The 57671-nt window shown below is 61.8% G+C and carries 50 protein-coding genes (2 of these 50 only partly in view); 27 read left to right on the top strand and 23 right to left on the bottom strand.

The features are described from left to right. On the top strand, window positions 1-279 hold the final stretch of the coding sequence (gene rnt / locus PSH87_RS05890) for a ribonuclease T (protein WP_017738287.1). The gene continues 393 nt to the left of window position 1, outside the view; 279 of the gene's 672 nt are visible here — the last part of the coding sequence; the start codon falls outside the window, past its left edge; it ends in the stop codon at window positions 277-279. Window positions 280-344: 65 nt separating this feature from the next. Here the strand turns inward: rnt and PSH87_RS05885 are convergent, their stop codons facing one another. Continuing rightward, window positions 345-947: a peroxiredoxin gene (locus PSH87_RS05885; RefSeq protein ID WP_003172097.1), complete on the bottom strand. Its 603-nt coding sequence runs from the start codon at window positions 945-947 to the stop codon at window positions 345-347. Between the two features lie 242 nt (window positions 948-1189). On the opposite strand from PSH87_RS05885, the gene PSH87_RS05880 reads away from it, so the two are divergent. After that, window positions 1190-1408 (top strand): bacterioferritin-associated ferredoxin, encoded by a 219-nt coding sequence (locus PSH87_RS05880; protein WP_003208706.1) that lies wholly within the window; start codon window positions 1190-1192, stop codon window positions 1406-1408. 201 nt (window positions 1409-1609) lie between these two features. Beyond that, a complete protein-coding gene (gene bfr / locus PSH87_RS05875) occupies window positions 1610-2080 on the top strand; it encodes a bacterioferritin (RefSeq protein ID WP_017738288.1) in 471 nt (156 codons plus the stop codon). Window positions 2081-2149: 69 nt separating this feature from the next. Here bfr and grxD read toward each other — a convergent pair whose 3' ends face one another. Together grxD and PSH87_RS05865 are read right to left on the bottom strand one after the other, a co-directional pair. Next, window positions 2150-2488: a Grx4 family monothiol glutaredoxin gene (gene grxD, locus PSH87_RS05870; RefSeq protein WP_017738289.1), complete on the bottom strand. Its 339-nt coding sequence runs from the start codon at window positions 2486-2488 to the stop codon at window positions 2150-2152. A gap of 77 nt (window positions 2489-2565) precedes the next feature. Beyond that, the gene (locus PSH87_RS05865) at window positions 2566-4674 is read right to left on the bottom strand and encodes a molybdopterin oxidoreductase family protein (protein WP_305432869.1); all 2109 of its coding nucleotides are present in this window, start codon (window positions 4672-4674) and stop codon (window positions 2566-2568) included. Between the two features lie 435 nt (window positions 4675-5109). Between PSH87_RS05865 and argF the strand changes: the two genes are divergently transcribed. Together argF and PSH87_RS05855 are read left to right on the top strand one after the other, a co-directional pair. Continuing rightward, the gene (gene argF, locus PSH87_RS05860; protein ID WP_026136991.1) at window positions 5110-6030 is read left to right on the top strand and encodes an ornithine carbamoyltransferase; all 921 of its coding nucleotides are present in this window, start codon (window positions 5110-5112) and stop codon (window positions 6028-6030) included. Further along, the gene (locus PSH87_RS05855; RefSeq protein ID WP_017738293.1) at window positions 6027-7136 is read left to right on the top strand and encodes an ABC transporter ATP-binding protein; all 1110 of its coding nucleotides are present in this window, start codon (window positions 6027-6029) and stop codon (window positions 7134-7136) included. Before argF ends, PSH87_RS05855 begins: the two co-directional genes overlap by 4 nt. 137 nt (window positions 7137-7273) lie before the next feature. On the opposite strand, the gene ybaK is transcribed toward PSH87_RS05855, so the two are convergent. Continuing rightward, window positions 7274-7744 carry a Cys-tRNA(Pro) deacylase gene (gene ybaK, locus PSH87_RS05850; protein WP_305432868.1) on the bottom strand — a complete coding sequence of 157 codons (471 nt, stop codon included), beginning with the start codon at window positions 7742-7744 and terminating at the stop codon, window positions 7274-7276. 326 nt (window positions 7745-8070) lie between these two features. Here ybaK and PSH87_RS05845 point away from each other — a divergent pair, with 326 nt between their 5' ends. From PSH87_RS05845 to PSH87_RS05795, 11 genes are all read left to right on the top strand, one after another. Further along, window positions 8071-8928, top strand: a complete 858-nt coding sequence (locus tag PSH87_RS05845) for an MIP/aquaporin family protein (RefSeq protein ID WP_305432867.1) — start codon at window positions 8071-8073, stop codon at window positions 8926-8928. A gap of 78 nt (window positions 8929-9006) precedes the next feature. After that, a complete protein-coding gene (gene glpK, locus PSH87_RS05840; RefSeq protein WP_305432866.1) occupies window positions 9007-10512 on the top strand; it encodes a glycerol kinase GlpK in 1506 nt (501 codons plus the stop codon). Between the two features lie 83 nt (window positions 10513-10595). After that, window positions 10596-11351, top strand: coding sequence for a DeoR/GlpR family transcriptional regulator (locus tag PSH87_RS05835; RefSeq protein WP_017738297.1), 756 nt, complete (start codon window positions 10596-10598; stop codon window positions 11349-11351). Between the two features lie 303 nt (window positions 11352-11654). Continuing rightward, window positions 11655-13193 (top strand): glycerol-3-phosphate dehydrogenase, encoded by a 1539-nt coding sequence (gene glpD, locus PSH87_RS05830; RefSeq protein ID WP_017738298.1) that lies wholly within the window; start codon window positions 11655-11657, stop codon window positions 13191-13193. Between the two features lie 311 nt (window positions 13194-13504). After that, window positions 13505-14431, top strand: coding sequence for a glutamate/aspartate ABC transporter substrate-binding protein (locus tag PSH87_RS05825; RefSeq protein WP_010212760.1), 927 nt, complete (start codon window positions 13505-13507; stop codon window positions 14429-14431). 193 nt (window positions 14432-14624) lie between these two features. Beyond that, complete coding sequence (locus PSH87_RS05820; RefSeq protein ID WP_017738299.1) at window positions 14625-15371, top strand: amino acid ABC transporter permease; 747 nt, start codon at window positions 14625-14627, stop codon at window positions 15369-15371. Next, window positions 15371-16042: an amino acid ABC transporter permease gene (locus PSH87_RS05815; protein ID WP_017738300.1), complete on the top strand. Its 672-nt coding sequence runs from the start codon at window positions 15371-15373 to the stop codon at window positions 16040-16042. Before PSH87_RS05820 ends, PSH87_RS05815 begins: the two co-directional genes overlap by 1 nt. Further along, complete coding sequence (locus PSH87_RS05810; RefSeq protein WP_017738301.1) at window positions 16039-16773, top strand: amino acid ABC transporter ATP-binding protein; 735 nt, start codon at window positions 16039-16041, stop codon at window positions 16771-16773. Before PSH87_RS05815 ends, PSH87_RS05810 begins: the two co-directional genes overlap by 4 nt. Window positions 16774-16990: 217 nt before the next feature. Then, window positions 16991-18892, top strand: coding sequence for a sensor histidine kinase (locus PSH87_RS05805; RefSeq protein WP_305432865.1), 1902 nt, complete (start codon window positions 16991-16993; stop codon window positions 18890-18892). 53 nt (window positions 18893-18945) lie between these two features. After that, window positions 18946-20226 (top strand): sigma-54 dependent transcriptional regulator, encoded by a 1281-nt coding sequence (locus tag PSH87_RS05800; protein ID WP_305434261.1) that lies wholly within the window; start codon window positions 18946-18948, stop codon window positions 20224-20226. Beyond that, window positions 20226-20564: a GlpM family protein gene (locus tag PSH87_RS05795; protein WP_124526125.1), complete on the top strand. Its 339-nt coding sequence runs from the start codon at window positions 20226-20228 to the stop codon at window positions 20562-20564. The genes PSH87_RS05800 and PSH87_RS05795 overlap by 1 nt, the downstream gene beginning before the upstream one ends. A gap of 123 nt (window positions 20565-20687) precedes the next feature. Here the strand turns inward: PSH87_RS05795 and PSH87_RS05790 are convergent, their stop codons facing one another. The 6 genes from PSH87_RS05790 to PSH87_RS05765 are packed head-to-tail and all read right to left on the bottom strand — an operon-like array spanning window position 20688 to window position 28026. Then, the gene (locus tag PSH87_RS05790; RefSeq protein WP_017736167.1) at window positions 20688-22085 is read right to left on the bottom strand and encodes a sigma-54 dependent transcriptional regulator; all 1398 of its coding nucleotides are present in this window, start codon (window positions 22083-22085) and stop codon (window positions 20688-20690) included. Further along, the gene (locus tag PSH87_RS05785) at window positions 22075-23844 is read right to left on the bottom strand and encodes a HAMP domain-containing sensor histidine kinase (protein ID WP_305432864.1); all 1770 of its coding nucleotides are present in this window, start codon (window positions 23842-23844) and stop codon (window positions 22075-22077) included. Before PSH87_RS05785 ends, PSH87_RS05790 begins: the two co-directional genes overlap by 11 nt. Then, window positions 23844-24968 carry a GNAT family N-acetyltransferase gene (locus tag PSH87_RS05780; RefSeq protein ID WP_305432863.1) on the bottom strand — a complete coding sequence of 375 codons (1125 nt, stop codon included), beginning with the start codon at window positions 24966-24968 and terminating at the stop codon, window positions 23844-23846. The genes PSH87_RS05785 and PSH87_RS05780 overlap by 1 nt, the downstream gene beginning before the upstream one ends. 31 nt (window positions 24969-24999) lie before the next feature. Then, complete coding sequence (locus PSH87_RS05775) at window positions 25000-25941, bottom strand: carboxylesterase (RefSeq protein WP_305432862.1); 942 nt, start codon at window positions 25939-25941, stop codon at window positions 25000-25002. Then, on the bottom strand, window positions 25938-27332 hold the full coding sequence (locus PSH87_RS05770; protein WP_305432861.1) for an aspartate aminotransferase family protein: 1395 nt from the start codon (window positions 27330-27332) through the stop codon (window positions 25938-25940). Before PSH87_RS05770 ends, PSH87_RS05775 begins: the two co-directional genes overlap by 4 nt. After that, window positions 27325-28026, bottom strand: a complete 702-nt coding sequence (locus tag PSH87_RS05765) for an HAD-IB family phosphatase (RefSeq protein WP_017736162.1) — start codon at window positions 28024-28026, stop codon at window positions 27325-27327. The genes PSH87_RS05770 and PSH87_RS05765 overlap by 8 nt, the downstream gene beginning before the upstream one ends. A 217-nt stretch (window positions 28027-28243) precedes the next feature. Between PSH87_RS05765 and PSH87_RS05760 the strand changes: the two genes are divergently transcribed. Then, complete coding sequence (locus tag PSH87_RS05760; RefSeq protein ID WP_017736161.1) at window positions 28244-29014, top strand: MipA/OmpV family protein; 771 nt, start codon at window positions 28244-28246, stop codon at window positions 29012-29014. Window positions 29015-29148: 134 nt separating this feature from the next. Here the strand turns inward: PSH87_RS05760 and PSH87_RS05755 are convergent, their stop codons facing one another. The 5 genes from PSH87_RS05755 to PSH87_RS05735 form a co-directional block, all read right to left on the bottom strand. Beyond that, window positions 29149-29541 (bottom strand): transporter, encoded by a 393-nt coding sequence (locus tag PSH87_RS05755; RefSeq protein ID WP_305432860.1) that lies wholly within the window; start codon window positions 29539-29541, stop codon window positions 29149-29151. Next, window positions 29538-29918 carry a transporter gene (locus PSH87_RS05750; protein WP_017736270.1) on the bottom strand — a complete coding sequence of 127 codons (381 nt, stop codon included), beginning with the start codon at window positions 29916-29918 and terminating at the stop codon, window positions 29538-29540. The genes PSH87_RS05755 and PSH87_RS05750 overlap by 4 nt, the downstream gene beginning before the upstream one ends. Next, the gene (locus PSH87_RS05745; protein WP_305432859.1) at window positions 29915-30835 is read right to left on the bottom strand and encodes an arginase; all 921 of its coding nucleotides are present in this window, start codon (window positions 30833-30835) and stop codon (window positions 29915-29917) included. Before PSH87_RS05745 ends, PSH87_RS05750 begins: the two co-directional genes overlap by 4 nt. Before the next feature lie 190 nt (window positions 30836-31025). Beyond that, window positions 31026-31679 (bottom strand): DsbA family oxidoreductase, encoded by a 654-nt coding sequence (locus PSH87_RS05740; RefSeq protein ID WP_305432858.1) that lies wholly within the window; start codon window positions 31677-31679, stop codon window positions 31026-31028. Window positions 31680-31734: 55 nt separating this feature from the next. Further along, window positions 31735-32754, bottom strand: a complete 1020-nt coding sequence (locus PSH87_RS05735) for an alpha/beta fold hydrolase (RefSeq protein ID WP_026136741.1) — start codon at window positions 32752-32754, stop codon at window positions 31735-31737. A gap of 182 nt (window positions 32755-32936) precedes the next feature. Between PSH87_RS05735 and metR the strand changes: the two genes are divergently transcribed. Continuing rightward, complete coding sequence (gene metR, locus PSH87_RS05730) at window positions 32937-33854, top strand: transcriptional regulator MetR (RefSeq protein WP_017736266.1); 918 nt, start codon at window positions 32937-32939, stop codon at window positions 33852-33854. A gap of 129 nt (window positions 33855-33983) precedes the next feature. Here metR and PSH87_RS05725 read toward each other — a convergent pair whose 3' ends face one another. The 7 genes from PSH87_RS05725 to PSH87_RS05695 form a co-directional block, all read right to left on the bottom strand. After that, entirely contained in the window at window positions 33984-34490 is a 507-nt protein-coding gene (locus tag PSH87_RS05725; protein WP_305432857.1) for a GNAT family N-acetyltransferase, read from the bottom strand. Then, window positions 34487-35125, bottom strand: a complete 639-nt coding sequence (locus tag PSH87_RS05720; protein WP_017738503.1) for a LysE family translocator — start codon at window positions 35123-35125, stop codon at window positions 34487-34489. Before PSH87_RS05720 ends, PSH87_RS05725 begins: the two co-directional genes overlap by 4 nt. A gap of 24 nt (window positions 35126-35149) precedes the next feature. Beyond that, window positions 35150-35563, bottom strand: a complete 414-nt coding sequence (locus PSH87_RS05715) for an NUDIX domain-containing protein (protein WP_305432856.1) — start codon at window positions 35561-35563, stop codon at window positions 35150-35152. A gap of 186 nt (window positions 35564-35749) precedes the next feature. Beyond that, entirely contained in the window at window positions 35750-37090 is a 1341-nt protein-coding gene (locus tag PSH87_RS05710; RefSeq protein WP_305432855.1) for an HD domain-containing phosphohydrolase, read from the bottom strand. A 172-nt stretch (window positions 37091-37262) separates the two neighbouring features. Next, a complete protein-coding gene (locus PSH87_RS05705; protein ID WP_017738500.1) occupies window positions 37263-37568 on the bottom strand; it encodes a HigA family addiction module antitoxin in 306 nt (101 codons plus the stop codon). Between the two features lie 8 nt (window positions 37569-37576). Then, on the bottom strand, window positions 37577-37855 hold the full coding sequence (locus tag PSH87_RS05700) for a type II toxin-antitoxin system RelE/ParE family toxin (protein WP_017738499.1): 279 nt from the start codon (window positions 37853-37855) through the stop codon (window positions 37577-37579). A 167-nt stretch (window positions 37856-38022) separates the two neighbouring features. Next, window positions 38023-38295, bottom strand: coding sequence for a type B 50S ribosomal protein L31 (locus PSH87_RS05695; protein WP_017135901.1), 273 nt, complete (start codon window positions 38293-38295; stop codon window positions 38023-38025). A 181-nt stretch (window positions 38296-38476) separates the two neighbouring features. Between PSH87_RS05695 and PSH87_RS05690 the strand changes: the two genes are divergently transcribed. From PSH87_RS05690 to PSH87_RS05660, 7 genes are all read left to right on the top strand, one after another. After that, entirely contained in the window at window positions 38477-40096 is a 1620-nt protein-coding gene (locus tag PSH87_RS05690; RefSeq protein ID WP_017738498.1) for an FMN-binding glutamate synthase family protein, read from the top strand. A gap of 11 nt (window positions 40097-40107) precedes the next feature. After that, entirely contained in the window at window positions 40108-40392 is a 285-nt protein-coding gene (locus tag PSH87_RS05685) for a putative quinol monooxygenase (RefSeq protein WP_305432854.1), read from the top strand. Between the two features lie 64 nt (window positions 40393-40456). Next, window positions 40457-40753: a cupin domain-containing protein gene (locus tag PSH87_RS05680; protein WP_017738496.1), complete on the top strand. Its 297-nt coding sequence runs from the start codon at window positions 40457-40459 to the stop codon at window positions 40751-40753. 124 nt (window positions 40754-40877) lie between these two features. After that, on the top strand, window positions 40878-41990 hold the full coding sequence (locus PSH87_RS05675; protein ID WP_305432853.1) for an OpgC family protein: 1113 nt from the start codon (window positions 40878-40880) through the stop codon (window positions 41988-41990). A 69-nt stretch (window positions 41991-42059) separates the two neighbouring features. After that, on the top strand, window positions 42060-43058 hold the full coding sequence (locus PSH87_RS05670; protein ID WP_305432852.1) for a dermonecrotic toxin domain-containing protein: 999 nt from the start codon (window positions 42060-42062) through the stop codon (window positions 43056-43058). Next, window positions 43012-43179, top strand: coding sequence for a hypothetical protein (locus tag PSH87_RS05665; protein ID WP_305432851.1), 168 nt, complete (start codon window positions 43012-43014; stop codon window positions 43177-43179). The genes PSH87_RS05670 and PSH87_RS05665 overlap by 47 nt, the downstream gene beginning before the upstream one ends. Window positions 43180-43264: 85 nt before the next feature. Further along, window positions 43265-48604 (top strand): NEL-type E3 ubiquitin ligase domain-containing protein, encoded by a 5340-nt coding sequence (locus PSH87_RS05660; RefSeq protein ID WP_305432850.1) that lies wholly within the window; start codon window positions 43265-43267, stop codon window positions 48602-48604. Here PSH87_RS05660 and PSH87_RS05655 read toward each other — a convergent pair. Further along, entirely contained in the window at window positions 48592-50010 is a 1419-nt protein-coding gene (locus PSH87_RS05655; protein ID WP_305432849.1) for an amino acid permease, read from the bottom strand. The two genes, PSH87_RS05660 and PSH87_RS05655, sit on opposite strands and share 13 nt — an antisense overlap. A 361-nt stretch (window positions 50011-50371) precedes the next feature. On the opposite strand from PSH87_RS05655, the gene PSH87_RS05650 reads away from it, so the two are divergent. Next, window positions 50372-55243, top strand: coding sequence for a hypothetical protein (locus PSH87_RS05650; RefSeq protein ID WP_305432848.1), 4872 nt, complete (start codon window positions 50372-50374; stop codon window positions 55241-55243). 73 nt (window positions 55244-55316) lie between these two features. Beyond that, window positions 55317-57671: the 5' portion of a transglycosylase domain-containing protein gene (locus tag PSH87_RS05645; protein ID WP_305432847.1), read on the top strand. It continues 729 nt past the right edge of the window; 2355 of the gene's 3084 nt are visible here — the first part of the coding sequence; the start codon lies at window positions 55317-55319; its stop codon lies beyond the right edge, outside the window.

Genomic DNA, 57671 nt, shown 5'->3' with positions numbered 1-57671 from the left:
AACAGCAGCTTCGACCTGGGCTTCCTGAACGCCGCCGTGGCGCGGCTGGACATGAAGCGCAACCCGTTCCACCCGTTCTCCAGCTTCGACACCGCCACCCTCGCGGGTCTGGCTTACGGCCAGACCGTACTGGCCAAGGCCTGTCAGGCAGCCGGTATCGACTTTGACGGTCGTGAAGCCCACTCGGCGCGCTACGACACCGAGAAGACGGCCGATCTGTTCTGCGGCATCGTCAATCGCTGGAAGCAGATGGGCGGTTGGGAAGATTTCGGCGACTGAAGCCATTTCCCGCGCACAAAAAAACCGGCCTTCTCAGGCCGGTTTTTTTGTACCTCGACTCTGGCTTACAGCTTGCCAGCGTTCTCGGTCAGGTAAGCCGCAACGCCTTCTGGCGAAGCGTTCATGCCTTTGTCGCCTTTTTTCCAGTTGGCCGGGCAGACTTCGCCGTGCTCTTCGTGGAATTGCAGGGCGTCGACCAGGCGGATCAGCTCTTCCATGTTACGGCCCAGTGGCAGGTCGTTGATGATCTGGGAGCGTACAACGCCCTTGTCATCGATCAGGAATGCGCCACGGAAAGCCACGCCGCCTTCGGACTCAACGTCGTAGGCCTTGGCAATGTCGTGCTTCATGTCGGCAGCCATGGTGTATTTGACTTTGCCGATGCCGCCATCATTGATGGCGGTGTTGCGCCAGGCGTTGTGGGTGAAATGGGAGTCGATGGAAACGGCTACCACTTCAACGTTGCGCGCCTTGAAATCGTCCATGCGGTGGTCCAGAGCGATCAGCTCCGAAGGGCAGACGAAGGTGAAGTCCAGCGGGTAGAAGAACACCAGGCCGTATTTGCCTTTGATGGCTTCAGACAGCTTGAAGCTGTCAACGATTTCGCCATTGCCGAGGACGGCGGGTACGTCGAAATCCGGGGCTTGTTTGCCGACGAGTACGCTCATTGGATATCTCCTGATGTAAGGGTGACGATTGAAGTAAAAGGACCGGCCCAGTCTGGCGCCCTTAAGCGACAGCCCTGTGACGCAGTCACGCTTCGTGAAGACCGACCATCATACACTGAAAAAACCGTTCGTCAGTGCGGGCACGCTGTCAGCGAATACCCTACGAATCTACTTTGACAATCATTCTCGTTAACATTAAGATCCACCGCACTTAAGCCTTAAACCCGCGACGGTTCTCCCTTATGTATGTCTGCCTCTGTACTGGCGTCACCGACGGACAAATCCGCGAAGCAATCTACGAAGGTTGCTGCAGCTACAAGGAAGTGCGTGAAACCACCGGCGTTGCCAGCCAGTGCGGGAAATGTGCCTGCCTCGCCAAGCAAGTGGTACGGGAAACCCTGACGCAGCTGCAAACAGCCCAGGCCGCAATCCCCTATTCAGCAGAATTTACACACGCCTAAATAGGCGTGTTTTAAAGAACCGGACTTAGTGTCCGGTTTTTTTATGCCCGCAATTCAATTAGTTAGCGCCAAGACGCGGAACACAAACATTCTTATTCCGATTAATTTTCATTTATTATTCAATAACTTAGGTTTGACACTAAGGTTTTCGCCGCTCAAACTCCGCCCTATACACAGCGATTACAGGGCAGGACCCCAGTCATGAAAGGCGACATCTCAGTCATCCAGCAACTCAACAAAATCCTTGCCAATGAACTGGTCGCGATCAATCAGTACTTCCTGCATGCACGCATGTATGACGATTGGGGCCTGGAAAAGCTCGGCAAGCGCGAATACAAAGAGTCCATCAAGGCCATGAAGGACGCCGACGCGCTGATCAAGCGCATCCTGTTCCTGGAAGGCCTGCCGAACGTGCAGGACCTGGGCAAGCTGAACATCGGCGAGCACACCCAGGAAATGATCAGCAGCGACCTCAAGTTCGAACAGAAGAGCCACAGCGACCTCAAGGCCGCCATCGCTCACTGCGAAACCAAAGGCGACTTCGGCAGCCGCGAACTGCTGGAAGATATCCTGGAAGACCAGGAAGAACACATCGACTGGCTGGAAACCCAACTGGGCCTGATCGACAAAGTCAGCCTGGAAAACTACCTGCAATCGCAGATGGGCGAATAAGCCCTCGGCAAGCAGGTATAAAAAAGCCCCGCTCTCTCACGAGAAGCGGGGCTTTTTATTGCAAACGAATCAAGCGTCGGTCTTGGCCGCCGCGTTCGCCGCCGCTTCCTTGATCAGGGCTTGCAGCGAACCATCAGCCGCCATCTCGACGATGATGTCGCTACCGCCGACCAGCTCACCGGCCACCCACAGTTGTGGGAACGTAGGCCAGTTGGCGTACTTCGGCAGGTTGGCGCGGATTTCAGGGTTTTGCAGGATATCCACGTAAGCGAATTTCTCGCCGCACGCCATGATGGCCTGGGACGCCTTCGCGGAGAAACCGCACTGAGGAGCGTTAGGTGCGCCCTTCATGTAAAGCAGAATGGTGTTGGCAGCAATCTGCTCTTTGATCGTTTCGATGATATCCATGGAACACCTCGGCTGGAACTTTGCGACTCACAGGTCGGCACGGTGGCGCATTGTAACGCAAAATTCCAGCCGGGTGCTCAGGCAGCTGCGACCTGCACCGGAACGCCATTGAGCGCGGCGTTGCCCGACAACTCGTCCAATTGCCGTTCGTCGGTCAAGTCGTTCGCACTCGCCCCCGGCTGCCCGCTGGCGATGCTCATCTGCACGCCCGGCCGGCCATGCCCCCAACCGTGGGGCAGGCTGACCACGCCGGGCATCATGTCCAGACTGGCCAGCACTTCCACCTCGATCATGCCGATGCGTGAACTCACGCGCACCCGCTGGCCATCACTCAACTGCCGGCTGGACAGGTCATCGGGATGCATCAGCAACTGATGACGCGGCTTGCCCTTCACCAAGCGGTGATAGTTATGCATCCAGGAATTATTGCTGCGCACATGCCGGCGTCCGATCAACAACAGTTCGTCAGCCACCGGCAGCGGCTGCGCGGCAAACCGCGCCAGGTCGGCAAGGATCACCGCAGGCGCCGCTTGCACCTTGCCATCCGCAGTTTTCAGACGCTGGGAGAGGTTGGCCCTGAGCGGCCCCAGATCCACGCCATGGGGGTGATCTGCCAGCATCGCGACGGACAGCTTATGCTCGGACCCATCACCATACGCTCCGGCCCGCAGCCCGAAGTCGATCATCTGCGCCGGCGCCATGGTCGGCTTGAGCGCAGCCCCCGTCTGCGCGGCGAACGCCTGGGCCAAACCGACAAAGATCTCCCAGTCATGCAACGCGCCTTCGGGCTTGGGCAAAATCGCGCGATTAAAGCGGGTGACATTACGCACGGCGAACATATTGAACGTGGTGTCGTAGTGATCGTTTTCCAGGGCCGAGGTGGACGGCAGGATCAAGTCCGCATAACGCGTGGTCTCGTTGATATAGAGGTCGATGCTGACCATGAACTCCAAGCCATCCAGGGCTTGTTCCAACTGACGACCGTTGGGCGTGGACAACACGGGGTTACCGGCGACGGTCACCAGCGCGCGGATTTGTCCTTCGCCTTCCGTCAGCATTTCTTCAGCCAAGGCCGACACCGGTAACTCGCTGCCATACTCGGGGCGCCCGGAAACCCGGCTCTGCCAGCGATTGAAATGCCCGCCGCCGGTGGACGCCACCAGGTCCACTGCTGGCGACGTGCATAACGCACCGCCGACCCGATCCAGGTTACCGGTGACCAGGTTGATCAACTGCACCAGCCAATGGCACAGCGTGCCGAAGGCCTGGGTCGAAACCCCCATGCGCCCGTAACACACGGCCTTGTCCGCCGCGGCAAAGTCCCGCGCCAACTGGCGAATCTGCCCGGCCGGCACCGCACACTGGCGGCTCATGGCCTCGGCGGTGAACGCGGCAATGGCGCGCTGCACATCCTCCAGGCCTTCGACGGGCAAATGGCTGGCACGGGTCAGGTTCTCGCTAAACAACGTGTTGAGCACCGCGAACAACAACGCCGCATCCCCACCGGGGCGCACAAATATATGCTGGTCGGCCATCGCCGCCGTCTCACTGCGCCGAGGATCAACCACCACCACCTTGCCTCCCCGGGCCTGGATGGCTTTCAGGCGTTTCTCCACATCGGGCACAGTCATGATGCTGCCGTTGGACGCCAGCGGATTGCCACCCAGGATCAGCATGAAGTCGGTGTGATCGATATCCGGGATAGGCAGCAACAGGCCATGACCGTACATCAGGTGGCTGGTAAGGTGATGGGGCAGTTGGTCCACCGAGGTCGCGGAAAAGCGGTTGCGCGTCTTGAGCTGGCCCAGGAAGTAGTTGCTGTGGGTCATCAGCCCGTAGTTGTGCACGCTGGGGTTGCCCTGGTACACCGCCACCGCATTCTGCCCATGCCGGGCCTGGATGCCTGCCAGCCGTTCGGCGACAAGCTTGAACGCATCGTCCCACGGGATCGGCTGCCATTCGCCTGCCACGCGCAACATCGGTTGGTGCAGGCGATCCGGGTCATTCTGGATATCCTGCAACGCCACGGCCTTGGGGCAGATATGGCCACGGCTGAAGGTGTCCAGCGCGTCGCCCTTGATCGAGGTGATCGCCAGGCTGCCGTCGTCGGCGCGCGTGGTTTCCAGGGTCAGGCCGCAGATGGCTTCACACAGATGGCAGGCACGGTGATGGAGAGTCTTGGTCATGGCCAGTCTCTTTATTAGGGCTTTGACTCAACTATGGGCCGCGACCGATGAGGACGCCACCAAGGTTCGCCCCGTGAATCGACGGACATCAGGCCAAGCCATGGGTAAGCATGAGTAAATATTTCAGAAACTTCGCACATCACCGCTGAAACCGACACAACCCGGCCCAGGCCCGCCCCGGCGGATTGCAAAAGGTTACGGGGCCAGTGTACAAATGGCTCGCTGCTGTCAGGAATTCGTCTTCAAAAGCGCTCAGGCGCCCTTCTTGAACACCCCTAAAAACGTAGCCCCTATTGGTAAGACGCGACATTTAATGTCAATATCGCGCCTTCCCCTATTTCGTCGCCCCGTGCGGCTTTCGCCGCAGGTCTCGCCCGTTGTCACAATAAACAAGGCTTTGAGTATCTGCGGTCTGTTGCAAAAAGGTAGTTAATGATGAGCGCAAGGCACTTTCTCTCCCTGATGGATTGCACGCCCGAAGAGCTGGTCAGCGTGATCCGTCGAGGCATTGAGCTTAAAGACCTGCGTAACCGCGGCGTACTGTTCGAGCCTTTGAAAAACCGCGTGCTCGGGATGATTTTCGAGAAATCCTCGACCCGCACCCGCGTGTCTTTTGAAGCCGGCATGATCCAGCTGGGCGGCCAAGCCATCTTCCTGTCATCGCGCGACACCCAGCTGGGCCGTGGCGAGACCGTCGCCGACAGCGCCATCGTGATGTCGAGCATGCTCGATGCGGTGATGATCCGCACCTTCGCCCACAGCACCGTCACTGAATTTGCCGCCCACTCCCGCGTACCAGTGATCAACGGCCTGTCCGATGACCTGCACCCGTGCCAGTTGCTGGCCGACATGCAAACCTTCCTTGAGCACCGTGGTTCGATCCAGGGCAAGACCGTGGCCTGGATCGGCGACGGCAACAACATGTGCAACAGCTATATAGAAGCGGCGATCCAGTTCGACTTCCAACTGCGCGTTGCCTGCCCGGAGGGCTACGAGCCTGACGCCCGTTTCCTCGCACAAGCCGGCGAGCGCGTCACCGTTGTGCGTGACCCACGCGAAGCAGTGATGGGCGCGCACCTCGTCAGCACCGACGTCTGGACCTCCATGGGCCAGGAAGAAGAAACCGCCAAGCGCCTCGCGCTCTTCGCGCCGTTCCAGGTAACCCGTGCCCTGCTCGATCTGGCTGCACCGGACGTGCTGTTCATGCACTGCCTGCCGGCCCACCGTGGTGAAGAAATCAGCCTCGACCTGCTGGATGACAGCCGTTCGGTCGCCTGGGACCAGGCCGAAAACCGCCTGCATGCACAAAAGGCCCTGCTCGAATTCCTCGTCCCGCCGTCGTACCACCACGCATGAGCCAGCCATTCCTGCTGAACCTGCGCAATCTGGCATGCGGCTATCAAGATCAACGGGTGGTGCAGAACCTCAATCTGCACCTCAACGCCGGCGACATCGGCTGCCTGCTGGGCTCCTCGGGTTGCGGCAAGACCACCACCCTGCGCGCGATCGCCGGGTTTGAGCCGGTCCACGAAGGGGAAATCAGCCTGGCGGGCGAAGTGATCTCCAGCGCCGGTTTCACCCTGGCACCGGAGAAACGTCGCATCGGCATGGTGTTCCAGGACTACGCCCTGTTTCCCCACCTCAGCGTGGCGGACAACATTGCGTTCGGCATTCGCAAGCACCCGCAAAAAGACCGCGTGGTCGCCGAGTTGCTGGAACTGGTCAACCTGAAGAACCTGGGCAAGCGCTTCCCCCACGAGCTTTCCGGCGGGCAGCAACAACGCGTCGCCCTCGCCCGCGCCCTGGCGCCGGAACCGCAACTGCTGCTACTGGATGAGCCGTTCTCCAACCTCGACGGCGAACTGCGGCGCAAGCTCAGCCACGAAGTGCGCGACATCCTCAAGGCGCGCGGCACCAGTGCGATCCTGGTGACCCATGACCAGGAAGAAGCGTTCGCCGTGAGCGATCAGGTCGGCGTCTTCAAGGAAGGCCGCCTGGAGCAATGGGACACGCCCTACAACCTCTATCACGAACCGCAGACAACCTATGTCGCGAGCTTTATCGGCCAGGGTTATTTCATCCGTGGCCAATTGAGCTCGCCGGACTCGGTCAGCACCGAACTGGGCGACCTGCGCGGGAACCGCGCCTACCCATGGCCAACCGGTGGCGCCGTGGATGTATTGCTGCGCCCCGACGACATCGTCTACGCGCCAGACAGCACGTTGAAAGCGCGGATCGTGGGCAAGACCTTCCTCGGCGCGTCGACCCTGTATCGCCTGCAACTGCCGACGGGTGCGCAGTTGGAGTCGATTTTTCCAAGCCACGCCGACCATCAGGTGGGCGCGGATGTAGGGATTCGGGTGGCGGCGGAGCACCTCGTACTGTTCCAGGCGTCAGGAAGTGTGGCGGCGCAGATTCCGCAATCCGATTCCGGCGTGCGCCGTTACAGCGCTGCCCACTGACAAAACCGGATCAAAAAATGTGGGAGCGGGCTTGCCCGCGATTGCGGTGGATCAGTCAAAAACATATCGACTGGCACACCGCTATCGCAGGCAAGCCAGCTCCCACATTCGTTTTGCATAGGTTCTAAGAAAGGTAATCAGGCCCGCCCAATCGGCGCAAATTTCGCCTGGGTATGCTCCGCCAACACCGCTGCCGGCAACTCAACCTCAAGCCCCCTTCTCCCCGCACTCACAAAAATCGTCGCAAACGGCTGCGCCGTCTCATCGATAAACGTACGCAAGCGCTTCTTCTGCCCCAACGGGCTGATCCCGCCCAGCAAGTAACCGGTAGAACGCTGCGCCGCTGCCGGATCGGCCATTTCGACTTTCTTGACACCTGCCGCGTGAGCTAGCGCCTTCAGGTCCAGACTTCCGACGACCGGCACCACCGCCACCAATAATTCGCCCTTTTCACTGCTGGCCAGCAAGGTCTTGAACACCTGCGCCGGATCCAGCGCCAACTTCTCCGCGGCCTCCAGGCCATACGAAGCCGCCTTGGGATCATGTTCATAACTGTGAATACGATGTTCGGCGCGAACTTTTTTCAACAGGTCCAATGCAGGGGTCATGCTGGCTCCAGGCGTGGCAAACAGATGGCCAATTCTAGGCCAAGCCCGCGTAAAACGCTCTACTGCGCACGCTTCGCCGTACACACACAATGTTACAAGCGTGGTCATTCACCCGATCAATAGTTTGAAAGTGACCAATGGTTCACTTTCGACCTTTGACAGCCGTCATTCTTGTCTATATTTTTTCGTTTCCGAATCCTGTAGGAATGCTCCTGCAGCACTCGAGCAGTAAGCCGTGTCCGGGATGGGGATCCTTGCCACGGTGAAAATCGCGCAACGCTCCGTTGAGAGCGTGCGCCAGACAAGAACAACAACTGAGGTTTTCCATGACAACTGCTCTTCAACAGCCTTCACTTTCGAGCCAATGCATGGCCGAATTCCTGGGGACTGCGCTGCTGATCTTCTTCGGTACAGGATGCGTCGCTGCGCTCAAGGTCGCGGGTGCCAGCTTTGGTTTGTGGGAAATCAGTATTATCTGGGGGGTTGGCGTCAGCATGGCGATCTACCTGAGCGCCGGTATTTCCGGGGCGCACCTCAACCCGGCGGTCAGTATCGCCCTGTGCATTTTCGCCGACTTCGAAAAGCGCAAACTGCCCTTCTACATTCTCGCCCAGGTCGCCGGCGCCTTCTGCTCGGCCGCCTTGGTGTACACCCTCTACAGCAATCTGTTTTTCGATTACGAACAAACCCACCATATGGTTCGCGGCTCCCAGGCCAGCCTGGAATTGGCGTCGGTGTTCTCCACCTACCCCCATGCGCTGCTGAGCACCGCCCAGGCGTTCCTGGTGGAAGTGGTGATCACCGCGATCCTGATGGGCGTGATCATGGCCCTCACCGATGACAACAACGGCTTGCCGCGCGGCCCGCTGGCCCCGCTGCTGATCGGCCTGCTGATCGCCGTGATCGGTAGCGCCATGGGCCCGTTGACCGGCTTTGCGATGAACCCGGCGCGTGATTTCGGGCCCAAGCTAATGACCTTTTTCGCTGGCTGGGGTGAAATAGCCTTTACTGGCGGTCGCGATATTCCTTACTTCCTGATTCCGGTTTTCGCGCCAATTGTTGGCGCATGCCTGGGTGCTGCGGCCTATCGCGGGCTGATTGCCCGTCATCTGCCGAGCGCCGCACCTACTGTTGCAGAAGAAACACCTGACACGGCTGTCAACGGCAAGACCCGTATTTCCTGATAGCGCCAGCCTGGACGCACCTGCCCTTTTTGCGGCCCAGGCTGATTACCGACTTTCTTATTTCCCAAGGCATTCGACATGACCGATATTCAGAATAAGAACTACATCATCGCCCTTGACCAAGGCACCACCAGCTCGCGAGCGATCATCTTTGATCGTGACGCCAACGTGGTGTGCACCGCCCAGCGCGAGTTCGCCCAGCATTACCCGCAAGCGGGCTGGGTCGAGCATGACCCGATGGAAATCTTCGCCACCCAGAGCGCGGTAATGGTCGAGGCCCTGGCCCAGGCCGGCCTGCACCATGACCAGGTCGCCGCCATCGGCATCACCAACCAGCGTGAAACCACCGTGGTGTGGGACAAGGTCACCGGCCGCCCGATCTACAACGCCATCGTCTGGCAGTGCCGCCGCAGCACCGAGATCTGCCAGCAACTCAAGCGCGACGGCCACGAGCAATACATCAGCGACACCACCGGCCTGGTCACCGACCCGTACTTCTCCGGCACCAAGCTCAAGTGGATCCTCGACAACGTCGAAGGCAGCCGCGAACGTGCGCGCAACGGCGAACTGCTGTTCGGCACCATCGACAGCTGGCTGATCTGGAAATTTACCGGCGGCAAGACCCACGTCACCGACTACACCAACGCCTCGCGCACCATGCTCTTCAACATCCACACCCTGGAGTGGGATGCGAAGATGCTGGAGATCCTCGACATTCCCCGCGAGATGTTGCCGGAAGTGAAGTCGTCGTCGGAAATCTACGGCCGCACCAAAAGCGGCATCGCCATCGGCGGTATCGCTGGCGACCAACAGGCCGCGCTGTTCGGCCAGATGTGCGTCGAAGCCGGCCAGGCCAAGAACACCTACGGCACCGGCTGCTTCCTGCTGATGAACACCGGCGACAAGGCAGTGAAATCCAAGCACGGCATGCTCACCACCATCGCGTGCGGCCCGCGTGGCGAAGTGGCCTACGCCCTGGAAGGCGCAGTGTTCAACGGCGGCTCCACCGTGCAGTGGCTGCGTGATGAGCTGAAAATCATCAACGACGCCCACGACACCGAATACTTCGCCGGCAAGGTCAAGGACAGCAACGGCGTGTACCTGGTGCCCGCCTTCACCGGCCTGGGTGCGCCGTACTGGGACCCATATGCCCGTGGCGCGCTGTTCGGCCTGACCCGTGGCGTACGCGTGGATCACATTATTCGTGCAGCCCTGGAGTCGATTGCCTACCAGACCCGTGACGTGCTCGACGCCATGCAGCAGGACTCCGGCGAACGCCTCAAAGCCCTGCGCGTGGACGGCGGCGCCGTGGCCAACAACTTCCTGATGCAATTCCAGGCCGACATCCTCGGCACCCAGGTCGAGCGCCCGCAAATGCGCGAAACCACCGCACTCGGCGCGGCCTATCTGGCTGGCCTGGCATGCGGCTTCTGGGGCAGCCTGGACGAGTTGCGCGGCAAGGCCGTGATCGAGCGCGAATTCGAACCACAACTGGACGAAGCGGCCAAAGAGAAGCTCTACGCCGGCTGGCAAAAAGCCGTTAGCCGCACCCGTGACTGGGAGCCCCACGAAGGCGCCGAATAAGCCAACGTCAGGTTGTAACTGGCCGGGAGCCGATTCCTGCGTCATCATGGGCCACTTTTGTATGGCAGCCCAAAGGACGCCCAATGAATCTGCCTCCCCGCCAACAACAAATCCTCGAACTGGTCCGCGAACGCGGCTACGTCAGTATCGAGGAAATGGCGCAGCTGTTCGTCGTCACCCCGCAAACCATCCGCCGCGATATCAACCAGCTGGCGGACGCCAATCTGCTGCGCCGCTACCACGGCGGCGCGGCCTATGACTCCAGTGTCGAGAACACCGCGTACGCCATGCGCGCCGACCAGATGCGCGACGAGAAACAGCGCATCGGCGAAGCCATTGCCGCACAGATCCCCGACCACGCCTCGCTGTTCATCAATATCGGCACCACCACCGAATCCATCGCCCGCGCGTTGCTCAACCACAACCACCTGAAAATCATCACCAACAACCTCAACGTCGCCACCATGCTCAGTGCCAAGGACGACTTCGACGTGCTGCTGACCGGCGGCAACGTGCGCCGCGATGGCGGTGTGGTGGGCCAGGCCAGTGTGGATTTCATCAACCAGTTCAAGGTGGATTTTGCCTTGGTGGGCATCAGCGGCATCGATGAAGATGGCAGCCTGCTGGACTTTGATTACCAGGAAGTGCGGGTGTCCCAGGCGATCATTGCCAATGCACGACAGGTGATTCTGGCGGCGGATTCGAGCAAGTTCGGGCGCAATGCCATGATTCGCCTGGGGCCGATCAGCCTGGTGGATTGCTTGGTGACCGACCAACAGCCGGTGCCGGCGTTGGTGCAGTTGTTGAGTGAGCATAAGGTGCGGCTGGAAGTCGTTTAAACCTTCGAACTCTCGGGTGACTGGACCGCCGCCATCGCGGGCAAGCCCGCTCCCACATTCGACCGCATTCCCATGCTGGAACTCGGTCAACTGTGGGAGCGGGCTTGCCCGCGATGGCGATCTACCTAGCACCGACCTCCCCAAGCCTGCATCTGGCTCCTGTTCACAAATTTTCCTTCCCCAGCCCTTCGATGAATTTTTTCAATCGAACTCGGCTGGCTGCGCGCGCATTTATCAGCTACCATTTTCGCAAATGAACATTAATGTTCGAATTCCAAGACGAAAAAATCGCGAGGCCAGCCGATGAACCCTTCCACCTTGCCTGCTCCACCGCTTGCCGAAGTCTATGACGTCGCCGTAATCGGCGGCGGGATCAATGGCGTCGGCATTGCAGCAGACGCAGCCGGGCGCGGTTTGTCGGTGTTCCTTTGTGAAAAGGACGACCTCGCCAGCCACACCTCTTCCGCCAGCAGCAAGCTGATCCACGGCGGCCTGCGCTACCTCGAACATTACGAATTCCGCCTGGTGCGCGAAGCCCTTGCCGAACGTGAAGTGCTGCTGGCCAAGGCCCCGCACATCGTCAAGCAGATGCGCTTTGTCCTTCCGCACCGCCCGCACCTGCGCCCGGCGTGGATGATTCGTGCCGGCCTGTTCCTGTACGACAACCTCGGCAAGCGCGAAAAGCTCGCCGGTTCGAAAAGCCTCAAGTTCGGCGCCGACAGCCCGCTGAAAAGCGAAATCACCAAAGGCTTCGAATACTCCGACTGCTGGGTCGATGACGCCCGCCTCGTGGTGTTGAACGCCATGGCCGCCCGCGAGAAAGGCGCACACATCCACACCCAGACCCGTTGCATCAGCGCGCACCGCAGCAAGGGCCTGTGGGAAATGAACATGGAACGTGCCGATGGCAGCCTGTTCTCGATCCGTGCCCGCGCACTGGTCAACGCCGCTGGCCCGTGGGTTGCCAAGTTCATCAAGGATGACCTCAAGCTGGATTCGCCCTACGGCATCCGCTTGATCCAGGGCAGCCACCTGATCGTGCCGAAACTCTACGAAGGCGCCCACGCCCACATCCTGCAGAACGAAGACCAGCGCATCGTCTTCACCATTCCGTACCTGAACCACCTGACCATCATCGGTACCACCGACCGCGAATACACCGGCGATCCGGCGAAAGTGGCAATCACCGAAGGTGAAACCGACTACATGCTCAAGGTGGTCAACGCGCACTTCAAGAAGCAGCTGAGCCGCGACGACATCGTGCACACCTACTCTGGCGTGCGCCCGCTGTGCAACGACGAATCGGACAACCCGTCGGCCATCACCCGCGACTACACCCTGGCGCTGTCCGGCGGCACGGGCGAGGCACCGATCCTGTCGGTGTTCGGCGGCAAGCTGACCACCTACCGCAAGCTCGCCGAGTCGGCGATGGCGCAACTGGCGCCGTACTTCACGCAGATGCGCCCCAGCTGGACCGCGAAGGCCAGCCTGCCCGGCGGCGAAGACATGACCACGCCCGAAGCTCTGGCCGAAGCGATCCGCCACAAGTTCGACTGGGTGCCGAGCGAAATCGCGCGCCGCTGGTCCACCACCTACGGCAGCCGCACCTGGCGCCTGCTGGAAGGCGTGCAATCGCTGGCGGATCTGGGCGAGCACCTCGGGGGCGGCCTGTACACCCGCGAAGTCGACTACCTGTGCACGGAAGAGTGGGCGACCCAGCCCCAGGACGTCCTGTGGCGCCGTACCAAGCTCGGCCTGTTCACCACCCCGGAAGAACAGGACAACGTGCAGCGTTATCTGTCCAAGGTTGAGCGCAATCGCGGCAAGATCGAAGCGGCCTGATCGATCTTCCGTACAGAAGCCCCTGCGCCGCGAGGCCCGGGGGCTTTTTTACGTCCGCCCCATTCGGTTTTCCGAACGCAACGTCCCTGGCGATTCGGTTTGCCGGATTAAATGTAGGAAAATTCGCCGTCACACAAAGTTAATCATCATATAAATCATAGAGTTAGACTTTTGTTTCGGGTCTGGCACGACTCATGCTCTACACTCCCTGACGATTGCCTGAGACGCCTCAGGAGCCGTCACGGGCATTCGCTGTACAAGAGAGCCGTTTAGCCGGCTTCATAAAAAAAACAAATGTCGAGGAAGTATTGATGCGCATCGTTCCCCATATCCTGGGCGCAGCTATCGCTGCTGCTCTGATCAGCACTCCAGTTTTCGCCGCCGAACTCACCGGCACACTGAAGAAAATCAACGACTCCGGCACCATCACCCTCGCGCACCGCGACAGCTCCATTCCGTTTTCCTACATCGCGGATGGTTCGGGCAAGCCAGTGGGCTACTCCCACGACATTCAGTTGGCCGTCGTCGAGCAACTGAAAAAAGACCTGAACAAACCCGACCTGAAGGCCAAGTACAACCTGGTCACTTCGCAAACTCGTATTCCGCTGATCCAGAACGGCACCGCGGACCTCGAGTGCGGCTCCACCACCAACAACGCCGAACGCGCCCAGCAAGTTGATTTCACCGTCAACATCTTCGAAATCGGCACCCGCCTGCTGGTCAAGAAAGACAAGGATGGCAAGCCGTCCTACGCTGACTTCGCCGACCTCAAAGGCAAGAACGTCGTGACCACCGCCGGCACCACGTCCGAGCGCATCATCAAGGCGATGAACGCCGACAAGCAGATGGGCATGAACGTCATCTCCGCCAAAGACCACGGCGAATCCTTCCAGATGCTGGAAAGCGGCCGCGCCGTAGCCTTCATGATGGACGACGCCCTGCTGGCCGGTGAAGAAGCCAAGGCCAAGAAGCCGGACGACTGGGTCATCACCGGTACTCCGCAGTCCTTCGAAGCCTACGCGTGCATGGTGCGTAAAGACGACCCAGCCTTCAAAAAGGCCGTCGATGACGCCATCGTCGCCCTGTACAAGTCCGGCGAGATCAACAAGATCTACAGCAAGTGGTTCGAGAGCCCGATTCCACCAAAAGGCCTGAACCTGAACTTCCCGATGAGCGACAAGGTGAAGGAGCTGATCGCCAACCCAAGCGACAAACCAGCGCCTGACGTAAAAATCTGATACCTGACTAAGCTTATCTCCTGAGGGAGCCAACCCTCCCTCAGGCGTCTGTTACTACCTGCTGGCTTTATTTGGAACACTCGACCTGGCGGTTTTCGAGCCGATCTTGTGTGCCTGGCGTTCACCGTCGGGCGGGAATGGATTTTCCCCAAGCGGGTGCTTGTACATTGATCGACTTCGAGGGGAGACCCTAATGAATTACAACTGGGACTGGGGCGTGTTCTTCAAGTCCACCGGCGTGGGCAGCGAGACTTATCTCGACTGGTACATCGCCGGCCTGGGCTGGACCATTGCCATCGCTGTCGTGGCATGGATTATCGCCTTGCTGCTGGGCTCCATTCTGGGGGTCATGCGCACCGTGCCAAACCGCCTCGTATCGGGCATCGCGACCTGCTACGTGGAACTGTTTCGTAACGTGCCGCTGCTGGTGCAGCTGTTCATCTGGTACTTCCTGATCCCCGACCTGCTGCCGCAAAACCTGCAGGACTGGTACAAACAAGACCTCAACCCGACCACCTCGGCCTACCTGAGCGTTGTCGTGTGCCTGGGCCTGTTCACCGCCGCCCGCGTGTGTGAGCAAGTGCGTACCGGCATCCAGGCGCTGCCGCGCGGCCAGGAATCCGCCGCGCGCGCCATGGGCTTCAAGCTGCCGCAGATCTACTGGAACGTGCTGCTGCCCCAGGCCTACCGGATCATCATTCCGCCGCTTACCTCGGAATTCCTCAACGTGTTCAAGAACTCCTCCGTGGCGTCCTTGATCGGCCTGATGGAATTGCTGGCGCAAACCAAGCAGACCGCCGAGTTCTCGGCCAACCTGTTTGAAGCCTTCACCCTGGCCACGCTGATCTACTTCACCCTGAACATGAGCCTGATGCTGCTCATGCGCCTGGTCGAGAAGAAAGTCGCAGTGCCCGGCCTGATCTCCGTGGGGGGTAAATAATGGAACTTGATTTCAGCGGTATCATCCCCGCTATCCCAGGCCTGTGGAACGGCATGGTCATGACCTTGCAGCTGATGGTCATGGGCGTGGTCGGCGGCATCGCGTTGGGTACGGTCCTCGCGCTGATGCGCCTGTCGTCCAACAAACTGTTGTCGCGCGTGGCTGGCGCCTATGTGAACTACTTCCGCTCGATCCCGTTGCTGCTGGTGATCACCTGGTTCTACCTGGCGGTACCGTTCGTGCTGCGCTGGATCACGGGCGAAGACACCCCGATCGGCGCGTTCGCCTCCTGCGTCGTGGCCTTCATGATGTTCGAAGCCGCGTACTTCTGTGAAATCGTGCGGGCCGGCGTGCAGTCGATCCCCAAGGGCCAGATGGGCGCAGCGCAAGCGATGGGCATGACCTATGGCCAGACCATGCGCCTGATCATCCTGCCCCAGGCGTTCCGCAAGATGACCCCGTTGCTGCTGCAACAGTCGATCATCCTGTTCCAGGACACCTCGCTGGTCTACACCGTGGGCCTGGTGGACTTCCTCAACTCCGCCCGCTCCAACGGCGACATCATCGGCCGCTCCAATGAGTTCCTGATCTTTGCCGGTGTCGTCTACTTCATCATCAGCTTTTCCGCCTCGCTGCTGGTCAAGCGTCTGCAAAAAAGGTTTGCCGTATGATCTCTATCAAGAACATCAACAAGTGGTATGGCGACTTCCAGGTGCTGACCGATTGCAGCACTGATGTCAAAAAAGGCGAAGTGATCGTGGTGTGCGGGCCGTCCGGCTCGGGCAAGTCCACCCTGATCAAGTGCGTCAACGCGCTGGAACCGTTCCAGAAGGGCGACATCATCGTGGACGGCACCTCCATCGCCGACCCGAAGACCAACCTGCCAAAACTGCGCTCGCGCGTGGGCATGGTGTTCCAGCACTTCGAACTGTTCCCGCACCTGACCATCACCGAAAACCTGACCATCGCGCAGATCAAGGTGCTCGGCCGCAGCAAGGAAGAAGCCACCAAGAAAGGCCTGCAACTGCTGGAGCGCGTCGGCCTGTCGGCGCACGCCCACAAGCATCCCGGCCAGCTCTCCGGCGGCCAGCAACAACGTGTGGCGATTGCCCGCGCGTTGGCCATGGACCCGATCGTCATGCTGTTCGACGAACCGACCTCGGCCCTCGACCCGGAAATGGTCAACGAAGTGCTCGACGTCATGGTGCAACTGGCCCAGGAAGGCATGACCATGATGTGCGTGACCCACGAAATGGGCTTCGCCCGCAAAGTGGCCGACCGCGTGATCTTCATGGACGCCGGCAAGATCATCGAAGACTGCCCGAAAGAAGAGTTCTTCGGCGACATCAGCGCCCGCTCCGAACGCGCGCAGCACTTCCTTGAGAAAATCCTGCAACACTAAAACCGGGCTCGCGCTCCCTGTGGGAACCGGGCCTGTGCAGGCACTGGCTCTTGTGTGGGAGCTGGCTTGTGTGGGAGCTGGCTTGCCTGCGATAGGATCGCCTCGGTGCCACTGATAGACCGAGGTGTCTGCATCGCAGGCAAGCCAGCTCCCACACAAGCCCCAGTGCCCACACAAACACCGGGCCAACAGCTCTGGTTGACCCAAGGCATCTGTGATGAAATGCGACCCCAACCAATTTCGCGCCGCACCGCCATCACTTGCCGTGAAACCACGCCTGATTCGCCAACTGTTCCTGCCGCCGTTGATTATCGCCCTGATGATCGGCCTGGGTTATGTCGGCTTCTGGATCAGTGAGTACTATGGCATCCGCACCCTCAGCGACAACGGCGAACGCCAGCTGGAGCTGCACGCCCGCACCGTCGAAAGCGAACTGAGCAAATACACCTACCTGCCGAGCCTGCTGGAGCTGGAAGCCAGCGTCTCCAAGCTACTGGCCGAGCCGAGCCAGGAAACCCGCAAATCGGTCAACGACTACCTTGAAGGCCTGAACCGACGCAGTCGCAGTCGGGCCATCTACGTGATGGACACCACCGGCCGCGTGCTGGCCACCAGTAACTGGCGCGATGCCGACAGTTACCAGGGTGAAGACCTGTCCTTTCGCGCCTATTTCCAGAACGCCGTACGCGGCCAGCCCGGGCGTTTCTACGGCATCGGCAGCACCAACGGCGAGCCCGGCTACTACCTGGCCCATGGCCTGGAAGAACACGGCAAGATCATCGGCGTGGCCGTGGTCAAGGTGCGCCTCGAAGCCCTGGAAGAGCGCTGGCAGCGCGCGCGCCTCGAAGCCTTTGTCAGCGACGAGAATGGCATCATCATCCTCTCCAGCGACCCGGCCCGGCGCCTCAAGGCCGTGCGCCCGCTGAGCGATGACACCAAGGACCGCCTGGCCCACAGCCTGCAATATTACTGGGCGACGCTCAACGAGTTGGAGCCCCTGGCCCGCGAGCGCCTCAACGAAGGCACCGAGAAGCTCACCTTCCCCGCCAACAGCGAAGTGGTCAACGACGAGCACGAAGTCAGCTACCTGGCGCAAACCCGCCCGCTCAACGACACGCCGTGGAACTTCACCCTGCTCACCCCGCTCAACGACCTGCGCCGCGCCGCGATCAACCAGGGCATCCTGGTGGCCGTGGCCTTTGGCCTGGTGGCGTTCCTGCTGATCGCCTGGAACGAGCGGCGCAAGGTCATCGCCACGCGCCTCGCCGCGCGGGAAGCGTTGCAGGAAGCCAACAGCCAGTTGGAGCGTCGGATTGCCGAACGGACCACCGACCTGCGCGCCAGCAACGAACGGCTCAAGGGCCAGATCCGTGAACGGCGCCAGGCCGAAGAAACCCTGCGCCGCGCCCAGGACGAGCTGGTGCAAGCCGGCAAGCTGGCCGCCATCGGCCAGATGTCCACCAGCATCGCCCACGAATTGAACCAGCCGCTGGCCGCGCTGCGCACCTTGTCCGGCAATACCGTGCGCTTCCTTGAGCGCGGCGCCCTGGACACCGCCAGCGCCAACCTCAAGACCATCAACGAACTGATCGACCGCATGGGCCGCATCACCGCCAGCCTGCGCTCGTTCGCCCGGCGCGGTGACGACCAGGGCGAAGCCAACCTGGGCAAGGCCGTGGATGCCGCATTCCAGGTCCTCGGCGCACGCCTGGACACCCTGCCGCTGACCGTACACAGGGACTTTTCCCACGCCCAATTGCAGATTGATCAGACGCGCCTGGAGCAGATCCTGGTTAATCTGATCGGCAACGCCCTCGACGCCATGCAAGCCCAGCCGGCCCCGGAACTATGGCTGGACGGCAGCAGCGCCGAGGGCAAATACCGCCTGCACGTACGCGACAATGGCCACGGCATCGACGCCGAGGCGCGCAAGCATTTGTTCGAACCGTTCTTCACCACCAAACCCGGCGAGCAAGGCCTGGGCCTGGGCCTGACCCTGTCCGCCAGCCTCGCCGCGGCCACCGGCGGCAACCTTGCCGTGGAGCATCCGGTGGGCGGTGGTACTGCCTTTGTCCTGTGCCTGCCGTTGGCAGGCGCTCAAAAAGCTGAGCCGACATGACTACTGATCCCAAAGACCTCACCGTCCTGATTGTCGAGGACGACCCCCATGTGCTGCTGGGCTGCCAGCAAGCCCTGGCCCTGGAAGATATTCCCAGCGTCGGCGTGGCCAGTGCCGAGGAAGCGCTCAAGCGCATCGGCGAGAACTTCGCGGGCATTGTCATCAGCGATATCCGCCTGCCGGGCATCGACGGCCTGGAGTTGCTGACCCGCCTCAAGGCCCTGGATAAAAGCCTGCCGGTGGTGCTGATTACCGGGCATGGCGATATCTCCATGGCCGTCGGCGCCATGCGCAATGGCGCCTACGATTTCATGGAAAAACCCTTCTCCCCCGAACGCCTGGTGGACGTCGCCCGCCGCGCCCTGGAACAACGCGGGCTGGCGCGGGAAGTCTGGGCGCTGCGCCGTCAGCTGGCCGAGCGTGACTCCCTGGAAGGCCGCATCATCGGCCGCTCGCCGGCCATGCAGAACCTGCGCGAGCTGATCGCCAACGTCGCCGACACCTCGGCCAACGTGCTGATCGAAGGCGAGACCGGCACCGGCAAGGAACTGGTCGCCCGTTGCCTGCATGATTTCAGCCGCCGCCACAGTCACCAGTTCGTCGCCCTGAACTGCGGCGGCCTGCCGGAGAACCTGTTCGAAAGCGAGATTTTCGGCCATGAAGCCAACGCCTTCACCGGCGCCGGCAAGCGCCGCATCGGCAAGATCGAACACGCTCACGAGGGCACACTGTTCCTCGATGAAGTGGAAAGCATGCCGATCAACCTGCAAATCAAATTGCTGCGGGTGTTGCAGGAACGCACCCTCGAACGCCTGGGCTCGAACCAGAGCGTGGCCGTGGATTGCCGGGTGATCGCCGCGACCAAGTCCGACCTCGACGAACTAAGCCGCGCCAGCCAGTTCCGCAGCGACCTGTATTACCGCCTCAACGTGGTAACCCTGGAACTGCCGCCCCTGCGCGAACGCCGCGAAGACATCCTGCAACTGTTCGAACACTTCCTGCAGCAGTCGTCCCTGCGCTTTGACCGCGCCGCGCCGGAGCTGGACAACCAGACCGTGTCGAGCCTGATGAGCCACGACTGGCCGGGCAACGTGCGCGAACTGCGCAACGTCGCCGAACGCTTCGCCCTTGGCCTGCCTGCCTTCAAGAAAAGCGGCGCCACCGGCAGCAGCCAAGGCCTGGCCTTTACCGAAGCGGTGGAAGCCTTCGAGCGCAACCTGCTGGGCGACGCCCTGCAACGCAGCGGCGGCAACCTGACCCAGGCCAGCCTGGAACTGGGCATGGCCAAGACCACCTTGTTCGACAAGGTCAAGAAATATGGGTTGAGCCACTGATGGATCTGTTCCTGAAAGCCGCCCTGGGCGCGGCCGTCGTATTGATCCTGGCCGCGCTGGCCAAGACCAAGAACTACTACATTGCGGGCCTGGTGCCGCTGTTTCCGACCTTCGCGCTGATCGCCCACTACATCGTCGGCAAAGGCCGTTCGGTGGAGGACTTGAAGACCACGATCCTGTTCGGGATGTGGTCGATCATTCCGTACTTTGTGTATTTGGCGACGTTGTATGTGGTGGTGGATCGGTTGCGGCTTGAGGCATCGCTGGCCGTCGCCGCAGTAGCCTGGCTGATGGCCGCGACGGTGTTGGTGAGCATCTGGGTCCGCGTCCACACCTGACACAACTCGGTCAAAAACTGTGGGAGCTGGCTTGCCTGCGATAGCGGTGTGTCAGCCAAAGATGCTTTAACTGAACCACCGCTATCGCAGGCAAGCCAGCTCCCACATTTTAATCCCAGGGTGTCAGCGGACTATTTTGTCGACTTGGATACCCAGCTTCTTCAGGCGATACCAGAAGCTCCGCTCCGAAATCCCGATCTTCGCCGCAGCCGCCGCCTGCACCCCATTGCTCTCCTGCAACGCCGCCAGAATATAAGCCTTCTCCACCTCCGCCAGCGCCGCATCCAGGTCCTGCGGCACCCCCGGCCCATCACTGAGAATCGCCGCAACGCCGCCCTCGCTCGGGCGCGACGCAAACAGATACCCCGGCAAGTCGATGTCCTCGATCACCGGCGTCGCCGCGACAATCGTCGCGCGCTCCACGCAGTTTTGCAGCTCACGGATATTGCCCGGCCAGTGATACGCCGCCATCGCCTGCAACGCCTCGGCGCTGAAGCCGGTGATGCGCTTGCCGGCCGTGGCACTCAGGGTGTGGGCGAAGTGGCGGGCCAACGGCGCGATGTCTTCCACACGCTCGCGCAACGCCGGCAGGGGAATCGGGAACACGTTGAGGCGGTAATACAGGTCTTCGCGGAACTCCTTGTTGGCCACCGCCTCCAGCAGGTTCTTGTTGGTGGCGGCGATCACCCGCACATCCACCTTGCGCTCGCGGGGGTCGCCCACCGGTTCGATCACCCGCTCCTGCAACGCGCGCAGGATCTTGGCCTGCAACGCCAGCGGCATGTCGCCCACTTCGTCGAGGAACAGCGTGCCCTTGTCCGCCTGCTGAAAGCGCCCTACCCGGTCCGACACCGCGCCGGTAAAGGCGCCTTTGCGATGGCCGAACATTTCGCTTTCCAGCAAGCCCTCGGGGATCGCCGCGCAATTGACCGCCACGAACGGTTTGTCGGCGCGGCTGCCGTGTTTGTGGATGGCCCGCGCGACCATCTCCTTGCCGGTGCCGCTTTCGCCGGTGAGCAGGATGGTCGCGGCGCTGTCACGCACTGCGTCCACCGCCTGCAGCACGCTGCGGAATGCCGGGCTGTCACCCACCAGGCTGTCGAACTGGGCGTGTTCATCCAGCTCGGCGCGCAGGCGCGCGTTGTCGCGCAGGATGTCGCGAAACTGCAAGGCCTTGGCCACCGTGATGTCCAGCTCGTCGATGTCGAACGGCTTGGCGATGTAGTCATAGGCGCCGTTGCGCATCGATTGCACGGCGTTCTTCACCGTGCTGTAGGCGGTCATCACGATCACCGGCACCTGGGGATAGCGCACCTTGATCTCGGCCAACAGCGCCGGGCCGTCCATGCCGGGCATGCGCCAATCGCTGATCACCAGGTCGATGTCTTCCTGCTCCAGCACCTTGAGCGCGTGCAAGCCGTTGCCGGCGACAAACACCTGCACCTCGCTCTGGCCCAGGGCCGAGGCGAGCAAGTCGCAGAGCTTGGGCTCGTCGTCGACTACCAGAATGTTATGCGTCATGACTGTCCTCGTCGTCTTCGCCGATAGCCGGAATGTACAGGCTGAACGTGGCGCCGGCATCTTTCTCGCTGGTGCATTCGATGCTGCCGTCGTGACTTTCCATGATCGAGTAGACCTTGGCCAGCCCCAGGCCGGTGCCCGAGGCCTTGGTGGTGACGAACGGGGTGAAGATGCGCTCGATCATTTCTGCCGGGATGCCCTGGCCGCTGTCGGCGATGCTGATCACCGTGTTGTCGCCGACGCTGCGAATCCCCAGGCTCAGGCGCCCGCCGTCGGGCATGGCGTCGATGGCATTGAGGATCAAATTGAGGCACGCCTGCTTGAGTTGCTTGGCATCCGCGTAGATCGTCGCGCCCGGCGCCTGGTCGTCGACCTGCACATCGACATTGTGGGCTGTCAGCTCCGGCGCGCAGAAGCCGAGGATCTCGTCCACCAGCGGCCGCGCCGCCTGCAACACGCGCAACGGCGGGTTGGGCTTGGCGAAGTCGAGGAATTCGGTGATCAGCTCGTTGATGCGGCTGACTTCGCTGACCACGTATTCCAGGTGGCGCTTGTCGGTGTCCGCCAGGTCGGCACGCCGGTGCAGCAGTTGAGTGGCGGTCTTGATAATGCCCAGCGGGTTGCGGATTTCGTGGGCCAGGCCCATGGCGACTTCGCCCAGGGCATGCAAACGATCACGCCGGCGCAGTTGCGCTTCGAGGTGATGCAACTCGCCCAGGCGCTCGGTCATGTGGTTGAAGGTGCTGCTCAGCTGTGCCAACTCATCGCCGCCGCTGACCGCCACGCGGTGCTGGTAATTGCCGGAAATCACCGCATCCACACCCTCGGACAAGTCGCGCAAGGGCCGGGTCAAGCGGCGTGACACCAACACGCCCGCGCCCAGGGACAGCGCCGAGCTGACCAGGAAGATCAGCACAAACAGATTGCTCTGGTTCACCAACCCCACCAGGCTCGAATGGCGCAACAGACCGCTGAAGATCACGCCCTGCAGATCGCCGGCGTCGTTGAAGATCGGCCAGTACAAACCGCTGTAGTTGTTGGTGAACTGCTCGCTCGGTTGCCGGGTATTGCGCATCGCCGCTTCTACGTCCTTGGGGATGCGCGAGGGGTGATCCTGGAAACGCTGGGTGGAGAAAATCTCCGAGAAACCTTTCGGGTTGGCCAGATACAGGCGCAGGTCGAGCGAATGCACTTCGGCCACGCTGGTGAGGAAGCTGCTGTCCAGGTAGGTCGCCACCAGCAGCAGGTAATCGACGCCTTCCTTGCTGGTTTCGAAGGTCGAGACCACGATGCCGGTGTCCACCCCCGACACGCTCACCGTTTGCAGGACCGCGTTACTGGTCAGGCTGATCTGCTTGACGATGTCATCGGAGGCCGTGCTGAACATGATCTTGTGGTCGCTGACGCGAATCAGCGCGACCACGTCGATGTCCGTCGCATCGGCAATGTCGGCGGTCAAGCGGTCGTGCTTGGCGGCCAGGCGGTCCGAGGGCGGGCTGGCGTAGCGCAGGAACAATTTGGCCATGCGCGCGTTGTCGTGAACGATGTCGCCGATCTCGTCCTTGACGATGCGGGTGGACTCTTGCAGCCAGATCCGCACGTTGCTGTCGAAAATCTGCGACAGGGTGGTCGCGGCCAACTCGGCGGCGATCATCGTCGGGATCACGCTGACCAGCCAGAACGCCAGCACCAGCTTGCGCTGGACACTCCAGCGTGAAATCGCAAACGGACGGGCTTTCTGGCGGGTCTTGGTGATCATCAGGTTTCGCTTATCGCAGCAGCCATGGCAGGGTCGGAACGATCCGGTCGAATAAACAGTTTTACAAGCTTGAGCAGGCCGTTGACCAGCCGGTTGCGGTGGCGGAAGAACACACTGTTGCCCTGGAACTCGCAGCCCAGGCGCAGCTTACTGGCATACCCGGCCTGCCCGCACTCGTACAACGCAATATTGTGTTCAATACAGTAGTCCACATTGGTCAGCCAGCTGCGGAAGTACAAGTTGTAGTCGCGGGTGAATTCGACGTCATGCCCGAAGAACTTGTCCACCAGGCGGTGCTCGTCCACCAGGATCAGGTTGAACGCCACCAGGTGGTCATCCACCCAGTAGAGAACACACACCGCGCGTTCTCCGAGGCGTTCCAGCACACCGGTGAAATAGCCGGCGGGCAGGCGTTCGAACTGCAAGTCGGCGCGGGTGAGCGTGGCTTCGTACAGGCGCATGATCTCGGGCAGCACGTCGTCGATAGTGCGCCGCCACTCCACCCGCGGCCCTGGCGCGCGCAGCTTGCGGCGCAGGTCCTTGCGCGTGGATTTGCCCAGGGAGCCGAGGTAGGCGTCCACCGAGCCGTAGGGCAGCGGCAACACGCCCGTGGGCAGGCTCGGCATGCTTTGGAAGCCGGCGGCGCGGCAGCTGTCGGCCCAGTGCGGATCGTTGCTTGGCGCGTCCTTGACTGCGACGAGGCCGATGCCGAACTCATCGGCGTCCTGGCGGGCGGCGGCGAGCAGGTGCGTGAGCAGCAACGGGCGGCGCGATTCAGGCACGCTGCTGGCGAAACCCACATCGCAGCGCTCGGCCACCGGTGAGCCGAGGGCATACAAGCCCAATTGCAAAAGCCCCGGCCACAGTCGGTCCAGGCGTTCGGTCAAACGCTTGCCGGCGCCTGACACCGTGGTGTCGAGGCGGTAATGGGTGATGAACGCGGCAGCTACGGCCACCAGCGTTCCATTGTCGTACACCGCGAGGTAGCGCCATTGGAAATCCGCGATGGCGGCGCTTTCCACGGCGACGTAATAGTCCCAGTCCTCCAGGGCACCGGGGAAACAGTCGTTCCAGGCACTGCGCTGGAGAGCCCGGATGCTCGGGAAGGCTTGGGTGGTAATCACAGATTTCCCTTACTTCTATGGCGGACACCGATCAACTGTGCGCAGCTTTTTTTTGTGGGAGCGGGCTTGCCCGCGATAGCAGTGGATCAGTCAACACCGCCATCGCAGGCAAGCCAGCTCCCACATTGACCGGTGCTGGTTTGAAGGCGGTGTGCTGCTCGACGAACTCGGCACTCAACTCAATCACCCGGCGGTATTGCAGGTCCACGGTGATCATGTGATAGCAGTTGTCCAACAGGATCTTGGTCACCGGCCCGCCTAGGTGGCGTTCGACGTAGTCGGCGTTCCAGCGGCTGGTGATGTCGTCCTCGATGGAATGCAACACCAGCGCCGGCACCTTGACCTCGGCCATGCGTTTCTTCACCACGGCGTTCATCCGGTGCAACTCGCGCACGGTGATGCCTTCCATGGTCAACAAGCCCGCCTCGCTGCTTTCGCCCTCCTTCATCTGCCGCTCGACGATGGCCCGCAGGCGTTCGTTCTTGATGCCGTACGGCGGCTTCTCTTCGAAGCTGCAGATATGCACGCCGAATGGAATCTTCATCAGCAACGGCGTGAGGAACGCCAGTTTGTTGATGCTCCAACCGTCGTACTTCAAGGTGGTCGAATACATCAGCAGCCCGGCGACTTGCCCCGGGTGCTCGGCGGCCACGTACATCGACATCACCGCGCCCATGGACAAGCCGCCGACAAACACCTGTTCGTGGCGCTGCCTGACCTGGACGAAGGTCTTGCGCACGCCTTCGTACCAGTCACGCCAGCAGGTGGCCTGCAAGTCGCTGTTATCGCCGCAATGCCCGGCCAGGGTGGGCACGTACACCGTGCAGTTGCCCGCCTTGGCCAGGCCCTTGGCGACCTGGCGCAATTCCGTCGGCGTGCCGGTCAGGCCGTGGATCAACAGGATCCCGACCGGACCTTCACCGAGAACGAAACCGGCATCACCTTCACCGAGGTCGATCTCAATCACGTTCACCGTTTGGTCGCCCGCACCAGCAGTTGCTCCAGCAGCTTCAAGCCCAGGTCGATTTCCGGGTAGCTGATTTCCAGGGACGGCGCCAGGGTGATCACGTTCTTGTAGTAGCCGCCCACGTCGAGGATCAGGCCGAGTTTCTGGCCGTCCACGATCATGTCGCCTTTCATGCCTTCCTCGACCATGTAGTCCAGGGTCGCCTTGTCCGGGGTGAAGCCGTCCGGGCCGCAGATTTCGCAGCGCAGCGCCAGGCCCAGGCCATCGACGTCGCCGATGATCGGGAAGCGTTTCTGCAGGTCTTGCAGGCCTTCGAGGAAGTATTTGCCCTTGGCCATGACCATCGCGCCGTAGTCGACTTCGCTGGTCATCTTGAACATTTCCAGGCCCACCGCTGTGCCCAACGGGTTGGAGGCGAAGGTGGAGTGGGTCGAACCTGGCGGGAAGACCTTCGGGTTGATCAGCTCTTCACGGGCCCAGATGCCGCCCAGCGGGTTGAGGCCATTGGTCAGCGCCTTGCCGAACACGATCACGTCCGGCTGCACATCGAAGTGCTCGATCGACCACAGTTTGCCGGTGCGGTAGAAGCCCATCTGGATTTCATCGCTGACCATCAGGATGCCGTGCTGGTCCAGCACGTGCTTGAGCTCGCGGTAGAAGTTCATCGGCGGGATCACGTAGCCGCCGGTGCCCTGGATCGGCTCGACGTAGAACGCGGCGTATTCACACTGATTGGTTTTCGGGTCCCAGACGCCGTTGTATTCCGTCTCGAACAAGCGCGCGAATTGCTGCACGCACTGGCTGCCGTACTCTTCCTTGGTCATGCCTTTCGGGCCACGGAAGTGGTACGGGAACGGAATGAAGTTGGCGCGTTCACCAAAGTGGCCGTAGCGGCGACGGTAGCGGAAGCTGGACGTAATCGACGAGGCGCCGAGGGTACGCCCGTGGTAGCCGCCTTCAAAAGCGAACATCAGGCTCTTGCCGTTGGACGCGTTACGCACCACCTTCAACGAGTCTTCGATGGACTGCGAACCGCCGACGTTGAAGTGCACGCGACCGTCGAGGCCGAACTTGTTCTTCGCGTCGACCGCGATCATTTCCGACAGCTCGATCTTGCCCTTGTGCAGGTACTGGCTGGCGATTTGCGGCAGGGTGTCGATCTGCTGTTTCAGCGCATTGTTCAGGCGCGGGTTGGCGTAGCCGAAGTTGACGGCCGAGTACCACATTTGCAGGTCGAGGTAGGCCTGGTCTTCGGTGTCCCACACGTAGGAGCCTTCGCAGCGGCTGAAAATGCGCGGCGGCTCGATGTAGTGAACGGTGTCGCCGTAGGAGCAGTACTTGGCTTCTTTATCCAGAAGGATCTGGTCTTCGGCGGTAGCGATACGGATATCAGACATGGTGGAAGAGTTCCTGGTTGTCGGCAGCAGTAAAGGAGGTGGCGTTGGCGGCGTTGCCCTGGGGCAGCAGCGCCAGCAATGCAGGCACTTCGGCGAAGGTGTCGAAGCGCGCGTGGGGAATCTGGTGGGCGACGCAGTAGTCGGCGAGACTGCCCTTGGCGAACACGAAGTCGGCGGTGGAGGCCACGCACATGTCGGACTTGCCGTCGCCGATCACCAGCACGCGCTTGTGGCGCGGCGTGGATTTGCACTTGCAGTTGCCGGACGCGGCACGGCAGGCGTCGCTGGCATACGGGAAGTCGATGCGCCAGCTGTTCTGGTCGACCTGGCGCAGGCGGTTGGCGAGGATCGGCAGCAAGGTCACGTAGTTGCGCGACAGGATTCGCGCGATGCCCTGCTCGATGCCGTCGCTGACCACTTCGATGGACGCGCCCAGGCCGATGACCTGATCGACGAAGTCGGGGAAGTCCGGGTCGATCTCCACGCTGTCGAAGTAGGCCAGCAGTTCGCCGGGCGTGGCCTTGATCAGCGCCAGTTGGCGGCTCAGGCATTCGCGTGAACCGATATGCCCATCCAGCCATTGCTGCTCGATGGTTTCCCACTCGGGGCCGGCGAAGCGTTGGAGGACGTTGTCGATGACGTCGGTGGGAGTGATGGTCCCGTCGAAGTCGCACACGATATGCCAGTCAATCATTGCGGTTACCTTGAAGATGAGCGCGCTGTCTGCGCTTTCACAAGGGGTAGAGCAGGGACTGTGCCAACTGGTCAGCACCCAGCGGGGCTGGGCTTGCGGGCGGCTATGTGTCGTGGGAGCTACAATTTTTGTAGCTTGCTACAAACAAGATCAGTGCTTGCGCGAAGGCCGCCCTTCGCGCGTTCATGCGCGCATGTTCAGAGAAGGAAGCCGTTCCATGCATAAGGTCAGTGTTGCTGTATTCGCCGGTTTACTCGGGTTGTGGGGCGTTGCCAGCGCGGCCCGGGCCGAAGGCATCAGTGGCGAAGTGGGCGCGGGCCTCAGCTACCAACCCCACGACCCCACCGGCAGCCGCTACGAAACCCGTCCGGTGCCCTATGTGGATCTGGACTGGGGCGACGTCAGCCTGAGCACCGATGACGGCCTGAGCTGGAGCGCGCTGAATACCCAGGGGTTTACCGCCGGGCCCTATATCAATTACTTGCAGGGGCGTACGTCGAACGGCTCGCTGCAAGGCCTGCGCAATGTCTCGGACATGGCTGAAGTGGGTGGTTTCATCCAGTACGCCCCGGCCGATTTCTGGCGTGTGTATGCGCAGGTGGGCCAGGCCGTTGGCGGTGGGCGCGATCAAAGCGGCGTGCTCGGCAAGGTCGGTGGCGAGCTGGGCTACCCGCTGGGTGGCGGGATCATCGGCAGCAGCGGGCTGATGGCGCACTTTGCCGACGCGCGCCAGACCCAGACGTATTTTGGGGTGGACGCCAATGAGTCTGCGGCGTCGGGGTTTCGGCCCTATAACGCCAGTGCGGGGTTCCAGAACCTGACGCTGACGCAAAGCTTCGAGTTTCCGCTGGCGCCCAATTGGTCGTTGCTGACCAGTGCGAGCTGGGTGCACCTGGTGGGTTCGGCGGCGAACAGCAGCATCGTCAAGGACACGGGCGATGTGAACCAGGGGCAAGTGCAGACCGCCATCAGCTACAAATTCAACTGACTCACCGCAGAGCAAAAAATGTGGGAGCTGGCTTGCCTGCGATGGCGGTGGATCAGTCAGTACAGCAGTAACTGATAGACCGCTATCGCAGGCAAGCCAGCTCCCACAGGGGTCTGTATTTCATGGCAGGGGTTTCAGTTTTCTTCGCCTTCGGCCAGCAGCGCAATCCCGCCGATAATCACCGCCACCCCCACCCAGTGCAGCGCGCTGATATGTTCCCCCAGCCCCAGCCACGAACCGAGCAATACCACCACAAACACCAACGAACTCAGGGGAAACGCCAGGGACAGACTGCTGCGCCGCAGGATCAACATCCACACGAAAAACGCGCCGATGTAGCAAGCAATCGCCGCGAGAATCCCCGGGTTGCGCGCCACAGCGGCCAGCCACTGCCAATTGAAATCCATCTGCCCCAATTGATCGCCGGCCACTTTGGTAAACAACTGCCCGGCACTTTCGGTACAGATCAGCAAGGCCCACAACACCACAGTGCCGAAGCGCCCATGCAACCACGCGTGCGTATTCATGCCTGCCCTCCTGCAATCGCCACCAACATCACGCCCAGGGTAATCACCCAGGTCCCCGCCCAACGGCGGCGGCTGACGGTCTCGCCCAGCACCACTTTGCCCACCAGCACCACCCCGCAATAGGCCAAGGCTGCGGCCGGAAACAGCAGGCTCAACGGCGCGCGGGACAAGGCTTCCAGCCAGACAAAAAACTCGATGACGTAAGCCCCGATCCCCGCCCACAACAACGGCGCATTGAACACCTGGCCCCAGAACGCATTCAGGCGAAAGCCGCCTTCCAGCTCCGGCAAGCGGTCGAGGCCGAGCTTGAAACACAACTGGCCGATCACATCGAGCACGATGGAAAACGCCACCAGCAACACCACGGTCAACGTCACGGGAACAGCTCCTCAAACAGGTCGATCAGGGCTTCATTGGTCGCGGCATTGCGCTGCAAATCCTCGGGGCTCCAGCGCTCGGCGGGCGGTTGGTCGGACTTGGCCTCCCAGCGCTTGAAGGCGTTGCTGAACGCTGGCTTGGCGAACTCGCCGCACACATCGATACCGATGATCCGCTTGCCTGCCGCCAATGCACGCAGGGCTTGCAGCAGATGGCTCAGGCGCATTCCGCCCTGGTCCCAGTTGGTGGCGGCGTCTTCACTGGCCAGCACGTCTTTGTCGATGGTGATCCAGATCGCGTCGGTGGGCAGGCTGGCGATCATCTGCTCGAGAAACACGCCCCAGTCCAACTCCGCCAGATTGCGCCAATGCAGGTGATTTTCCTGCTGCTGGTGACCGGCGCCGTCCCCGACCCGGCCCCAGACTTTCGACGGCGGATGCTGCCAGGGAAACAGCTGCAAATGCCCGCGCTTGAGCGCCCCCAGGTTGCCGCCGCGCAGTTGCGGGTTGTGCAGGTCATCGCTGCACGGGCCGAGGGTGACGATGCGTTTGATCGCCGGCATGTTCAGCGCGCGGTTGACCCACGAGCCGCAGTGACGCTTGGGCGCAAAGCGCACCCAGTCGGGGTGGTTGTCGAAGTGGATCAGGCTGACGGGTTCTTTGAGATCGGCGAGAAACGCCGGCGTGAGGTGGTGATAATCGCCGGAGCCGACAAACAGGATTTCCGGCCGTGCATCCACCGGCCGAGGCCGTGTGGCCAGGCGCGCGGCGAAGGACTTCCAGGTTTTTTCGGTGGACCACAGGCGCAGCTTCGGGCCCAGGTCCAGCAGGTCGAGGCGTGTGGCCTGACCGCTGGCCAGGCGCCGGGCAATCGGTGCCTGGCCGGTGAGGCTGTGGTCGAGATCGAGAATATTCAAGGCAGAGGTGCCCCCTTTATGGCTTCAGGGGGTCAATGCAAGGGCCGGGCCAGCGGATCTCTTGAGGACAATGAGTAACCCATGTGGGAGCTGGCTTGCCTGCGATAGCGGTCTATCAGTTATTGCTGAACTGGCTGACCCACCGCTATCGCAGGCAAGCCAGCTCCCACATTTTGAACTGTGTTCGGCTTTAGTTTTGGGCGTCGGTGATGATCTGGCGAATCGCCCCCACAAACGCTTCAGCCGGCTGCCCGCCGCTCACCGCGTACTGGTCGTTGAACACAATGGTCGGCACCGACGTCACGCCACGGGACACCCACAATTCCTCTTGCTCACGTACCTCGGCGGCGTATTCATCGCTGGCCAGAATCTCAGCCGCGCGCTTCAAGTCCAGCCCGACGCTTTCGGCAATGATCGCCAGGGTCGCGTGGTCGGAAGGGTCTTGGCCGTCGCTGAAATACGCCTTGAACAGCGCTTCCTTGAGGTTGTACTGCAAGCCTTCCAGCCCGGCCCAATGCAGCAGGCGGTGAGCATCGAAGGTGTTGTAGATGCGGCTCTGGCCATCGGTGCGGAAGGCAAAGCCCAGCGCGGCGCCCATGTCGCGGATGCGCTCGCGGTTGGCCTGGGATTGCTCGGCGGTAGAACCGTATTTTTCAGTGATGTGCTCGACGATGTTCTGCCCTTCGGCGGGCATGTTCGGGTTCAGTTCGAACGGCTGGAAGTGGATCTCGGCCTGCACCTCGACACCCAGCTGGTCGAGGGCTTCGGTCAGGCCGCGCAGGCCGATGATGCACCAGGGGCAGGACACATCGCTGACGAAATCGATTTTCAGGGGAGTACTCATGGCTAGCAACCTCGTAGGCAAAAACGCGCCGCAAAGGTTGCACGATACACCAATGTCACAACACCTTCGAAGGCTCGCCCAGGTCAATCCGCGCCCAGTGCGCCGCATCTTCGCGATGGGCTTGCAGGTATGGCAGCACCGCCGTCAGCAGCGGCGCCTTGAACGCTTCCTGGAAACGGTGGGCCATGCCGGGAATCAGCTTCAATTCGCTGCCCTGGATATGCGCGGCCAGGTGCACGCCGTGCATCACCGGCAACAGCGGATCGGCGGTGCCGTGCACCACCAGGGTCGGCACGCGCAGCTGGTTGAGCAACGGCACACGGCTCGGTTCGGCGAGGATCGCCATGATCTGGCGCTTGACGCCGTCCGGGTTGAACGCACGGTCGTAGGACAGCGCCGCCTGGTGCAGCAGGGCCTGGCGATCATCTTTCACATTCGGACTGCCCAGCGCCGCCAGCAGATCGGCCTGCTGCTCCAGTGCCACTTCGCGGTTGGGTGCGCTGCGCCGTGACAGCAGTTGCACCAGCGCCGCATTCGGCGCCGGCAGGCCTTCGGCGCCGGAGCTGGTCATGATCAACGTCAGGCTTTCCACGCGCTGCGGGGCCATGGCCGCCAGGTGCTGGGCGATCATGCCACCCATGCTTGCGCCCAGGACGTGGAATTGGCGGACCTGCAACGCATCCATCAAACCCAGCGCGTCGTCGGCCATGTCGGTCAGCGTGTAGGGCGCCGACACCGGCAGGCCGAGCTTGTAGCGCAGCACTTCAAAGGTCAGGTTGGCGCTGGCCGGCGCCTGGCGCCAGGTGGACAGGCCGACGTCACGGTTGTCGTAGCGGATCACCCGAAAACCCTGTTGGCACAGGGCCACGACCACTTCATCCGGCCAGTGGATCAACTGCCCGCCCAGCCCCATCACCAGCAGCAACGCCGGATCGGACGCACGGCCGATGCTCTGGTAGGCGATGCTCACCTGAGCCAGGTCGACCGTTTCGGTCGGGACATTGACATCACATCGAGACGCCGCAAAAGACGGCAGGCCGAACAATAGAGCGGCCAGTAAAAGCAACACGCGCATGAAAAACACCGAAACGCAGAACCCCAGTAGAGCGCGAGTCTGATGAAGTTTGTTCAAGCGCGCTGCCACACTTCCATGACAGTTTAATGAAGAGTGCCCAGCGGTCATGGTCGACACAAACGGCAACATGAGACAAACTCACGCGATTGCGCTTCATCACAAATTGCCTTCATGGAGAGCCCGTGCTCGAGATCCGTCACCTTAAGACCCTGCACGCCCTGCGCGAAGCCGACAGCCTGGTGGAAGCCGCCGAGCGCCTGCACCTGACGCAATCGGCGTTGTCCCACCAGTTCAAGGAGCTGGAAGAACGCCTGGGCATGCAGCTGTTCGTGCGCAAGACCAAGCCACTGCGCTTCACCAGCGCCGGCCTGCGCCTGTTGCAACTGGCCGATGCGGCCCTGCCGCTGCTGCGCGGTGCCGAGCGCGATATCGCGCGGCTGGCCGGCGGCACTGCGGGGCGCCTGCACATGGCCATCGAATGCCACAGCTGCTTCCAGTGGCTGATGCCGACCATCGACCAGTTCCGCGATGCCTGGCCGGAAGTCGAGCTGGACCTGGCCTCCGGGTTTGCCTTCGCGCCGCTGCCGGCCCTGGCCCGTGGCGACCTCGACCTGGTGGTGACCTCCGACCCGCTGGAGCTGCCGGGCATCACCTACGTGCCGCTGTTCACCTACGAAGCCATGCTCGCGGTGGCCAACCAGCATGCGCTCGCGGGCAAATCCTACATCGTGCCGGAAGACCTGCTGACGGAAACCCTGATCACCTACCCGGTGGAACGCGACCGCCTGGACATCTTCACCCGCTTCCTCGAACCCGCCGACGTCGAACCGGCCCAGGTACGCACCTCGGAACTGACGGTGATGATGATGCAACTGGTGGCCAGCGGCCGTGGCGTGTGCGGCATGCCCCATTGGGCGCTGCATGAATACAGCTCGCGCGGCTATGTGAAGGCCAAGCGTTTGGGTGAGAAAGGCTTATTTGCGACGCTGTATGCGGGGATTCGTGCGGACATGCTGGATGCACCGTATATGCGCGATTTCTTGCTGACCGCGAAGGACACGTCGTTTTCCACATTGGATGGCGTCAGCGCCGTTCGCTGAAGGAACCGGCGCCCACAAACAATGTGATCTAACTGTGGGAGCTGGCTTGCCTGCGATAGCGGTGCATCAGTAGCAAATATGCAAGCTGACACACCGCTATCGCAGGCAAGCCAGCTCCCACAGGGGTTATCACTGGCCCGAAAGTTCGCGCCACATGTGGATTTTGTCGAAGTACTCCACGCCCACCCGCACCGCCAGCGGTTCCAGGCCGTATTGGATGAAACCGCAACGCTGGTACAGCGCAAAGGCGGCGTCGTTGCCGGCGGTGACCGTCAGTTGGATGACCTTGAGGCGCGGCTGTTTGCGTGCTTCATCCAGTGCCGCCTCGACCAGTTGACGGCCCACGCCCTGGTGCTGATGGCGGGCATTCACATACATGCCAAACAACGTCACCTTGTGCCGCGCCTTCTCCCGAGGCTCGAACGCCAGGCCGACGATACCGACCAGTGCATCCCCGGCAAAAGCACCGAGCAAGCAATCCAGCGGGCTGTCCAGGCGCTTCTCCCACCAGCTCAGGGGCATCGCTGCCCGCTCGGCCACGCTGGAGGTGAACGCCTGGGGATAAACGCCATACGCCTCCAGCATCAACGCCCGATAAGCCTCGGCATCCTGGGGCCCCAGCGTGCGGATGATCATGCGTTGCGGCGCTGCTCAAGCATCAGCCGCACCGCCAGCGCCGCCAGGACAAAGCCCATGAAATAACGCTGCACCGCCAGCCAGGTCGGGTTGTTGATAAACCAGCTGGCGATGCTCGCAGCAAACATCGCGATCAGCGCGTTGACCATAAAGCTCACGCTGATCTGGGTGAAGCCCAGCATCACGCTCTGGGTGAACACCGAGCCGTGCTCCGGGGTGATGAATTGCGGGAACACCGAGAGGTAGAACACGGCGATCTTCGGGTTCAGTGCGCTGGTGAGAAAGCCCATGGTGACCAGCTTGCGCGCGGAATCGGGCGGCAGTTGCTGGGCTTCGAACGGCGAACGCGCGCCGGGCTTTACCGCTTGCCAGGCCAACCACAGCAGGTACAGCGCACCGGCCCACTTCAATACTTCGTAGGCCATCGGCACCGCGAGAAACACCGCCGTCAAACCCGCCGCAGCGGCGAACAGGTGCACAAAGAACCCCGCGACCACGCCCAGCAACGAGACCAAACCCGCCTTGCGTCCCTGGCAGATCGAACGGGAGATCAGGTAGATCATGTTCGGGCCGGGGGTCAACACCATCAGCAGGCACGCGGCGGCGAAAATCAGCAACTCGTTGAGTGGGATCACGGTTCAGTCCTTTGCGCCTGCACGTCAGGCAGTGGTGGTCAGCGATGCGCGATAAAACGGCAGGATCAGGTCGCGTGTCAAGGGCGCCAACACCAGGCCGCCATCGCCGGCCGGGTCGATCCAGCGGACCTCTTCGATCTCCGCAGCGGGGTGTACCGGGACGTCGATATGCACCTGGAACAGTTGCGCTTCCACGGTGAAACCCGGCTCGTTGGCTGCCGGTGCCGAGAAGTGACCGAGGTAGACGGCGGCGCTCGGGTCGATACGCAGGTTGAGTTCTTCGTGCAGCTCGCGCGCCAGGGCCTCGGCCGGTTTTTCGCCGGCGTCGATCTTGCCGCCCGGTTGCATGAACGCCTGGGTGCCGCGCTTGCGCACCAGCAGGGTCTGGCCGTCGCTGCCGATCAGGAGGGCGGCGGCGATGCGGATAGTGGTTGGCATGGGAGGGCTTCCTTGGCTGCGAAAAAGGCTGCAAGGATCACATGATCGTCGGGAACGCCGCAATCCAATGTGGGAACCGGGCTTGGGTGGGAGCTGGCTTGCCTGCGATAGCATCACCTCGGTCTACCTGAACAACCGAGTTGCCTGCATCGCAGGCAAGCCAGCTCCCACATTTTTGACTGCGTTTCAACTTGGAATCACGGTTTGGTCTTTGATGAACACGCTGTACCGCGCGCCTTCCATGGTCTCGAACGCAATCAACTTATCCACCAACGGCAAGTTCAATACCTTGCCCGCGTTGAGCAGCAACATGCCGTTATCCGCATTCAAACTGCGCGCCAGCACCATGCCCTCCGCAAGCTCCCGGGTGCCGAGCACCTTGACGTTGGGATCCCCCAGGGTCACGTCATTGAGGTAAGTGGCACACACCTTCACAAAATCCTCGACCATCACCGGGTCATACAGGCGCCCGGCGTATTTGCGGATGTACAGCAAGGCCTCGTCGCTGTTCATCTGCCGCTCCAGGATCAGGCCCTTTTGCAGCTCGATAAAATCCACCGCCAGTTTCAACAGGCGCGAACCGGCGGGAATCGCCTCGCCCTTGAGGTGATCCGGGAAACCACTGCCGTCCCAGCGCTCCTGGTGATGGCGGATCAGCCGCGCAGCATCTTTCATCGGGTCCAGGGTCATCAGCAGTGACTCGCTCTGGGTGGCGTAGGCGCGATAACGCTCGCGGTCACTGCTGTGCAGCAGGTCCGAGGGCGAGGCCATCATGCTGTCGCTCCAGCTCAACTTGCCGATGTTGTAGAGCGCGGCGGCCATGGTCAGGTCGCGGTTGCTGGCGTCATCCACGCCGTGGGCCACGCACCAGGTGCGCACCAGTTCGATGATCTGCCGGTTGGTCTGCTTGGCGCGCGGCAGGCGCAGGTTGGCCAGCAGCGAGAACACTTCGGTGCCGGTGGCGTAGCTGTGTTTGAGTTCTTCGTAGGCCAGGTCGAGCATGTCGGCGGTTTGTTGCAGCTCGCTGGTGCGCGCGGCCACGTGTTTTTCCAGGGACGCGTTGAGCCGCTTGAGCTCGTCGTTCTGTTGCCGGGTCAACTGCTCCAGGCGCAGGCGTTCACGCTCGGAATGCTGGTGGGCCAGGGATTGGCGCAGGGCCAGCAGCAACTCCTCGTCGTTCCAGGGTTTGCTGAGGTAGCGGTAGATCTCGCCTTCGTTGATGGCTTTGACGATCAGGGTCAGGTCGGTTTCGCCCGTGAGCAGGATGCGCACGGTGTGCGGGTAATACTGGTGGATATGCGCCAGCAACGACGCACCGTCCATGTCCGGCAGGCGCGCAGCGCTCATCACCAGGTCGATCGGTTGGCTGGCGAGAATCGCCAGGGCGTCAGCGGCGCAGGTGGCGCTGTGCAGGTCGAAGGGCTCCAGCCGCAGCAGTTGGGTGAGGCTGTGGAGGACGTCCGGGTGGGCATCGATCAACAGCACCCCGGCACGGTCGGCATCGGTAAAGGTAACGGACTCTCCCATGGGACACCTCGGATCGTCGGTGTGCGTTCCTTAGGGTATGGGCCTGCCTTCCTGGCGTTTACTGAGTAGTTTAGTAGGTTTTTGGCAGGTGATGGCTTTTCAGTATCACTCGCTAAAAACAGGCATTAAAAACCCGACTCTCTGGCCGGGTTTGCATGGGGCTGGCCCAATATCATGCGCAATGCGCCACTTTCTCAACTTCCTTGGAGATTTGAGCACCCTTGGCGATTTCCGCAGTGCGCAGATCATAGGCAGTCTGCAGGTTAAGCCAAAACTGCGCGGTGGTTTCCAACGCAGCGGCCAAGCGAAGTGCAACATCTGCGCTGATGCTGCGACGCATCAATACGATGTCATTCACCGTGGGCGCGGATACGTGCAGTGCCCGTGCAAGGGCGGCAGCGGTAAGGCCCAACGGCTCCAGGTACTCCTCCTTGAGAATCTCTCCGGGGTGTACGGGTCGCATGCCATTTTTAAACATGATTCACCTCAGTGGTAATCCACAATTTCAACGTTTTCCGGGCCGTGAGGCCCCCAAATGAAACAGACCCGGAATTGAGCATTGATTCGGATACTGTGCTGCCCCTCTCTGTCGCCATACAACGGCTCCAACCTGTTTCCAGGTGGTGACCGCAAGTCAGCGAGGTCAACCGCCGCATCGAGCATGCTCAACTTTCGCTCGATCACCGAAACGATGGCGGACCAACGCCGGGTGCGACCGGTTTCAAACAGGGTTCTGGTATCGGCGCATTTGAAGCTTCTTATCATCGCTTAATGCTTAACGTTATTCGTTAACAAGAAACTCTACATGGGTTTGCGAGATATTCAACCTGCCTTTAAATAGACACCGGGATGTAGCGACGAGCGGTCAGCGCACACGCATAAAAAAACCGCTCCAGAAACAGGAGCGGCCTTCGCGGTAAAACCAGCACGCCTCACGCGTCGGCTTTTTTCGGGCTTGAGCCAAACGACGCAAAACGCTTGTTGAACCCGGCAATCCGGCCTTCGACCTGGGTCTTGCGCTGTTGCCCGGTGTAGATCGGGTGCGACGCGCTGGACACGTCCAACGGGATGTAGGGGTAGGTGTTGCCGTCGCTGTGTGTGTGGGTGCGGTCGCTGTCGGCGGTGGAGCCGATCAGGAAGAACACATCAGCGGCGGTATCATGGAACAGCACAGTGCGGTAGTCGGGATGGATTCCAGCTTTCATAGGGCCTCCGGGGCAAAATCAGTGTTATACAGTAACACAAATAATGCACCCAAACGAGAACCGATTGCAATAAGAATAGACCCGCGGATTCTATGCAGAATAATCCCTTAGGTTGTCTGTGGTTTCCTTACTGGCGCAGAATGGCGGATCGACCTCAAGAGTCCGAACCCAAGGAAACCGTATGAGCCTGTCTTTGCTAAGCCGTTACGCCTTCTTTGCCGTGTGCGTCATTTTCACCCTCGCCAGCCTTCCGTTTATCCAGCATGAATGGCTGTGGCCGATCACCGTGGTCACCGGGATTCTCAGCCTGATCGGCATCTTCGACCTGTTGCAAAGCCCCCACGCAGTGCGCCGCAACTACCCGATCCTGGGCAATATCCGTTACCTGGTGGAAGCCATCCGCCCGGAGATCCGCCAGTACCTGCTGGAATCCGACAGCGACGCCCTGCCCTTCTCCCGCGCCCAACGCTCGCTGGTGTATTCGCGGGCCAAGAACGAATCCGCCGACAAGCCGTTCGGCACGCTGATCGACGTGTACCAATCGGGCTTCGAATTTATCGGCCACTCCATGCGCCCCGCGCCGTTGAGCGATCCCAACGCGTTTCGCGTGATCGTCGGCGGCCCGCAGTGCAAGCAGCCGTATTCGGCGTCGGTGTTCAATATTTCGGCGATGAGTTTCGGTTCCCTGAGCGCCAACGCGATCCGCGCACTCAACCAGGGTGCCAAGCTCGGCAACTTCGCCCACGACACCGGGGAAGGCAGCATCAGCCCCTATCACCGTGAACACGGCGGCGACCTGACCTGGGAACTGGGCAGCGGCTACTTCGGCTGCCGCACCAGCGACGGCCGTTTCGACCCGGAGCGCTTCGCCGTGCAGGCGCAGAACCCGCAAGTGCGCATGATCGAAATCAAGATGAGCCAGGGCGCCAAGCCGGGCCACGGCGGCATCCTGCCCAAGCACAAGGTCACCCAGGAAATCGCCGAGACCCGCGGCATCCTGATGGGCGAAGACTGCATCTCGCCGTCGCGCCACAGCGCGTTCTCCACGCCGATCGAACTGATGCAGTTCATCGCCCAACTGCGCGAACTGTCCGGCGGCAAGCCGGTGGGCTTCAAGTTCTGCCTGGGCCATCCGTGGGAGTTCATGGGCATCGCCAAGGCCATGCTCGAAACCGGCATCCTCCCGGACTTTATCGTGGTGGACGGCAAGGAAGGCGGCACCGGCGCCGCCCCGGTGGAGTTCACCGACCATATCGGCGTACCGCTGCGTGAAGGCCTGCTGTTTGTGCACAACACCCTGGTGGGCCTGAACCTGCGCGACAAGATCAAGCTCGGCGCCAGCGGCAAGATTGTCAGTGCGTTCGATATCGCCAGCGTCTTGGCCATCGGCGCCGACTGGGCCAACTCGGCCCGCGGCTTTATGTTCGCCATCGGCTGCATCCAGTCCCAGAGTTGCCACACCAACAAATGCCCGACCGGTGTAGCTACCCAGGACCCACTGCGCCAGCGCGCACTGGTGGTGCCGGACAAGGCCCAGCGGGTGTTCAACTTCCACCGCAACACCCTCAAGGCCTTGGCCGAAATGCTCGCCGCCGCGGGCCTCGATCACCCGTCGCAGCTGTCGGCCAAGCACCTGGTGCGGCGCATGTCGGCGACCGAGATCAAGCTGTTCTCGCAGTTGCATGTGTTCCTCAAGCCCGGCGAATTGCTGACCGGCGAGGTGAACGGCGAGTTCTATTCGCGCATGTGGCAGATGGCCCGCGCCGACAGTTTTGAACCCCATGAAGTCGTTGCCGCTTAAGGAGCCGCACTGTGTTGAAGGTCATCGCCGAAGATTTCATCAAACCCGAACACGTGGAAACCGTACGCCCGTGGTACGCCGAACTGGTGGAAAAAACCCGCCAGGAGCCGCTGTGCATCGCCTACGATCTGTTCATTGATCAAAAAGACCCCGGGCACTTTGTCTTCATCGAGCAATGGCCCGACCAGGCAGCCCTCGACACCCATTGCCAGACCGAACACTTCACCCGCCTGGTGCCGCAGATCAATGCCTATCAGGCCAAGCCGTGCACCGTGCTGTTAATGGATGCGTTCTAGACCCAACCACTTTTCCCCTGCTGAACCGGACCACCGACGGCATCGCTGAAACAAGGACATTCACATGCCGTTACTCGACTTCGCTGCCATTGCCGGACACCTGCCCGGCACCTGGAAATCCACGCGACTGGGCCAGGTCGGCCCGGCGCAGATCAAGGTGTTGCGCATGGATGCGCAGCCCTATGAAGAAGAAACCCACGACTACAACGAAGGATTGCTGGTGACCAGCGGCCATCTGCTCTTGAGCATCGCCGGCCAGGCCATCCGCGTCGAGGCCGGCCAGATGTACCTCGTCGAAGCCGGCGTTGCCCATGGGGTCCTCGCTGGCAGCCAAGGCACCCTGGTGATCATTGATGTCTAGAGACATTCAGTAATACCCAACCTTTGCAATTGCTTACAAATACCGCCAACCTGCGCCCGCCCGACGGGAGGCGCCCTCGCACCTGCCCGTCATTACTCAAAATTCTGTACAAGAGCCCGCTGCCATGCTGAACGGACGCGACCCGCGCATCGATTTTTTTCGGGGCCTGGCGTTGATCTTCATTTTCTGGGATCACGTCCCCCACAACCCCCTCGGCCAGATCACCCTGCGTAACCTCGGTTTCAGTGACGCGGCGGAAGTCTTCGTGTTCCTCGCCGGCTTCGCCTCGGTAATGGCCTATGGCAAAGTCCTGCAACGCGAAGGCTACTGGATGGCCTGCCTGAAAATCCTGCGCCGCACCTGGGTGCTGTACGTGGTGCACATCTTCTTGCTGGCGATGCTGATGGGCATCGTGTTTTTCGCCAACAGCCATGTGGAGACCCGCGACCTGGTGCAAGAGATGGGCATGACCCACTTCATCACCCATCCGCAACAGGCCCTGCTCGATGAGTTGCTGCTGCGCTTCAAGCCCAACCTGATGGACCCGTTGCCGCTGTACATCGTCTTGCTCGCCAGCCTGGCGCTGGCGTTGCCGCTGATGCTGCGCTGGCCCATGGCAGTGGTGGCGGTGTCGCTGACGGTGTATCTGCTGGCGCCGTGGATGGGCTGGAACCTGCGGGCAATCGAGGACGGCGTGTGGTACTTCAACCCGGTGACCTGGCAGTTGCTGTTTGTACTGGGCGGCGCGGCGGCGATTCGCAGCGGGCAGGCCAAGCCGGTCCAGAGCCAACCCTTGTTGCGCCAGTCGCTGTTTGTCGCGGCGGCGCTGTACGTCGTGGTCACCGGCCTGATTACGGTGGCGTGGCGCTGGCCCGAGATCCATGACGCGCTGATGCCGGCATCGATCAGCGACCTGATCTACCCCATCAGCAAGACCGACCTGTCGCCCGTGCGCCTGTTGCACTTCCTCGCCCTGGCCTACGTCACCGCCAAGCTGCTGCCCACCGCAGGCTGGACGCAAAACCCGGTGGCTGCGCAGGTGTGCCGCATGGGACGGTTCTCGCTGGAGATCTTCTGCCTCGGGGTGCTGCTTGCACCGTTGGCCGACATGCTCAACGCCATGGCCGGCGATGCGCTGCTGATACAACTGCTGACTGCGCTGATCGGGGTTGTCCTGATGGCGGCGCTGGGCGCCTGGCTGGAGTTGAACAAGCGCCTGAGCCAACGCACTACATAGCTAGCGCCCACCACGCGAAAGCGAGTGCTTCCATTCTTTTCCCGATTTTATTCTGAAAGGAAGCACTCGATGCCCAACCACCCCTTTGCCAACGGCTTGTCCGGCCACTTGCAGTCCAGCGAATCCTGGGGCCAGCAACAGGCCCTGGCACTGCTGCGCCAGATAATGGCGCAATCGATGAGCCCGCTGACGTCCGCACAACGGCTCGAATACCTCAGGCTGCAACGTGCCGCCCACGACGCATTCAAGGCAGTGGACGCGGAAAACACCCGGCTGATCAAAGACTTCAAAGACATCGGCGTGGCGCAACTGCGCAACAAACTCGGCGGCCTCGACCCCCACGCCATCACGCTGCACACCCGCTACCTGGAAAAGCTTGAACCGCCCCTGCCCTGGGAACCGCGCAAAAGCACCCTCGGCGGCTTGGCCCAAGGTGCACGTTTTCGCCGTGACGTGGACGAATGGAAGTACCGCACCCATGTTTCAAGCCTGTCGCTTTGGGACGCGGCCTGCCTGAACTTCGACTTCGCCACCGGTACACCCCAGGCCTCGGGGCACCGGTATGTCGATGCGTCGTACCTGACCGGCGTCAGTGAAAAGCGGCTGAGCGTCAGCCAATTCATCGCCATCAGCCGCGAATTGGACCTGGGCGGCCAACTGCAAGCCAGGCTGTCCAGCGCCCTGGGCCCCGGCGGCAAACTGCACGGCTTGATCGAGACCAGTGCGCGCACCCACCTGCTGTTCGAAGCGCTGGAGGCGTATCGCGACCGCGCCACTACGGGCCTGACGCAACCCCTGTACGACAAGCTGGTCGCGGCGATCGATGGCAGCGGCACGGCACTGCCCTTCGAGACCCTGAGCATGGACCTCGATAAAACCATCCTGCCGGCGGTGCCCTTTGCCCTGTCGGGCACGAGCATCCCGTTGCCCCTGTTGCTAATCAAAGGTGGGAAGCCTAGGGGTGGTGTCCTATTTCCCGTTCCGTCCCGGTGGCGCCTTGCGCTATCACACGGATGCCAAGGTGGCCGGCGCGGCGTTTCTCGACGACATCAAGGCCAGCCACCGTGACGGCGACCTGGGCTGGTTCGCGCGACAACTGCCGGTCACCGAGATCAACCTGTTCACTGAGCTGCTGCGTGACGAACCACGGCCTGAGGGCCTGAGCCCGGTGGCGGGGTTTCTTCTATGATTCATTCCACAGCGTATTTCCAGAACAGACCCTGGACCACCTGCGATTCGTCAACGACCCCAAGCCCAGCCGTCCATTGACCCTGGTGCAGGCCCTTACCTATCGCCACACCCAGCATTACCAGGCCAACCTCGCCACCCTCGCCACCCAGCGCTCGGCGCGCGACCTGCAGGCGGTAATCGACGGCGCGGCAGCGATTGCCAGTGAACTCATGGAACTGCTGATAACCCCGGTACCGGGTGGGGTCAGCGGCTTGAACCGGGTGATGCAGGTCGTGGTGTTTGGCAACCTGACCTACAGCCTGATCGTCGGCGTCAACGAAGCCGCCAAGGGCCAGGCCAGTGACTTTGCCGCCGCCATGGCCGACGTCGCGGACCTGGCCGTGAACGGCCTGTTGATCTCCACCGCCGGGCGCGTCCATCGCCAGCGCATCGAAGGCCTGATGCAGCGCATGGGCGGCCCGCGCAAGGTCACCCACAGCGACGGCACGCAGGCGCTGTGGAAACCCGACATCACCCCCTACGCGGTCGCCGACCAACGCCTGCTTGACGGCCAGATGGCCAATGCCCAGGGCCTCTACCTGATAAACGGCCATCACTACGTGCGCGTGCAACAGGGGGATCGACAATACGTGGCACACGTGAGCACCGACCCCAAGACCCAAGGCTTTGTGCTCAAGCGGCGCAACGGCAACGGCAATGGCTTCGCCGCGCCGATCACGTTCGACCCGAAGCGGCAAGCCTGGGTCCTCGACCTGCACGGCGCTGGCCAACTCTCGGACTACCAGTTGATCGAGCAGATGCTACCCAACGGCGAGGCCGCGGTGCCCCCGGCACACCTGCGCAACCTGCTGCGCAGCACCGCCGTGTCCCGCGCCACACTGGACGCGATCTGGGCGGGCGAACCGCCGCCGGTCAATCTGATCGAAGCCGTCCGGCGCGTGCAGATTGATCGGGTGATTGAACAACTGAGCTCAGGCTTCCACCATCGCGGCAACCTGCCCGCCCATGCCGGCAGCGCCCTGTTCGCCCTGTTGACGCAACTGCCGACATGGCCCGCTGACGCCGTGATCCACGTGCGCGACCAGCACGGCCACCTGGTTGAAAGCCATGCGGCCAATGAAACGGCCACGCTGGCCATCAACCTCAGGCGCAGGGACGACGGCACCTACCTGGCCCTCGACGCACCCGACACCGACGTCGCCACCCAAGAGTCCCTGTTCGAGTCGATTATCCGCCAGCAACCCGCCACTTCGACCCTGGGCAAGGAAGGCAGCCCGAACCTCACCGAGGCCCAGCGCATTGCGCGGCTACGCGTGCAGATCGGTGCCCTGGCCGGCCAAAAGCGCACCGCACTGTTCACGGCCATGACCCACTACGCAAGCCATGCGCGGCACCAGGTGCCGGCTGGGGATGCGGCGCGCCCGTTTGTACCGATCAAAAATGCAGGCACGGGCGTGGAGGTCACTGCGCTGCTGAGCAAACTGCAAGCACAATTCCCCCCCTTGAGTCCGCCCAACCTTAAACAATTGCTCGTAATAACGCCCCTGAGCGCAACGCAGCAAAGCACCTACCTCAAGGACGGCAAGTTGCCGGGCAACGTACGCGAACACCTGGAACAACACCGCACTGCGTTGCGCATTGATGCTGTGATCGACGGCCTGTACCACCCTCGCACGTTCAATCCGGACACCGACCTATGGGCCCGAGAGTTTGCCGCCAGCCTGCTGCTGGAGCGTTGCAAGCGCCCCCTGGTAATCACCGAAATGGCCGGAGGCGCCCCCAAGGACCGTTACAAAAACACCGGCCCCGAAGACACCACCGTCGAACTGCTGCACTACGGCGACGGCCGCTACGAAGCCTACGACATGCGCAACGCCGGGCCGATCCCGGTGTCGCCGGCCGTGGACAGTTTCTACCTCGCCATCGGCTCGGTGCTGCAACCCCACGAGCGCAGCCGGCTAGGCATGAGTTCCGCCACCGATGCCCAGGGCCTGCGCAACACCCTGGGCGACCTGATGAGCGAACGCCGAAGCCCTGCCGGCCTGGTCAGCCTGCTCGACTATTCGCTCGCGCAATACGAGAAAAAGCTGGTGTTGCCCACCGACCTGCGCCCCAACCCCGAAGGGCTGTATGACTACAACGGCGAACAGTTGATGCCACTGTACGGCTCGTTCTACCCGGTCACCTTCGACCAACAGCGGCGTGTGTGGCGGCTCAAGCACCCGCAGAAAGTCGGCGTCGATACCCCACGCCTCAAGCACAACCGCCATGGCGCCTGGCGCCTGGAAAGCGAAAACCCGCTGACCTGGGACGACTATCACCTGGTATCGCGCCTGGGGACTGAAGACTTCAGCGTCGATCAGCCCACCGCCGCGCGCCTGCTCAAGGTCACCGGCACACCGCCCCGCGCCTTGCGTGAAGTGCACTGCGCCGGCCTGCCCCCGCCGCCGTTGTTGAAAGACAGCAGCAAGCGCTTTGGTATCGAGCGCAAAATCCTGCATTTCATCAAGGCGATGACCACCTATTCGGCCACCCGTAGCGCCAAGCCCTCCTTGCAACTGCTGCTGGTCTGCGCGCTGCCGCAATGGCCCGCCAGCCATGTGCTGGAACTGCATGATGAGGCCGGACGCACGCTTGCCCATTACCCGGCTGCGAACGCCGGCGCGGCGCAAAAAATCCGCCTGTCCGACACCCAGAGCCGCAGCCAGGAACCCCTGGCCCATCTGGTGCGCAACGATGACCTGAGCCGCGCCCTGCTCGGTGAGCTGCCGCAAAGCCAGGAAGAACGCCTGTTCAAGCTGGCAAAAAAAATCGCCGAGCACGCCTACCGCGAACGCAGCCAACTGTTCGACGCGCTGTACGCCCAGGGCGAACGCAACGGCAACCGCCTGCACGCGCGCCTGCACGCGCATTTCCCGCAGCTGCCCGCCAGCGCCATCCAGGCCCTGATCGACCATGCGACCCCCCATGAAATCAAGCAACTGAGCGAGAAGGACTGGGTCCCCCTGCGCCTGGGCGAACAGGCAAAACTGACCGCCAATGACGTGCGCCTAAACCGGGCGTTCGAGGGGTTGTACCTGTCCACCGTCGCCAACCCCGACAGCGAAAAAATCATCTTGCATGTGCTCAAGCTGCTGCCCGGCTGGCCCACCGATGCCCGCCTGGACATTCACCAGGGCAGCGCCACCGGGCCGTTGCTCGAGAGTGCCGGGTACTTGGCCGGCAGCGAGCGCAAGAGACTGGCGCGGTTGGACGCGCGTTATCAGGCGTATGACGCCGAAGGCCAGTTGATAAGTGACCCGCTCAACACCTCTACCGATCTGCTCACCGCCGTCTGGCGCGTATTGAGCGATACCCAGCGCAAGGCCCTCGGGCTGGACGACAGCGGCGAACTCGCGCCCCTGCGCAATGCCATTGCTGAACTGGCACTCAACCAGCGCGTCGCGATCAAGGACCTGCTCGGCCTGCCGCATATCCCGTATTGGCTGCAGCCGCCCATGCCCGTCAACAGCTCGTTCACGGCCTATCCGTTCACCTTGCGCAACTGGTGGCCGCTGAGCTTGCTGTTCTCGGTGGACATGGTCAGCAAAGTCCGCGAGGTTTACCCCAGGATGTCCAGGGACGACGCGCTCGACCTGACACGCAACCTGCGGCTCAGCGAACCCCAGGTGTTGCAGGAACTGGAGCGGCGAAAAATGGAATACCAGGCATTGGAACTTGAGCTCCATCGCTGGGCGGCCGCCGACTACCCCGGCGACCATGAACTCCTAGGCTGGATGAACCCCAACCTGCGCATTGCCATGACTGCGCAGATCCTCAAAGCCTGGCGCCAGGAGTCACTGGAATATCATCCTGGCCTGCTGCATGCCCACGGCCTGGAGTTGCGACTGGACGGCAACAACCTGCCAAACATCGACTTCATGCCCGCGATCAAAGGCTTCGAACACATTGAATACCTGAAGATCGCAGGCAGTGCGTTCCCCCCCAGCGGCAACGCCTTCCTGAGCCAATTCCCCAACCTCAAGAAACTCCACCTGGACTGCGGCTTGACGCAGTTACCCAGCAGCGTCACGCAGATGACGCACCTCGAGATCCTGGACCTGAGCCACAACAGCATCGTGCTGACCACGCAATCGCAGCAACAGCTGGCCGCGATGACCCAACTGGAAAGGTTGGACCTGAGCCACAACCCGCTGGGCCTGAGCCCGGATGTCTCTGGCATGGCGCGCCTGCACAGCCTCGACCTGCATCGCACCGGCATCAGCCAATGGCCCATCGGGGCGGAGCGCCTGACCCAGTTGCGGGACCTGCGGCTGCAAGAAAACAACATCGCCACGATTCCCGCCGTGCTCTTCACCGACCCGCAGATGCGACCGGCCAACCAGGGCACGTTCCTGCATGACAACCCCTTGAGCGCCGACGCCCTGCAACGTCTGAACGAGCATCGGACGCGCACCGCACAGCCGTTGGGGGGGGCCATACCCGGCATCCACCATGTAGCGCCCGAACCGAGCCCCGTGGACAAATGGCTGGACGGGGTTCCGGCGGCCGAACATGCACAACGAAGAACCTTGTGGGATCAACTGGAGCATGACAATGCCCCAGGCAGCGCCAGCCCTGATGACACGTTTCGGGTCCTGCGGGACTTGACCCAAGCGGACGACTACGTGAACAAGCTGGATCGCCGACCGGCCCTGATCGCCCGGGTCTGGCGCCTGCTGCAGGCCATGGCCGAATCCTATGAGCTGCGCCAAAGCATCTTTCTCAACACCTACGTATCCGGCACCTGCGGCGACGGTGCCCTCCTGACGTTTATCGATATGGAGTTGCGGCACAAGCAACATCAGGCCATGGCGCAACCCAGCTCCAACCAGGCGAACCGGGAGTTGCTGGCATTGGCCGAAGGTCTGTTCTATTTGCGCAACCTGGACCAATTTGCCGAGGACCATCTGCAATCGCTGCATGGCAGCCACCGACCGCCAGCGCCCGAGCCGGACGATGTTGAGGTCAAGCTGTTCTTTCGGCTTGAATTGGCGGAGGAGTTCAAACTGCCCATCCTGAAGGAAAATCGCCGCTACTCGCCAGGCGACCACGTGCTGCCGGAAGACCTGGAAAGAGCGCGTAAAAAACTGCGCGAAGTGGGGAAAACCAGCGCCTTGGAAAACGCCTTGCTGACGGAAGAATTCTGGGTCCAGTACCTGGCGCGGCATGTCCCGGAACCCTTTACCACCATCGAAGAAACCGCCCGCTACAAGCTCGAAGCCCTGAAACAGGAAGTGCCTGACACGATGTCCATGGACTATCAGGAGCGGCGCCAGTCAATCAAGGAAGTCAAGGAAGCCGAGCTCAACCGCCTTATCAGCCAGTTGACCCGTGCGGCCCAAAGCGGGGCGCAACGGGTCGAGTCCAGTCAGACCGATTGAGGCGCAACAGCGCTGGCGTTGTTGGGCTGCAACTTGAACACGTAGAACAGCACCGTCAGCAGCACCAGGAACGCCGGCCCTACGTACAGCGCCACGCGGGTGTCCGGGAAGTACGCCATCAGGCCTACCACCAGCACCAGGAACGCCAGGGCCATATAGGAACTGACCGGGTACAGCCACATGCGGTACTTGAGCCCCGCCTGCTCGGCCGGGCTCAAGCCTTTGCGGAACTTGAGCTGGGCCAGCAGGATCATCAGCCAGGTCCAGATCGCGCCGAAGGTGGCGATGGAGGTTACCCACACAAACACCTGGTCCGGCACCAGGTAGTTGAGCAGCACGCCCAGCAGCAAGGCAAAGATCGACAGCAACAAGGCCTTGCGCGGCACGCCATTGCTCGACGTGGTACCGAACGTGGCCGGGGCCTGGCCGTTCTGCGCCAGGCTGTAGAGCATGCGCCCGGTGCTGAAGATGCCGCCGTTGCACGACGACAGCGCGGCGGTGATCACCACGAAGTTGATGATACCGGCGGCAGTCTTGATACCCAGGCGCTCGAAGGTCATCACGAACGGGCTGCCCTGGGTGCCGATTTCATTCCACGGGTAGATCGACAGGATCACGAACAGTGCGCCGACGTAGAACAGCAGGATGCGCCAGAACACCGAGCCGATGGCACTCGGGATGGTCTTCTGCGGGTTCTTCGCTTCACCGGCGGTGAGGCCGATCATCTCCACACCCAGGTAGGCAAACATCACCATCTGCAAGGACATCAGCACGCCCTGCACGCCATTGGGCATGAAGCCGCCGTGGCTCCACAGGTTGGAAATACCCAGCGCCACGCCGTCGTTGCCAAAGCCGAAGGCAATGATGCCGACACCGCCGATGACCATCGCAATGATGGTGACGATCTTTATCAGCGCGAACCAGAATTCGAATTCACCAAAGGCTTTCACGGCGATAAGGTTGATCGTGCCCATGCTCATCAGCGCCGCCAGGGCCCAGATCCAGCGCGGCGTATCGGGGAACCACACGCCCATGTACACGGCCACGGCAGTGATCTCCGCGACGCAGGTCACCAGCCACAGGAACCAGTAGTTCCAGCCAGTGAGAAAACCCGCCAACGGGCCGAGATAGTCCTGGGCATAACGGCTGAACGAACCGGCGACGGGGTTGTGCACCGCCATTTCGCCGAGGGCGCGCATGATGACCAGGATCGCCAGGCCGCCAATGATGTACGACAGCATGATCGCCGGGCCGGCCATCTCGATGGCCTTGGCCGAACCGAGGAACAGGCCGACACCGATGCAGGCGCCGAGCGCCATCAGGCGGATGTGCCGTTCACCAAGTTCGCGTTTGAGCGGGCCGCCTTGAGCGGTCTCGCCGTGGGGCAGTGGGTTGCCGACTGGCATAGGGGTACAACCTCATTTTGTTATTGGAGTGTCCGCCGAGGGGCTGGCTCGGCGGGGCGTGCAGTATAAAAAGCTCGGCTTAGAGTCTTTCACTATAAAAGCCACCCTATTGAGTGGAAGCACCTGCAAAAACGCTCTAAAACAGGAACATCTAACCTGCGATTACCGTAAAAACCCTATTTTTAACAGCGCCGAGTATTGCATGCTGGGGGAAACTTCGCCATGTCTTGCCCCTCATGAGAAGGCTCTGGATCAAGCCTTTCAGGCGAAACAGAGGGCTCCCACGGCCCCCCCAGAAAGCGCGTGATGAAGGCAGCCACACCATCGCGCAGGATGGTGGTTTCCCATCAGGACCTCACGGATGAACACTCAACAACGCCAGGTAGCCGACCGGCAAATGATCGCGAGCCTCATCGACGACTTGCGCGCAGGCCTGCCCGACACCACGCTGGAGGTGGCCGCACACAGCACCTTGGAGAGCTGGTTGCAACGCTACGCCAAGGCCGCCGATCAGCCATGGCAAAAACAGGCGCTGGCCTGGATCATCGACCCCGACGCCCATGGCCTGGCACTTGCCTACGCAACACCGGCACGGATGAGCGCACGGCAGATCCTGCGCTTCTACGGCTACCCCTACGCCCAGACACCTGCCCAACGCGGCGTATTGATCGACGCTTTGGGCAAGCGCCAGGGCTTTGCCGACAGCCCCGGATTCGCGCCGCTCCAGAATGCCTTCGAAGCATTGCACCAGGACCTGCAAACCCTGTCCCGTGAATTGCGGGCGCTGGTCAGTCGCCTGGACCTGGACGAGGAAACCTTCACCCTGTTCGCCCTGTATCGCACCCGCTGTTGGCTATCCTCCGGTTCATACTGGGCCGATGCAATGAACCGCGGCGCCGCCCTTGTGCAATCATTGACGGAACATCCGGATCTTCTCGCCCTCGCACCGGACGCTGACCTCTATGCGTTCGATCCCGTTGAAGGCACCCTCAGCGGCGGGCGTAACGAGATCAGTCACGCACAATTGTCGACTTTGCCGACCGAGGCCCAATTCGATAGCCTCGTAGAAATCGGCACACACATGCAGACCGTCATCTACAAGGACGCCCGCTTCACCCTGGCGCAATTGCTCAAGCTGCATTCACTGCCGCTGCCCGCAACCCGCGACGAAGCCTGGGATGTGATCGAGCAACTGCAACGCATCGAGACGCTGGCGGTGCCCGCCGGATGTGACTTCGCCAGTTCCGAGCTGGCGCTGCTGCACTACGACAGCCCCGCCAAGGCTCACCCGACGCCTCGCTGGGGCAACTACTGGGCAACCCTGGGCCTGCCCAAACCGGGTGCGCTGACGTTATCGGTGCAACAGCGCACCGACGTCAAAGCCGTGGTCGCGGCATTTTTAGCCGATACCTGCGCCGGTTTACTCACCGTATTACTGGGGACACCACCGTCAGCCGATCCCGATGAATGCTTGCATCGCTTGCTCAACAGCCCTGCCGCACAGCGCTTGGCCGACCGCCTGATCCGCGCCGTAGGCTGGTACGGCCACGCGCCTGGCGAGCCGACCAATCGCGCCAGCCGTGATGCCCTGGTACTCGGCGCATTGATCCTCAGCCTCGACCCCTTGGCCGGTGAGACGCGCTACCGGGTGGCCGGGCTCGACCTCAATCACCCTGCGTTCTGGGGTTGCAACTATGCCGAGCTGCGCCTGGCAATCGAGTTGCACCTGATCGACCAAGGCATCGCCACCGCCCAGACCGCCGCCCTGGTCGCCCATCTGCTGTTGGCAGGCGTAGCGCCTGAATGCCTGGTGCGGGACATCCCCGACTCGCTGTACTTCATGAGCTCCTACGCCTGGATGATTTTCAAGCAGGGCGTACTACAAGCCGAATCCCTGGCCGCCGGCTCGACAAGACAACTGACCTTTATCGACATCATGACCTTGGCCACACACCCAGGGCCCGCCGCTGAACGCCCATGGCGTGAACACTGCGCAACCTCCAGCCTGATCGACTGGGGTCTCGCTCAGGGCCAGTTGCCCCCAGGTGCCGACCACAACCTTGATGCCCTCCAAACGCTGAAACAGCAACTGGAACTGCGCGTGCAGGCGCTCAGAGCGGCAAGCAAGCAGCTGGTCACGCCCCTGATCACCCGGCGAGCCATCGCCCGGGCGGACCTGCAAACAATCTTCCCCAACCACTCGCTGCTGGAAAAAGCCTGCCTGCGCTGGGTCAAGACGCCAGGCAACGCGCCCCCCTTTCGTCGCTCAACGTCAAGACCGCAGAGCCTATTGGACCTGCACATGAGTGGCGACCTTCAACCCATCAGCCCAAAATGGCACTCAACTGATCCGCAGCTTGATCTTGACGCGCTCAAACCGCGCTTCAAGTACTTGAAAACGATCAACACCGTGTTCGACCACGCCGCCGACGCCCACGTGGCACGCCTGAAAAGCGCATACACCCACGCCATCCAATACCTGCTGGCACAGCTACCGCTGGCCGACCGTCAGTCACTGCAATTGGGTGCGCTGCAACTGTGGGTACTTCGCCTACCTGCCCAAGTGCCGCTGGACCAGGAATCACCTGCGCACAAGGCAGCCCGAACCGGGCGCTACGGCGTGTTGCTGCGCTGTGAGCACCACACTGTGGTGACTTATTTCGAGCTGTTCCCGTTGTTCAACCAAGTGCGTAAAAATCCTCGCCTGCCATCGTCATTGCAAGCGGGAGGATGGCCGCTGTCGGTCGCCACCGGCAGTCCCACCAGCACTCACCCGCGCAGCCAGCTGTTTACCGGCAGCCGATTGGCCATCGATTGGTCCGCCTATGCTCAAGGCTCGCCGCCTAAAGTGGACCAATGGGCCAGCGTGATCACCGACCCGTTGCCGTTCGACATCCCTGCCTCCAGCGATGAGCTCCTCCATTTCGACTCGCCACGCTGCCTGGCGATAGCACGCGCAATCACCGACCAACATTTCTTCCTGGATGTCGATGCCCTGCTCACCAGCGCTCGCAGCTCAAACAGCCTGGAGGATCAACGACGCGTCTACGACAGCCTGGCAGACGTGTTGCTGAACTTGATCCCATTCTGGGCATGCGCCCGGGGCCTGGCTTCCGGAGATACCCGACAGATGATCGACGGTGCGTGGAGCTGTTTTTTTGATGTACTGGGGGTGTTTGTGCCAACCCAGGTCTTCGCCTCCCGCGCGGCAGCCGCCTTGCGAAGAACCCTGCCGGTGACCCGCAAGCTATTGCAACTGAGCAAGCTGAGCGCGCTCTATTTGAATGCCACGCTCAACCCGCTCGAGAGCCTGCCGTTCGTATTACGCCTGGGCGTCTACGGCTGGGTGCGCTTGAAACGTGCTGGCCTGCACCTGATCGATGAAGCGCTGGGGCATGCGCGCCGCCGGCTCGTCCAGGGCGCCGGGATCGACTACCGCCGCTTGGTCAACCGCGCAGATGTCGGCAGCGCCCAATTGATCCACGCCGAGGGGGCTACCCCGTTACTGGCGGTCCATCGCGATGCTGGCTGGCACGGCTTCGACCCCTTCAGCGGCCGCCCCTATGGCCCGACGTTGGATGGCTTGCGCCTGGACTCAGCCCTGGTGATCAACCCAGTACACCGGGCCGACGGTTACCTGGCGCGGGTGGTGGAGCCGTTGTTTGAAACGCCACCGCTGATCATCCAGCGCACCGATGCCACCGACCTGCTGGAGCCGCACCGTGTGTGGCGCTGGAACCCGCAAAACCCGGGGCATCTGGACGATATTGCATCACCGGCCCACGTCCATCTCAGCGATAGGTTTGAGCTGACTTGCGCCGCAGGCCGGACCAAACGCAGTCCAGTGCCCACCGTGTGTTTCAGCAAGCGGCTTTATCCGTTCCGAGGCTCGATTCACAAACGCCGGGTTCAAGCACTGGACCATATCCGCCTGACGCCCGGGCCCGTGGTCGCAGGCGCCAAACGCAAACTGGTCTGGCACCGCCATGTACATGAGGTCGATGCAGACTTCGGTAGGTTCAAACTCACCCCCCTACCCACTCAAGAGGCCTTGATCTACAAGCCGCAAGTGCGCGCCCGGCGCATCGACGGCGAACCACAATTCGGCCTGCCCGGCGATGAACTGGACAACCTCCTCAACCACCAGAGCCAAGTTGTGCGCCTCGAGAGCATTTTTGACGGCGTCGACGACAGCCGTACACTCCGGGCAGCCACCCTATCCTTGCCGACTGCTGACTGGTGGGTAGTCGAAGCCGACGTGGGGCTGTTCTACAAAACTGTGGCCACCCCGCTAGGGCCCGATACGCTGCAAATGCAGCAACTGGATTTCAGCCTGGGCGGTGATGATCAGGCGCTGATCCAAGCGTTCTGCAGCTGGCGCAATCAACACTTCAGCGCCGGCGGCATGTTGCCAGACCAACCGCTGGTGGCGCTGCCCACCCTGGAAACCCTCTACCGCCAACTCACCCAACGCGGTTTCACGCCGGCCCGCTTGGCGCGCCTGCGCTCCCAAGCCAGTCGCTTAAGCGTGATGAAACAACGCGAGTTGCTACTCAACGCCTCCGATCAAGGGCGGCGATTGGATGTCAATGTCGTCAACCAGCCGATCCAGCTGGAAGTCTGGCCGCCCAGGCCGCCCGCACTGGGCGCCCCCACTGCAGAGCAAATCAATCGCTATATGGCCGAACAGGCTAACGCCAGCCTTCAGCGCATAGTGGATACCACCCTCATCGGCCGGGCTAACAGCGCTGGCATAGAAACCGCTGAACTACGCCGGCTTAGGGTGGCCGAGCCCATCGTTATGTGGGAGTACAGCAAAATCGGGCACCCTGATTACTCCGAAATCATCCTCAAGACCGGTGCCGGCAATTGCGACCAGATGGCCCATATCGCCTGCGAGTCGATCCGCACCAATGGCGGCACCGCACGCGTCTGGAGCACGTGGCCACCCGCCCATGCCTTCGTCATCGTAGGTACGCCGCCGGCAGGGGTCATGCAAACGCGCAACTTCAGCGAAGCCGGGTGGCAGGACGTGTGGGTCAGCGACCCATGGGCCTCAATCACGTGTCCTGCCGCCCAGTACCTGGCCGAACTGGAAGTCCAGATGAACATATGGGGACTGCAAGATATCCATGTGCGGTTCTACGTCGCCGGGTTGCCTCGTTGGACCCTCGCCAATGACCCGGTATGGATCGCACAACTGAAGAACAGCGACAAACAGCCAAACCCTTGAGGACTACGCGATGGCTGCCATCGTCTAAGCTTCAACCAAGTCCGATCAATCTGCGTGCAGGGATCAATCGACTATGGGCGCACTGTGGCAAACCGACTCGAACAAGGCTGCGCAACAGCGCAGCACTGAGACCCCGGCGCCGTTGCCCGCGAAAAAACACCGCTACACCCGCCGCCTGATCTGGCTGGTAGTGCTGATGGCGTTGATTGCCCTCGGCTTTGCCGCCGCCAAGGAAGTGCGCACCTCGCGCCTGCAAGCCGAACACTTGAGCCGCCTGGCCAACGACCTCACCTACCGCGTGCAACCCGGCCCCAGCGATACCATGGTCTACCCCGGTGCCGGGCCGTTTGACCGGCGCCTGGGCTACAGCGACCTGGAGGGTTTCCTCACACGGCTGCTCAAGCGCGGTTACGTGGTTGAAGCCCAGGCACGGTTCTCTCCGGCGTTGATGGACTACACCGCCAAAGGCCTGTTCGTACCCTACGCGGAAAAGAGCCAGGCTGGCCTGTCGATCACCGACTGCCGCGCGCAGCCGCTGTATCAATACACCTACCCGCAGCAACTCTATGCCCGCTTCGCCACGATCCCGCCGCTGGTGGTGGACAGTTTGCTGTTCATCGAAAACCGCGACCTGCTCGACCCCGCCCAGCCCCAGGCCAACCCGGCGGTAGACTGGCCACGCTTCGCCAAGGCGGCCTGGTCGCAACTTGCGAAAATCCTCCACCTGCCCGGCCAGAGCGCAGGCGGCAGCACCTTGGCGACCCAGCTGGAAAAATACCGCCACTCCCCGGACGGCCTGACGCTGTCCGGCGGCGAAAAACTGCGGCAGATGTTTTCTGCCGGTGTGCGCGCCTATCAAGCCGGGCCGGACACGTTGGTGGCGCGGCAAACCATCGTGCGCGACTACCTCAACAGCGTGCCGCTGTCCGCCGTGCCCGGCCACGGCGAAGTACACGGCATGGCCGAGGGTTTGCGGGTATGGTTCGGCGCCGACTTCAATCAGGTGAACCAGGCACTGCTGGGCCCGGACCTTGCCCCCAAGGCCTTGGCCCTGCGCCAGGTGCTGGCGCTGATCATCGCCCAGCGCCGGCCCTCCCATTACCTGGCCCGAGGCCGCGAAGAACTGGCGCAACTCACCGACAGTCATTTGCGCCTGCTGGCGCAAAACGGCGTGATTGATTCCGCCCTGCTCACGGCGGCGTTGGCGGCGCAGGTCACCTACCGCGACTGGCAGTTGCAACCCACCGTGCAACCGATCGACACCAACAAAGGCATCAGCGTCGCCCGCAGCCGCCTGGCCACCTTGCTCCAACGCCCGCTGTACGACCTTGATCGCCTGGACCTGTCCGCCACTTCAACCCTGCAAGGCCCGTTGCAACAGGACGTCACCGCCTACCTCAAGCAACTGGCCGACCCCGAGTTCGCGCGCCAGACCGGCCTGCTCGGCGAACGCCTGCTGACCCCGGCCAGCACGCCCCAGGTGCGCTACAGCTTCACCCTGTTCGAACTCACCCCCGACGGCGCCCGGGTGCGGGTGCAAACCGACAACACCGACCAACCCTTCGACATCAACGAAGGCAGCAAGCTGGAACTGGGCTCCACCGCCAAGCTGCGGGTGCTCACCACCTACCTGCAAATCATCGCCGAACTGCATGGGCAGTACGCCGCACAGGCCCCGGCAGCGTTGAAAAACCTCCAGTTCGACCCCCAGGACCGCCTGAGCCGCTGGGCCGTGGACTACCTGCTGCAAAGCCCGGACAAAAGCCTGGCCAAGATGCTCGACGCGGCACTGGACCGCACGTACTCCGCCAGCCCCGGCGAAAGCTTTTTCACCGGCGGCGGCCTGCATCATTTTCATAATTTCCGCAGCCAGGACAACGCTCGCAACCCCACCCTGCGCGATGCCCTGCGCGAGTCGATCAACCTGCCGTTCATCCGCCTGATGCGCGACGTGGTGCGCTACACCACCTACGCCGGCGCCAACAACAGCGCGCAACTGCTCAAGGACGACAACGACCCGCGCCGCCAGGAATACCTGGCGCAATTTGCCGACCGCGAAGGCACGGCCTTCCTGCAAAAGTTCTGGAAGAAGTACCAGAAGAAGGACACCCAGGCCCGGCTCGACACCTTCCTCGACAGCCTGCGCCCCACGCCCATCCGCCTCGCCGCCATCCACCGCTACCTGCTGCCCGAGGCCAGCCAGGACAGCTTCAACCGTTTTGTGCGCTCGCACCTGGTCAACGAAAAACTCAGCGACGAGCGTCTCGAACGGCTGTACCAAAGCTATCGCCCCGGCGCCTACGACCTGCCCGACCAAGGCTATATCGCCAAGGTTCACCCGCTGGACCTGTGGTTGCTCGGCTACCTGCTCAACCACCCCGAGGCGACCTTCAGCGAGGTGGTCAAGGCCAGCCGGTTCGAGCGCCAG

Source organism: Pseudomonas sp. FP453, assembly GCF_030687495.1.
Lineage (GTDB): Bacteria > Pseudomonadota > Gammaproteobacteria > Pseudomonadales > Pseudomonadaceae > Aquipseudomonas.
The sequence above is the reverse complement of the archived record's forward strand: the minus strand, read 5'-3'. Positions and strand labels throughout refer to the sequence as shown.

Bases quoted from the DNA above. Each gene is read 5' to 3' on its own strand.
- PSH87_RS05885 (WP_003172097.1), bottom strand. From the start codon at position 947: ATGAGCGTACTCGTCGGCAAACAAGCCCCGGATTTCGACGTACCCGCC.
- PSH87_RS05880 (WP_003208706.1), top strand. From the start codon at position 1,190: ATGTATGTCTGCCTCTGTACTGGCGTCACCGACGGACAAATCCGCGAA.
- bfr (WP_017738288.1), top strand. From the start codon at position 1,610: ATGAAAGGCGACATCTCAGTCATCCAGCAACTCAACAAAATCCTTGCC.
- grxD (WP_017738289.1), bottom strand. From the start codon at position 2,488: ATGGATATCATCGAAACGATCAAAGAGCAGATTGCTGCCAACACCATT.
- PSH87_RS05865 (WP_305432869.1), bottom strand. From the start codon at position 4,674: ATGACCAAGACTCTCCATCACCGTGCCTGCCATCTGTGTGAAGCCATC.
- argF (WP_026136991.1), top strand. From the start codon at position 5,110: ATGAGCGCAAGGCACTTTCTCTCCCTGATGGATTGCACGCCCGAAGAG.
- PSH87_RS05855 (WP_017738293.1), top strand. From the start codon at position 6,027: ATGAGCCAGCCATTCCTGCTGAACCTGCGCAATCTGGCATGCGGCTAT.
- ybaK (WP_305432868.1), bottom strand. From the start codon at position 7,744: ATGACCCCTGCATTGGACCTGTTGAAAAAAGTTCGCGCCGAACATCGT.
- PSH87_RS05845 (WP_305432867.1), top strand. From the start codon at position 8,071: ATGACAACTGCTCTTCAACAGCCTTCACTTTCGAGCCAATGCATGGCC.
- glpK (WP_305432866.1), top strand. From the start codon at position 9,007: ATGACCGATATTCAGAATAAGAACTACATCATCGCCCTTGACCAAGGC.
- PSH87_RS05835 (WP_017738297.1), top strand. From the start codon at position 10,596: ATGAATCTGCCTCCCCGCCAACAACAAATCCTCGAACTGGTCCGCGAA.
- glpD (WP_017738298.1), top strand. From the start codon at position 11,655: ATGAACCCTTCCACCTTGCCTGCTCCACCGCTTGCCGAAGTCTATGAC.
- PSH87_RS05825 (WP_010212760.1), top strand. From the start codon at position 13,505: ATGCGCATCGTTCCCCATATCCTGGGCGCAGCTATCGCTGCTGCTCTG.
- PSH87_RS05820 (WP_017738299.1), top strand. From the start codon at position 14,625: ATGAATTACAACTGGGACTGGGGCGTGTTCTTCAAGTCCACCGGCGTG.
- PSH87_RS05815 (WP_017738300.1), top strand. From the start codon at position 15,371: ATGGAACTTGATTTCAGCGGTATCATCCCCGCTATCCCAGGCCTGTGG.
- PSH87_RS05810 (WP_017738301.1), top strand. From the start codon at position 16,039: ATGATCTCTATCAAGAACATCAACAAGTGGTATGGCGACTTCCAGGTG.
- PSH87_RS05805 (WP_305432865.1), top strand. From the start codon at position 16,991: ATGAAATGCGACCCCAACCAATTTCGCGCCGCACCGCCATCACTTGCC.
- PSH87_RS05795 (WP_124526125.1), top strand. From the start codon at position 20,226: ATGGATCTGTTCCTGAAAGCCGCCCTGGGCGCGGCCGTCGTATTGATC.
- PSH87_RS05790 (WP_017736167.1), bottom strand. From the start codon at position 22,085: ATGACGCATAACATTCTGGTAGTCGACGACGAGCCCAAGCTCTGCGAC.
- PSH87_RS05785 (WP_305432864.1), bottom strand. From the start codon at position 23,844: ATGATCACCAAGACCCGCCAGAAAGCCCGTCCGTTTGCGATTTCACGC.
- PSH87_RS05770 (WP_305432861.1), bottom strand. From the start codon at position 27,332: ATGTCTGATATCCGTATCGCTACCGCCGAAGACCAGATCCTTCTGGAT.
- PSH87_RS05765 (WP_017736162.1), bottom strand. From the start codon at position 28,026: ATGATTGACTGGCATATCGTGTGCGACTTCGACGGGACCATCACTCCC.
- PSH87_RS05760 (WP_017736161.1), top strand. From the start codon at position 28,244: ATGCATAAGGTCAGTGTTGCTGTATTCGCCGGTTTACTCGGGTTGTGG.
- PSH87_RS05755 (WP_305432860.1), bottom strand. From the start codon at position 29,541: ATGAATACGCACGCGTGGTTGCATGGGCGCTTCGGCACTGTGGTGTTG.
- PSH87_RS05740 (WP_305432858.1), bottom strand. From the start codon at position 31,679: ATGAGTACTCCCCTGAAAATCGATTTCGTCAGCGATGTGTCCTGCCCC.
- PSH87_RS05735 (WP_026136741.1), bottom strand. From the start codon at position 32,754: ATGCGCGTGTTGCTTTTACTGGCCGCTCTATTGTTCGGCCTGCCGTCT.
- PSH87_RS05725 (WP_305432857.1), bottom strand. From the start codon at position 34,490: ATGATCATCCGCACGCTGGGGCCCCAGGATGCCGAGGCTTATCGGGCG.
- PSH87_RS05715 (WP_305432856.1), bottom strand. From the start codon at position 35,563: ATGCCAACCACTATCCGCATCGCCGCCGCCCTCCTGATCGGCAGCGAC.
- PSH87_RS05710 (WP_305432855.1), bottom strand. From the start codon at position 37,090: ATGGGAGAGTCCGTTACCTTTACCGATGCCGACCGTGCCGGGGTGCTG.
- PSH87_RS05705 (WP_017738500.1), bottom strand. From the start codon at position 37,568: ATGTTTAAAAATGGCATGCGACCCGTACACCCCGGAGAGATTCTCAAG.
- PSH87_RS05700 (WP_017738499.1), bottom strand. From the start codon at position 37,855: ATGATAAGAAGCTTCAAATGCGCCGATACCAGAACCCTGTTTGAAACC.
- PSH87_RS05695 (WP_017135901.1), bottom strand. From the start codon at position 38,295: ATGAAAGCTGGAATCCATCCCGACTACCGCACTGTGCTGTTCCATGAT.
- PSH87_RS05690 (WP_017738498.1), top strand. From the start codon at position 38,477: ATGAGCCTGTCTTTGCTAAGCCGTTACGCCTTCTTTGCCGTGTGCGTC.
- PSH87_RS05680 (WP_017738496.1), top strand. From the start codon at position 40,457: ATGCCGTTACTCGACTTCGCTGCCATTGCCGGACACCTGCCCGGCACC.
- PSH87_RS05675 (WP_305432853.1), top strand. From the start codon at position 40,878: ATGCTGAACGGACGCGACCCGCGCATCGATTTTTTTCGGGGCCTGGCG.
- PSH87_RS05670 (WP_305432852.1), top strand. From the start codon at position 42,060: ATGCCCAACCACCCCTTTGCCAACGGCTTGTCCGGCCACTTGCAGTCC.
- PSH87_RS05655 (WP_305432849.1), bottom strand. From the start codon at position 50,010: ATGCCAGTCGGCAACCCACTGCCCCACGGCGAGACCGCTCAAGGCGGC.
- PSH87_RS05650 (WP_305432848.1), top strand. From the start codon at position 50,372: ATGAACACTCAACAACGCCAGGTAGCCGACCGGCAAATGATCGCGAGC.